This is a genomic window from Phytopseudomonas straminea (genome assembly GCF_900112645.1).
Classification (GTDB): domain Bacteria; phylum Pseudomonadota; class Gammaproteobacteria; order Pseudomonadales; family Pseudomonadaceae; genus Aquipseudomonas; species Aquipseudomonas straminea.
In genome coordinates this window covers 851,145-908,815 of sequence record NZ_FOMO01000001.1, presented here as the reverse complement: position 1 = coordinate 908,815, position 57,671 = coordinate 851,145, and the positions used below count along the sequence as shown (strand labels likewise).

Below are 57,671 nucleotides of genomic sequence, written 5' to 3'. Positions count from 1 at the left end.
GCGCACGCCCATCAGCGCCATGGCCTGGGCGATATCGTCACCGCCGGTGCGCATGGTCGCGGTGCCCCACACCGAAAGGCCGAGCTGGCGCAGGTGGTCGCCTTCGTCCTGCAGGTGGCGTTCGAGCAGGCGATCGGCGGCCTGCACACCGAGGCGCCAGGCGGTGGGCGTGGGCAGGTTGCGCACGTCCACGGAGTAGAAGTTGCGCCCGGTGGGCAGCACGTCGAGCCGCCCGCGACTCGGCGCGCCACTGGGGCCGGAGGGCACGAAGCGGCCTTCGAGCGCGCTGAGCAGGCCGTGCATCTCGGCGTCACCGCAGGCGTCTAGCAGCGGAGCGATATGGCTGCGCAGACCGTGCAGCACGAGTTCGCTGAGCGGGCCGACCGATCCGGCCCCCTCGATCAACCGTAATCCGAGCAGTTCAAGGCGCTCGCGGGTATCGCCCACCGTGCGCCAGGGCTCGTCGCTCAGACCAGACAGAACGTCAGGCCGCGGGCCGCTCCAGGGCGCCGCCATATCGCAATCGAGGGGATCGAAATCGAGTGCCAAGTCGCTGGCCAGGGCGCGCAGCAAGCTGGCATTGCCGCCCTGCCCGTCGCCACGCGGAATGCGCAGCAGCGCCAGCAGCGTGTCGCGGCGCAACTGCCCGGCCGGCGACTCGCCGAACACGTGCAGGCCATCGCGGATCTGCGATTCTTTCAGGTCGCACAGGTAAGCATCGAGCTGCGGCAGCCAGCTGGCGGGATCATCGTTCAGCTGCAGGCCCAGTTCGCGATCCAGGCTGGCCTCGCGCACCTTCTGCAGGATCTCGCCACGCAGCTCGCTGGCGCGGCGCAGGTCGAGCTGGCTGGCGTCGTAGTATTCGTCGGCCAGGCGCTCCAGATCGCGCAGCGGGCCGTAGCTTTCGGCGCGGGTCAGCGGCGGCATCAGGTGGTCGATGATCACCGCCTGGGTGCGGCGCTTGGCCTGGGCGCCTTCGCCGGGGTCGTTGACGATGAACGGGTAGATGTTCGGCAGCGCGCCGAGAATCGCCGTCGGCCAGCAGCTTTCGGAAAGCCCGACGCTCTTGCCCGGCAGCCACTCCAGGTTGCCGTGCTTGCCGACGTGAATCATCGCGTTGGCCCCGTAAACGTGGCGCATCCAGAAATAGAAAGCCAGGTAACCGTGGGGCGGCACCAGGTCCGGGTCGTGGTAGACCGCCGCGGCATCGACCTGATAACCCCGTGCCGGCTGGATGCCGACGAAGGTCAGGCCGAAGCGCAGGCCGGCGATCATCAGCCGACCCTCGCGGAACATCGGGTCGCTTTCCGGCGAGCCCCAGCGCTCCAGCACCGCCTGGCGATTGACCTCGGGCAGGGCCGCGAAGCAGCGCTGGTAGTCGTCCAGTGCCAGGCTCTGGGCGCAGGGCCGCAGGTCGAGATTGTCGAGGTCGTTGGTCACGCCGCCGAGCAGTTGGTGGATCAGCGCGGTGCCGCTGTCCGGCAGGCCCTCGACCGGATAGCCCTGGGCTTGTAGGGCGCACAGGATATTCAGCGCCGCGGCTGGCGTATCCAGGCCGACCCCGTTGCCGATGCGGCCATCGCGGGTCGGGTAGTTGGCGAGTACCAGAGCAACGCGCTTATCCACAGCCGGCAGGCGCTGCAGGTCGGCCTGACGACGCGCCAATTCAGCGACGAAATCCATCCCGGGCAGGTGCGCGTGGTAACAGACCACGTCGCTCTGGCTGCGCTCGCTACGAAAGGCCAGGCCCTTGAAGCTGATGGGCCGGGTGATCAGCCGGCCATCCAGCTCCGGCAGCGCGATATGCATGGCCAGGTCGCGAGGGCCGAGGCCCTGGGCGTTGCCTTGCCACTGTTCTTCGCTGTCCAGGGCGCAAAGCGCCTGCAGCACCGGCACGTCGCGGCGGAACGGACGCGCCTGGGGCGACTCCGGGTTGGACTGGGCGAAACCGGTGGTGTTGAGAATCACACTGGCGCCCGCTTCATCGAGCCAATCCTCCACCTGCGCCAGGCAGGCCGCCTCCTTGAGGCTGGCCACGGCGATGGGTAACGGGTTGAGGCCCTGGGCCTGCAGCCGCTGGCAGAAGGTGTCGACGAAGGCCGTGTTGGCCGCCTGCACATGGGTGCGATAGAACAGCAAGGCGGCAACCGGTGCATCCGCTTTCCAGTCGCCGCGCCAGTCCTGTAGCGAGGCATTGCCGATACGCGGGTGATAGAGGCCGAACCGCGGCAGCGGTTGCGGCGTCTGCCAGCCATAGTCACGGCCCAGGTAACGGTCGGCAATGCAGTTGAAGAACTGCCGGGCGTTATCCACACCGCCCTGGCGCAGGTACTGCCAGAGCCGCTCGGCATCTTCGGTGGTCACGTTGCCCAGCGCCGTGAGCTCGGGGTCGGGGTTGTCACAACCCGGAACAAGAATCAGCGTCTTGCCCTGCCCCGCCAACTCCACCAGCCGCTCGATGCCGTAGCGCCAGTAGCTGACGCCGCCGTGCACGGAAATCACGATGACCTTGGCGTGCCTGAGCACCTGCTCGACGTAGAAATCCACCGAGGCGTTGTTGCTCAGCTGCGCCGGGCTGGCCAGGCGCAGGCTGGGGTAATCCTCGGGCAGATGGCGGGCGACTTCGGCCAACAGCGACAGGTGCGAATCGCCGGTGCACAGCACCACCAGCTCGGCGGGTGTCTGGCCGAGGTCGGCGATGCTGTCGGCCGGCAGCGATTGGCCGGGCTGAGTACGCAGCAGGTGCATGATGGGCGCCGGTTACGCCAGCGCCGCTTTCAGCTCGGCGGCGATGGCGGTGTGATCCAACTCCTGGCCGATCACGATGAGGCGGGTCACTCGGGCTTCGTCTGTTTTCCAGGCGCGGTCGAAGTGCTTGTCGAACCGCTGGCCAACGCCTTGCAGCAGCAGGCGCATGGGTTTGTTCGGCACCGCGACGAAGCCTTTCACGCGCAGAATGCCGTGTTTGCCGACCACATCCTTCAGCGCAGCGAGCAGGCGCGCCTCTTCCGCTTCCGGTAGTTCCACGTGGAACGAGTCGAATTCATCATGATCGTGATCGTCGTCTTCATCGTCGTGGTGGGTGCGGCGGCCCTCGATGTGCAACTCGGTCTCGCTGTTCAGGCCCAGCAGCACATTGAGCGGCAGCGAGCCGCCATGAGCCTCGACCACCTTGACCGCCGACGGCAGTTCCTCGGCCACTTCGGCGCGCACGGCAGCCAGCGCGCCGGCATCGAGCAGGTCGGCCTTGTTGAGAATCACCAGGTCGGCGCTGGCCAGTTGGTCGGCGAACAGCTCATGCAGCGGCGATTCGTGGTCGAGGTTGGGGTCGAGCTTGCGCTGGGCATCGACCTGATCGGGGAAGGCGGCGAAGGTGCCGGCAGCCACCGCCGGGCTGTCTACCACGGTAATCACCGCATCGACGGTGCAGGCGTTGCGGATTTCCGGCCAGTTGAAGGCCTGCACCAGTGGCTTGGGCAGGGCCAGGCCGCTGGTTTCGATGAGGATATGGTCGAGGTCGCCGCGACGCTCCACCAACTCGCGCATCACCGGGAAGAACTCTTCCTGCACGGTGCAGCACAGGCAGCCGTTGGCCAGCTCGAACACCCGGCCATTGGCTTCTTCCTCGGTGCAGCCGATGGAGCACTGCTTGAGGATTTCGCCATCGATACCCAGCTCGCCGAATTCGTTGACGATCACCGCGATGCGCCGGCCCTCGGCGTTTTCCAGCATGTGGCGCAGCAAGGTGGTCTTACCGGCACCGAGAAAGCCGGTGACGATGGTGACGGGAAGTTTGGCGAGCGTTTTCATGGAAGCCCCTGGCAGTCTGCAGAAACGGCGAGCGGGCGATAGGATGGCAGGCACGGGCGAACCCATGCCGAGCATCACCGGATCACCCCGCCCGGTTGTCGAAAGCGTTATCGAGGCAGGTCTCCTGGCTGGCAGGTCATGGCGCGCGGCCGGCCTTCCCGGTTGCCCAGTGGCGATTGGCGACGCACTCGCTGCTTACAGTTGCGGGGGCAGCCACGGCGATCCGTGTTCCCTCTTAGCTGCTTGATGACAAGCAGCACCTCGAAGAATGCAAGGCTACGCAGCCCCCGCGACACGGTCAATCGCGGCGCGACCTGCAGCATATTGACGCCCTGATTGCTTCGTGGTGTTCTTGGCTGGTTGTTTCAGGTGTCTCACGCCGCCGTGCGTGAGGTGAAACGGGAAGCCGGTTCGAGTCCGGCGCTGCCCCCGCAACGGTAAGCGAATGCCAGGATCGTTTTGGCCACTGTGCGTATGCATGGGAAGGCCGATCCCCATCGCCGCAAGGTGATCATCGCAAGCCCGGAGACCGGCCTGGATCGTCTGTTTGGCAACCCGCGGTGGGCGGGCACGCGCCGATCGCTGCCTGCCTGTGCGGGCTGTCTCGCCGTGTCCTGCTGTGCCGTCTACCCCTGAGGTCTACGATCATGTCCAGCAGCGTCATTTCCACCTCCAGCGTTTCCACATTGCCCCTGTCACAGCGCATCCTGCTTGCTTTTGGCAGCTGCGTGCTGGGCGCCGTGCTGATTTTCTTCGCCGGCTTCTCCCACGTCGAAGCCCTGCACAACGCCGCCCACGACACCCGGCACAGCGCCGCGTTTCCGTGCCACTGAGGGCTTGCTGATGATCAAGCGTATCGCCCAGACCGCCGGCTTCGCCGGCCTGCTCGCCGCCATCGTGCTGACGGTGCTGCAGAGCCTGTGGGTCACCCCACTGATCCTGCAGGCGGAAGGCTTCGAAGTCGCGGAGCCTGCCGCCATCGAACACAGCCATGACGCCACCGCTGCCCACGACCATGGCGCGAGCGGCCACAGCCACGACGGCGAAGCCTGGGCGCCCGAAGACGGCTGGCAGCGGTTGTTATCCACAGGCCTGAGCAATCTGGTGGTCGCCGTCGGCTTCGCGTTGATGCTCGCTGGCCTGTTCACCCTGCGCGCCCCGGAAAAAACCTGGCAGGGCCTGCTCTGGGGCCTGGCCGGATTCGCCACCTTCGTCCTGGCGCCCGCCAGCGGCTTGCCGCCGGAGCTGCCGGGCACTGCCGCAGCGGAACTAGTGCTGCGCCAGTACTGGTGGACCGGCGCGGCCGCGTCGACCGCGGCGGGCCTGGCGCTGCTGGCATTCGGCGGCAATTGGATGCTGCGCATTCTCGGTGTGGCGATTCTCGCCTTGCCCCACCTGCTCGGCGCGCCGCAGCCCGAGGTGCATGAAAGCCTGGCGCCCGAGGCGCTGGAACATGAGTTCATACTCGCCTCACTGCTGACCAACGCTGCGTTCTGGGCGGCGCTGGGCCTGGCTGCCGCCTGGTTCCACGGCCGTGGGCGCCAGCAACAGTGAGTGAGCGGCCTGTTCTCGTCGCCGGCCTGGGTTGCCGGCGCGAGTGCTCGCTCGAAGAGCTGCTGAGCTTGCTCGACGACACCCTGGCTGAACATGGCTCGAGCACTGCCGAGCTGACAGCCCTGGCCAGCAGCGACCACAAGGTCGATGAGCCAGGCTTGCAGCAACTGGCAGCGCACCTGAACCTGCCGATCCACTTCCTGCCCGCCGAGGTGCTGGCGGGTTACCATGGGCGCTTGAGCCAGACCTCGGCCATCGCCCAGCGTGTCACCGGCAGCCCGGGCGTTGCCGAAGCCAGCGCCCTGGCGCTGGCCGAACGCTCGAGCAATCGACCGGCTCGCCTGTGGATAACCAAGCGCAAGAGCCCCAACGCGACAATGGCCGTTGCTCGCAGCGATCCGTAGGGTGGATCGGGGCGCGTAGCCCACGCTTTCTCGATCCAAGGGAAGGCGATCCCCCACCTGGCGACCGCATAAGCCGAACACCACGGTGGAAGAGAAAAGCATCTTCCACCCTACACCCAGGAATCCAATGACCGTCTACTTTATCGGCGCCGGCCCCGGCGACCCCGAGCTGATCACCGTCAAGGGCCAGCGCCTGATCCACAGCTGCCCGGTAATCCTCTACGCCGGCTCGCTGGTGCCCGAAGCGGTGCTAGCCGGCCACCGCGCCCGTCAGGTGGTGAACACCGCCGAGCTGCATCTGGATGAGATCGTCGCCCTGCTGCGCGCCGCTCATGAGCGCGGAGAAGACGTAGCGCGGGTGCACTCCGGCGACCCGTCGCTGTATGGCGCCATCGGCGAGCAGATTCGTCACCTGCGTGCGCTGGGCATCCCCTTCGAGATCATTCCCGGCGTGACCGCCACAGCCGCCTGCGCCGCGCTGCTGGAGAGCGAACTGACGCTGCCGGCGGTGTCGCAAACGGTGATCCTCACCCGCTACGCCAGCAAGTCGCCGATGCCGACGGGTGAGCAGCTGCATGATCTCGCCCGCCACGGCGCGACCATGGCCATCCACCTGGGCGTGCAGCACCTGCCAGAGATCGTCGCCGAGCTGCTGCCGCATTACGGCGCCAGTTGCCCGATCGCGGTGGTGCATCGCGCCAGTTGGCCGGACCAGGACTGGGCGGTCGGTACCCTGGCGGATATCGAGGCCAAGGTCAGCGCCAAGGGTTTCCGGCGTACCGCGCTGATTCTCGTCGGCCAGGTATTGGGGGCGGAAGACTTCGCCGATTCGGCGCTCTACAACGAAGGCCACCGCCACCTGTTCAGGACAGGCGCTGCAGACGATACAGACTCTCGCTGACCTGGCCACGGTTGTCGGCGATGACGATCTGGGCGCCTTGGCGGGCGAGGCGCTCGTTGAAGTCGCTGGCGTACAACTGCTTGAGAAAGGCCGGGTAATCAAGTGGGGCCTGGGTAGGCGTCAGGTTAGCCAGCCAGACATGCAGCGCCGGCAGGAAAAAGCTCCATTGTCCTGCGCTGCAGTCGAAGCCAGCGGCGCGCAATTGCGCGATAGACGCCGAGTCGCCGCTCAGCACCTCGCCACAATAGCGATACAGGATGTCCAGCCACTCGTTCATTTCAGCCCGCAACCACCGGCACTCCCACAGCGGTGCAGTTGCCAGCGCACCTGTCGCTCGCACGCCTGCCCCTGAGCTGAAGATGCGCAAATGCCGGCAGCCCCAGGCCCGCATCGCTTGCCTGGGCTTGCAGGCTCAATTGGCACTGATTGACATCGATGCAGCGTCTGACGCCTCGCTGATCGGCTCTACCCGTATAAAACCGCCATCATCCGGAACGATCAAACGCCCAGGGCGCATCTCGATCATTGGATTGGCAGGACGCGGGGGCTCAGCTACCGCAGTAGTTTTGGCAGGCGGCGGCAGCGTAGCTAAAGCTTTCGCAGGTGGGGGCGCGGTCGGTTTGACAGGCGGCGCGACCACAGCGGGCGCGGCGGCCACCGCGGGTACCGCGGCCTGAGCGACATCGGCAGTCTGGCGCCCCGTAGGAGCGGCCGCCGTGCGCACCGCAGGCACTGCCGGATCTACGCCAGCAGCCGCGCGAGCGGGCGGCAACGATGTTGGCGGCGCCGTGCTTGCAGAACGGGCAAGGGCAAGCGGCACAACCGGCGTTGGCCGGAAATTCGACAGCTGTGGAGCCGGCACGCCCTGCGGACGCGCTACTACGCTAGGTGCCGTTGCCGGTGCCTGCACCGCTACAGGAGCCAAACTCGGCTGGTCGGGGGTGCTTACACACCCCCCCAACAGCGCCAGCAGCCCAACTACAGTCGTTACACCCTTCATTTCCCCCCCAAAGCCCCCGCCAAACGTGATAAATCCGGATATTCGTCAATAGCCGGGAGCAAGACTATCACCACGATGATAGCGAACAGATTGCCGGGTGATTTGCCAAGTCATAGGTCGACAGCGATGCGGAACGCCTCCAAACGATAAGCCGTTCGAGCAATGCGATGCAATCGGCTGCATCCCGGGCCTGCGAGCGGCTCACTAAACGCTGCAGCACAGCGCCTTATCCACCCGAATCCCGCTGTTTCTCCACGGGTGCCAAGCCCAGGGTGCGATAGATCTCAACCCAGCGCAGCGCAACGTCACTGGCGGCCCGTTGCTGTTCGAGCTGCGTATCGAACTGGGTGCGCTGGGCATCCAGCACCTCGATCATCGATAAGGTACCGGCGTCGTACTGCCGTTGCGCCAGCGCGGTGGCACTGGCTGCCGACTGGCTTGCCGTGTCCAGCAACCGCTGCCGATCAAGCCCTTCGACGTAGGCGCTGATGGCGCTGCGGGTTTCCCTTAACGCCTGTACCAAGCTGGCCTGATAGCCAAGCCAGGCTTGCTCGCGGCGTGCATCGCCGGCTTCGATGCCCGCGCGGATGCGGCCAAAATCGAACAGTGGCTGCAGGGCCTGTGCGCTCAGCGTCCAGGCCGGAACGCTCGCGCCCTGCTCGAAGCCCACCAGGGCACCGAGGGTCAGCTGTGGATAACGCAGTGCCTTGGCCGCATCCAGGCTATCGTCGGCAGCCAGCAGACGCAGCTCGGCGGCGCGTACGTCAGCTCGGGCACGCAGGCTGCTGGCGGGCAGCTGCAATAGCGGTAGCAGGCGCTCGTCACGGGGTGCCAGCGGTTGCGCCGGTTCAGCCAGCAACCCGTCGATTCGCGATTGCTGCGCATTGAGCAGATAGGCCAGCGCGTAACGCGCCGCTTCACCGTGTTGACGCGCCTGTGGGATGACCGCGCGGGTGATTGCCACCTGGGTATCGAGGCGCTCGACGTCGAAACCACTGGCGGTGCCCTGGTCGAAACGTACCCGGGTGATTCGGGCGATCTGCGCCTGGCTGTCGGCTGCACGGCCTGCAATATCGACCTCATGCTGGGCCAGGCGATAGTTCAGGTAGGTGCTGGCCACCTCGGCAATCAGGCTGACGCGCAACGCCTGGTAGTCGGCATCCGACGCCTGCAGGTTGGCCTCGGCGGCGCGTTGCAGCGCACCCAGGCGCCCGAACAGATCGGCCTCCCAACTCAAATCCAGCCCGTAGAAGTAGTCTTCGTCGCGGCCATCGCGGGCGCTACGACCCTTTTCGTGGCTGCCGGTCATGTTCAGGGTCGGATACCGGTTACCCGCAGCCTGGCGGCGTAGCGCGCGCTGCTCGCGAATACGCTGGGTCGCTGTCGCCAGGTCGAGGTTGTCACGCAGCGCCAGCGCTACCAGCTGATCCAGCACCGGATCCTGCAGGCTTTGCCACCAGGCCTGCGGCAGCTCGGCCACCGCCTGGGCTGGCAAGGGCGCTGGCGGCAGAGGCTCGCGGCTGCTGCAGGCCAACAGTGGCAAGCAAGCCAGCGCCAGTAACACGGCCCTCATCTCACACCCTCCGGGTGCGCTAAATCAGACGCGCGCCGCCTGCCCAGATGACGATCCATCATCAGGTAGACCACCGGCGTGGTCAGCAGCGTCAGCACCTGGCTGAACAACAGGCCGCCGACCACGGCGACGCCCAGCGGCTCACGCAGCTCGGCGCCGGTTCCGAAGGCGAGCATCAGCGGCACAGCACCGAACATCGCGGCCAGCGTGGTCATCAGGATCGGCCGAAAGCGAGCCATGCAGGCCTGGTGGATCGCCTCACGAGGTGCCATGCCCTGGCGCTGGGCCTGCAGGGCGAAATCGACCAACAGGATGCCGTTCTTCTTGACGATGCCAATCAACAGAATCAGGCCGATCAGCGCCATGATGGAAAAATCCAGCCCCCACAACCAGAGCAGCAGCAAGGCGCCGATACCGGCCGACGGAATGGTCGAGAGAATGGTCAGCGGGTGCACCAGGCTCTCATAGAGCACACCCAGAATGATGTATACGGCGACCAGCGCGGCCAGGATCAGCCAGGGTTGCGAGGCCAGGGTCTGCTGGAAAGCCTGAGCGGCGCCGCTGAAGCGCCCGCCGATGCTGGCCGGCATGCCGATCTCCTGCTCGAGCTGACGCAACACCACCACCGCGTCGCCAAGCGCTACGCCGGGTGCCAGATTGAACGACAGGTTGGCCGACGGCAACATGCCGCTGTGGTTGATGCTGACCGGCGCCGGCTTGGCCGGCAGCACCTGAACGAAGGTACTCAGTGGCACCAGCTGCCCGGTGATCGGTGAGCGCAGCTGGAACAGCTCAAGGCTCTGCACCCGCTGGCGCTGGTTGCTGCTCAGCTCGAGCACCACCTGGTACTGATTGGACGCGGTCTGGATCTCGTTGATCCGCCGTTGCCCGAAGGCGTCGTACAGCGCTTCGTCTACATCCGCCGCCGAGAAGCCATAGCGCGCGGCAGCCTCGCGATCGATCTGCACCGGGGTTATCGAGGCGTCGAACTGCAGGTCGTTGTTCACGTCGCGAAACATCGCCTGCCCCTGCAGCCGTTCGGTCAGACGCGGCGTCCAGACGGCCAGCTCCTCCAGCGAGCGACTGCGCAGGATGTACTGGTACTGCGCACGCGATGCCCGGGAGCCGAGGTTGATGTCCTGCCCTGCCCGTAGGGTCACGCGCAGGTCGGGAATGGCGGCGAACTGTGGACGAAGTCGGTCGATGATCTGCTCGACGCTGACCGAACGATCATCCGGGTCGGTCAGCACCACGGCCAGGCCGCCGACGCTGTAGCTGCCGTCGTTGCCGATATCGGCGTTGAAGGCCACGACATCCGGGTCGTTGCGCAGGATATCCACAACCTGCCGGCTCTTGGTGCGCATCGCCTCGTAGGAAATATCCGCCGAGGCCTGCACCGTGCCATTCATGAAACCCGTGTCCTGTAGCGGGAAAAAGCCCTTGGGCATCAGCGCGAAACCACTCACGCTGATGGCGATGCAGGCGAAGAACACCGCCAGGATGCTGCGCGGGTGATCCAGCGCCCACACCAGCGCGCCCTCGTAGCCACGCAGTACGCGGCGCATGGTCGGGCCTGGCCCGTGATGGTTGTCCAGCGGGCGCATGCACAGGGCGGCCAGCGCCGGCGCCAGGGTCAGGCAGATGACCACGGAAATCATGATCGCCGAGGTGGCCGCCAGGGCGAACTCGCGAAACAGACGGCCCACATAGCCGCTCATGAAAAACAGCGGTATGAACACCGCCACCAGCGACAGGCTGATGGACACCACCGTGAAGCCGATCTCGCGAACCCCGTCGAGGGCCGCCTGGACCCGGCCGACACCCCGCTCCAGATGCCGGTGAATGTTTTCCACGACGACGATGGCATCGTCGACGATGAACCCCACAGCAACGATGATCGCCACCAGCGTCAGGTTGTTGAGCGACAAGCCGAACGCCAGCATGGCCGCGCAGGAGCCGATCACCGAAGTCGCCAGAACGGCGAACACCACCAGGGTCGCCGACCACTGGCGCAGGAACAGCGCCATGATGCCGATCACCAGCGCCACGGCAATCAGCAGGGTCAGCTCGGCCTCGTGCAGCGAGGCGCGAATGGTACGGGTGCGATCGTTGAGCACCTTGACCTCGAGATCGGCCGGCAGGCCGGCTGTCAGCTCGGGCAGCGCCGCCGTGACCGCATCGGCGGTAGCGACGATGTTGGCACCCGGCTGACGACGGATAACCACCGCCACGCCGGGTTTTCCATCGGGTGTGGCCTGGGTGTAGGCGTTTTCCGCACCGGGCACCACGCTTGCCACGTCTCCCAGGCGAATGGCTGCGCCGTTCCGGTAGGCGACGATCAGGTCGGCGTACTCGCTGGCCTCGAACAGCTGGCCATTGCTGTCCAGGGTGGACAGTCGATGCTGGCCGACCAGTGCGCCGGTGGGCCGGTTGCCGCTGGCTCGCTGCACGGCGCTGCGGATGTCCGCCAGGGTGACGCCGGCAGCCACCAGCCGCTCTGGCCGTGCCTGGATGCGAATCGCCGGGCGTTGCAGACCGTTGAGGCGAATCATGCCGACGCCTTCGATCTGGCTCAGCTGGCGGGCGATGGCCGACTCGGCCAGGTCGCTGACCTCATACGGCGAGAGGGTGCCGGAGGTAACCGAGAGGATCAGGATCGGGGTATCGGCGGGGTTGATCTTGCGCCACACCGGCAACTCGGGAAGTTGGCTGGGCAGGCGCGAGGAGGCGGCGTTGATCGCGGCCTGGACCTCCTGAGCGGCGGCGTCGATGTTCTTGTCGAGGCTGAACTGCAGGATCAGTTCGACCCGGCCCAGCGAGCTGGCCGAGGTCATGTCGTCCACGCCGGGAATGGCGCTGAGCTGCACCTCCAGAGGCGTGGCGACCGACGAGGCCATGGTTTCGGCGCTGGCGCCGGGCATCTGCGCGGAAATCTCGATGGTCGGCGCATCCACTTCCGGCAGCGGCGCCAGCGGCAGGCGTGCGAAGGCAATGACGCCGCCCAGGATCAGCGCCAAGGCGAGCAGAATCATGCCGATCGGATGGGCGATGCACAGCGCGTAGAAGCCGCGTGGCCGCCTCAAGGCTGATTTCCGCCAACGGATACCGGCTCGACACGCCTGACGGTAACCCCAGGGCGCAACCGCGACTGGCCATCGGTGACGATCCGATCACCGGCCGCCAAGCCGGAAACCACCGCGCGCTGCTCGTCCTCGTGCAGTACCTTCACCGCCACCGGCTGTACCTGCTCACCTTCAACGCGCCACACGAAGGTGCCCTCGGTGCGCTGGCGGAGGGCCTCGAGGGGTACCGCCAGCGCCTGCTCGAGCAGCCCGGTCTGCAGGGTGACCACCACCGACTGATCCGGCCACAGCTGCTGCTGGGCGTTCGCGAAACGCGCCTTGAAGCGCAGCGTGCCCGTGTCCAGCGCGACGCGGTTATCGATCAGCGCCAGGGTACCGGTGCCGAGCAACGCGCCACCGTCTTCGGCAAACGCCTGCACTGGCGTTTCCTGAACCGCACCCAGCAAACGCTGCAGCTCGGGCAGGCGGCGCTGGGGCAAGGTGGCTTCCACATCGATAGGGTCGATCTGCACCACCGAGAACAGGCTGGCGCTGTCATTGCTCCTGAGCAGGCTGCCGACATCGACATTGCGAATACCCAGGCGGCCCTCGATGGGCGATTCGATTCGCGTGTAGGAGAGTTGCACGCGAGCGGCATTCACCGCCGCATCGCGGGTCGCCAGCGTGGCCTGCAGGCGGGCCACCAGGGCCTTCTGCTGGTCGAGGGTCTGCGCGGGCGAGGCGCGCTCGCGCACCAGGTTCTGGTAACGCTGCAAGTCGATGCGGGCGATATCCAGTTCCGCACGGGTCACATCGCGCTCGGCCTGGGCCTGCTGCAGTGCGGCGCGCAGGCTGCGGTCATCGAGGCGTGCCAACAACTGCCCCTTGCGTACCTGCTGCCCTTCGGCAACCGGCAGCTCGACCAGCGTGGCATCGACCTGGGCGCGGATTTCGACGCTGCTCTGCGCCCGCACCCGCCCCAACGTGCGCAATAGCACCGGGACATTGGCAGGCACCACCTCGTGCACCACCACCGGCACCGCAGCGGGAGCCTGAGCTACGGCCGTGGGCGACGGGCGTAGCCACCAGGCCAGCCCGACACCGACCAGCACGATGCACATCACGAGCGGGAGTATTCGGGACGGAGCCATGCAGGTTCTTCGCAGTGAGGGAAAGAAAATCGGCACGAGCCCTGTTGCCGGAGTCGAACGTTTTAACGGATTTCGCGGGTTATTGCCCTACCGTTTGCCGTATTTACATGACAATGCGTTACAGCAGCTGCCGACCGTCCGATGACAGCATGGTGCTGCAGCGGTAGAGTCGCCGCCTGACCTCAGGCCGCCACGGACACATGATGCAGGGACACGACGCAAGGATCGCCCGCCTATTGGCCTTCTACCGCAGTGCCTACCTGGCCGATAGCCGCGACCTGAACCTCGACAACCTCTCCACGCTGCAGGCTGGCCGCCTGGCTTGGCTCGATGGCCGCGAAGAGCTGGCCAACGGCGCTCTGCCATTGCTGGCGCTGCCACCAAGTATTGGCGCCGAACTGGAGCGCCAGCAAAGCCTCTACCAACGTGAATTGCAGCTGGTCTACGGCGTACTGCCGGTGTGCGGGCGACTCAGCACCGAAAGTGGTCCCTCCACGGCGTTCTGCGCGCCACTGGTGTACTACGAAGCCACCTTGAACAACGGTAGCGAAGGCGACGCCCACCTGCTGGCCATCGACCCCAGCCAGCCATTGGCGAACTGGCGTCTGCTGCGCCAACTGATCGACGATCACAACGCTTCACTCGACGATCTGCCGCTGCCCGACGCGCCCATCGACGCCCATGTGCTGGGCGATCTGCTGGGCTGGATCAGCCAGCGTACGCGGGTGACCGACGTACTCGCCGCCAGCGGTTTCCCAGCCCTGGAAGATCAGGATGCGGTGGCCAAGGCACTGCGACGCCGCAGCCTGTCGCTACGCGCCGCGGCCGTCGTCGCGCTGGTGCCACGTGGCAGCGGCAGCCGCGGCATCGTCCATGAATTGCAGCAATTGCAGGAAACCCACGAATGGTCGGCGCCCTTGCGCCAGCTACTCGGCGAGCTGCAGCCGGCCGCACGCCAGGGTGAAAGCTCGCCCGAGGCCCTGCCGGCCCAGCTCAGCAATGCCCAGAGCCTGGCGCTGGCCAATGCCGCGCGCTATCCGCTGAGCCAGATTTCCGGCCCGCCCGGTACCGGTAAGAGTTACACCCTGGCGGCCCTGGCGCTGGACCGCTACCTGCACGGCGAGTCGGTACTGCTGGTCAGCCGCAGCGCCCAGGCAGTGCGAGTCATCGGCCAGAAACTGCGCGAGGACTTCGGCTTGCGCGACGCGGTGCTGGAGAGCGACGGCGGTAGCCTGCAGCAAACCCTGCGCGACCGCCTGGCCAGCCTGCTGCAGGGCCAGGTGCCAAACACGCCGGCGGATGTAGAGCAGGGCCTGCAGCGCGAGTTGCGCCACCTGATCAAGCTAGAACGGCGCCAGGCCAAGGACTTGGCGACCCGCTGCGGGCAAGCGCTGCGCTGGAGCCGGCTGATCCTCAAGGCCGAGCGCGGCACCCTGGATGTCATCAGGCGCCTCCTGCTGCTGCCCTGGGTGCGCTGGCGTGTACGTGACAGCGTGCGCCCCTGGGCGCTGCTCGATGAACTGCGCGACTGCCAGCAGCACCGTGAGCGCCTGAGCCGTGACTACATCAACGCACGTCGCGCCTCAAGCCTGAGCGGTCTGCTGGCCGAAAAGCGCCAGCTGTTCGTGCAGTACAACCAGGCAATTCGCGCCCGCCAATCGCAACGGCAACTGGCGCTGTTCGAGGACATCGATCCGCAGACGCTACTGACCGCCTTTCCGATCTGGGTGGTGACGCTGGATGAGTTGCATCGCCTGCTGCCACTCAAGGCCGGCCTGTTCGACGTGATGGTCATGGACGAAGCCACCCAGTGCGATATCGCCTCGGCCCTGCCGGCCTTCCAGCGCTGTCGCCGCGCAGTGATCACTGGCGACGCCCGGCAGCTGCGCCATCTGTCGTTCCTGTCGCGCAACCGCGAGGTTCAGTTGCTGCAGCGCAGCGGACTGCCAGGTGAAGAACGCGAGCGCTGGAGCTACCGCGACAACAGCGTGCTCGACCTGGTGGGCCTGCACCTGCCGGAGCAGAGCGCGCTGACCTTTCTCGACGAGCATTTTCGCAGCCGTCCGGCGTTGATCCGCTTCAGCAACCAGTGGTTCTACGCCAACCGCCTGCGGGTGATGAAGGAGCGTCCAAGCCTGGCCCACTGCGATAGCCTGCAGGTGCAACGCCTGGACGGCGAGCGTGCGCGCAATGGCGTCAACCAGGTTGAGCTCGAACACGTGTTGCAGCTGATCGACGAACACATCACCCGCTACGCCGACAGCCCGGTGAAGCCAAGCATCGGTGTAGTGTCACCGTTTCGCGATCAGGTCGAAGCGATCCGCCAGCGCATCGCCGGCCTCGACCTGCAGCGCCTGCGCGATTTTCGTGTGCTGGTGGATACACCCTACGGCTTTCAGGGCGAGGAGCGCGACCTGATGATCATCAGCTTCGCACTCGACGCCAATGCCAGCCAGGCGGCGGTGTACCTGAACCGCCCCGACATGTTCAACGTGGCGATCACCCGGGCCCGCGAACGTCAGGTGGTGTTATTCAGCGGCGACGAACGCCAGCTGCCCACCGACCACCTGCTGCGCCGCTACCTGGAAAGCGCCGGCGAAGCGCCGAGGCCCACTCACCAGCAACCCGAGCAGGACGCTTTCGAACGCGCCCTGTGTGCGGCGCTACAGACGCACGGCGTGGCCACCTGGACCCGTTACCCGCTGGCCGGTCTGCTGCTGGACGTGTTCTGCCAACGCGGCGACAAGTGCCTGGCCATCGACCTGATCGGCTTTCCCGGTGAGGGCGAAGGCTTTCTCGAACTGGAGCGCTACCGGGTGCTGGCCCGCGCCGGCCTGGAAGTGCTGCCGCTGAGCTACGGGCTGTGGAGCCAGGAACCGGAACGGGCGCTACAGGCATTGCTGCAGCGCCTGTAGCAGCACCCCTCAGAAGCTGTGGCCGAGGTTCAGGTATAGGGCCTTCTCGTTCTCGTCGTTGAGGCCGTAGCTGAAATTCAGCGGTCCCAGCGGCGTCTCGTACCCCAGGAACACGCTCGCCGCATTGATGTAACCGCTGTCGAAGGCGTTATCGTTGTTCCACACCCGGCCGCGCTCCAGGGAGGCGCCGAGGTAGAGCGGAAAATCCAGTGGCAGGAACGAACGTGGCGTCATGCGCCGGTAGTAAACCAGCCGCCCAAGGCTGACGTTCTGACCGGCCAGGGCGTCCTGGCGGAAGCCCGAGAGTTGTCGCGGGCCGCCCAGTTGGAAGCTGGAGGTGACGATTTCGGCATCATCGAGCGTGCGCCCGTAGCGCCCACCGATGACCAGGCTGTGCGGCCCCTGACTGAATGCCTTGTCGAGGTTGATCTGCCATTGCCGGTAACGATCGTCGGCGCCGAGGCTGGCATCGTACTGGCGCAGCTTCAACTCGATCGCCTCACCTTCGTGAGGGAAGTCGACGTTATCCAGGGTATCGAAAGAGTACTGCATCTCGTAGTAGCCCTCGGTAAAGCTGAACTCGGGCTGATCGCGCTCGCCGATACGCACCTTGGCATCGCCCCAGGCCTGGCCAATACCGAAACGCAGCTCGCCGTTGTTGGCGATCTGGCGGCCGATGTCGAAGCCGTAGCCATAGCGCTGCACCCGGTATTCGGCAATGGGGTCATTGTCCAACACCGACTCGACGTTCCAGGCATCGACCCGCACGCTGGGCGCCACGAACCAGCGCGAGCCAACGTCCAGAGGCTGGTAGAACTCGCTGAACAGCTCTTGCCGGTCGCCCAGCTGCACCCTGGTGAGCCACTCAGCGCCCAGACGGTTGATGCCGTTCTTGCGAAAGCTCGCACCCAGGTTGAAGACGCTGTCGCCGTTGAAATCGTCGGAGAGATTCAGGCCCAGACGCAGGTAGTCGGTGCCGGTGCGTTTTTCCCGTGCATCGATCACCAGGGTGTTGCGCTCGTCATGGCTGACCACCCGGTACTGTACGCGCTCGAAGTAATCCAGGCCGTACAGGGTGCCCATATCGCGCTGCAGCGTGGCCATGTCCAGCGGCTCGCCGATGGGCTGGCGGATGTAATTGCGGATCACCTCGTCGCCGACCTTGGAATCGTTGTCCACCTGGATGGCGTGGATCACCGGGGCGCGCTGCTGGGCGCTACGCGCCAGGGTCAGTGCAGGATTACCACCGCCGCGACGCACCAGCTGCGCAAGGCGCGGCTGCAGCGCCTTGGCGGCCAGGTAGCCGGCTTCGATCAGTTCCTCGCCACGGCCGAAGTCGGTGACCTCGAAGCCCGTCATATTCGGCTGCACCAGCACGTCGCTGTCGCGTAGCGTCGCCAGCTGCTGCTCGGAGTTTCGGCGGGTCATCATGGTGATCGACTGGTTGAGCACGTCGACCACGGTAAGCAGTTCCTTGCGCGGTTTCAGCGGCGTGCCGATATCGACGACGATGACCCGATCGACGCCCATGTCGCGCGCCACGTCGACGGGAATGTTGTCGACCATGCCGCCGTCGACCAGCAGGCGCCCGTCCAGCTCGACCGGCGCGAACACTGCGGGGATCGACATACTGGCACGGATTACCTGGGGCAGATGACCGCTGCGAAAAACCACCTTCTCGTCATTGGCGATATCGGTGGCCACGGCGCGAAACGGAATCGGCAGGCGGTCGAAATCGCGCACGTCGCTGCTGCGCACCAGTAGACGTTCGAGCAGCAGCGCCAGATTCTGGCCCTGGATCACACCCAGTGGCAGGCCGAGGCTGCCGTCGTCGCGAAAGCTCAGACGCTGCTTGATGAGGAAATCGCGGTCATCCTGCTTGCGACGAAACGGCACATCGGTACGCGGCGGATCATCGGAAAGTACCTCGCGCCAATCCATGGTCAGCGCCACTTGCTCCAGCTCGGCGACGCTGTAGCCCGAGGCGTACAGGCCACCGATCACCGCGCCCATGCTGGTACCGGCAATGGCGTCGATGCGCACGCCCTGCTCCTCCAGCGCCTTGATCACACCGATATGCGCCAGCCCCCGCGCCGCGCCGCCGGAAAGCACCAGGCCGACCCTGGGCTGGGGTTCCTGGGCGATAGCGAGCAGAGGGGTGAGCAGGAGCAGCAGAACGAGCAGACGACGCATGGCACATCCCTGGTATTGGGCGAAAAAGCGCCATTATAGGAGCCTCGCCGTCAGGGATGCGCAACGCGAAAATGTTTGGTCTGGAATCAGTGCAGGCGGCGCGATTCGCCCGCGAAGGGATCATGAAAACTGCTGATTTCCGATTGCAGGCGGCGATTCTCGCCGTAGGCCTCGATGGCGCGGCGATAGCGCATACGCTGCTCGTCGAGCAGCTTGCGGCGGGCTTTCACCACGCTCTGTTCCGGGTGCAACGCTTCGTCCACATGGCGAGCCATGGCAGGTCTCCAGGTTGATTACGGGAGACTAGCTTCCGCGAATGCGATGACAGTTTGAGGAACAAGGCGTGACGCCTGGGTGACGGGCTCGCGGCTGTTCACGATCTAGACGCTATAAAAGCGGCTGCTACAAGGCAGAAGCAGACATCCAGCGAACTCGTGGGAGGGGCTTTAGCCGCGAGTTTTTTATCAGCGCAAGCAAAGAGCTCGCGGCTAAAGCCCCTCCTACAAAAGCCACGCCTTCACCGGCCGCTCTCACCACTTAGCTGTCGAAATCGACGAACCTGGGCTGAAAGACTTTGAACAGATTCTTAGGCGCCGTCTTCGTGGGCCCTGATCGACTTGGCCGACAGGCGCAGACTGCGCAGGCTGCGTTTGACGCTCTTGAGGTGGTTGACCAGGCTCGGGCCGCGGGCCATGGCCACGCCCATGGCGAGCACGTCGATCACCACCAGGTGAGCGATACGCGAGGCCAGCGGCGTATAGATCTCGGTGTCTTCCTGCACATCGATGGCCAGGTTCACCGTGGCCAGCTCGGCCAGCGGCGTCTGGCCCGGGCACAGGGCGATCAGCGAAGCGCCGGCCTCGCGTACCACGTTGGCGGTGATCAGCAGGTCCTTGGAACGCCCGGACTGGGAAATGCACACGGCCACGTCGGTCGGCTTGAGGGTGATGGCCGACATTGCCTGCATGTGCGGGTCGGAATAGGCCGCGGCATTGAGCAGCAGGCGGAAGAACTTGTGCTGGGCGTCGGCGGCCACCGCGCCCGAGGCGCCGAAGCCGTAGAACTCGATGCGCTGCGCATGGGAGCAGACGGCGATGGCCTTCTCCAGCGCCACCGGATCGAGCTTCTCGCGTACTTCCATCAGCGTGTGCAGGGTGGTGTCGAAGATCTTCATGCTGAAGTCAGCGACCGAATCGTCCTCGTGGATCGCGAACTGGCCGAAGCTGGCACCGGCGGCCAGGCTCTGCGCCAGCTTGAGCTTGAGATCCTGAAAGCCGCTGCAGCCGATGGCGCGGCAAAAGCGCACGATGGTGGGCTCGCTGATCCCCACCGAATGGGCCAGCTCGGCCATGGAGCTGTGCATGACTGCAGCCGGGTCGAGGAGCACATGATCGGCCACCTTGAGTTCCGACTTGCGCAGGAGGTGACGTGACTGGGCGATGTGCTGCAACAAATTCACGGGCTGGGACTCGACTGGCAAAGGATGGTTACGCCGGCTGGACGTTGAAGCGTCACGACTCGGTTATGATCGAGGGACTCCGCCGGGCTGTAGTGATCTTGTAGTTATACTACAAGCCTGGCGACCTCGCACGGACAAACCGAATCGGAGTTCCCATGCAGAGCAATTGCTGCGACATGCTGGTATTCGGCGGCACGGGCGACCTCGCCCTGCACAAGCTGCTTCCAGCCCTCTATTACCTGCATCGCGGCGGCCGCCTGCATCGCGACACGCGCATCCTCGCCCTGGCGCGCAGCAGCCACACACGGGCCGCCTACCAGGCCCTCGCCGAGCGCCACTGCCGTGCCCAGGTGGCCCGCGCCGATTTCGACGATGACACCTGGAAGAGCTTCGCTGAGCGTCTGGACTACTTCGCTATGGACGCTTCGCAGAGCGCCGACTTCGGTCGCCTGGCCAAGGCACTGGGTAATGATCGAGAGCGCGTCAGGGTCTACTACCTGGCTACTGCACCGGATCTGTTCGAAGCCATCGCCTCGCACCTCAAGGTTGCCGGTCTGGCTGGTGCAGGCGCGCGCATCGTGCTGGAAAAACCCATCGGCCATTCGCTGGAATCGGCCCAGGCGATCAATGCCGGCATCGGTGCGATGTTCGATGAGTCTCAGGTATTTCGCATCGACCATTACCTGGGCAAGGAAACCGTGCAGAACCTGATGGCGCTGCGTTTTGCCAACGCCCTGTTCGAGCCGGTGTGGCGCGCCGGGCACATCGACCATGTGCAGATCAGCGTGTGCGAGACCCTGGGTGTGGAAAACCGCGGCGCCTACTACGACAACGCCGGCGCCATGCGCGACATGATCCAGAACCACCTGCTGCAACTGCTCTGCCTGGTGGCCATGGAAGCGCCGGTACGCTTCGATGCCGAGTCGGTGCGCAACGAGAAGGTGAAGATCCTCGAAGCCCTCAAACCCATCACCGGTCAGGACGTGCGCGACAAGACCGTGCGCGGCCAGTACACCGCCGGCAAGATCGGCGGCCAGGAAGTGCCCGCCTACTACTTCGAGAAGAACGTCGACAACGACAGCGATACCGAAACCTTCGTTGCCGTGCAGGCCGAGATCAACAACTGGCGCTGGGCCGGCGTGCCCTTCTACCTGCGCACCGGTAAGCGCCTGGCTCGCAAGACCTCGGAAATCCTCATTCAATTCAAACCCGTGCCGCACCAGCTTTTCGGCAACGGCCAGGCCAACCAGTTGCTCATCCGCCTGCAACCCGAAGAGCGTATCAGCCTGCAGTTGATGGCCAAGAACCCGGGCAAGGGCATGCGCCTGCAGCCGGTGGAACTGGATTTGAACCTGGCTGATGCTTTCAACAAACAGCGGCGCTGGGATGCCTATGAGCGGTTACTGCTGGATGTGATAGAGGGCGACTCCACACTGTTCATGCGCCGCGATGAGGTCGAAGCAGCCTGGCAATGGGTCGACCCGATTATCAAAGGCTGGCAGCAGCACTATCAAAGTCCGCGCCCTTACGCTGCAGGCAGCAACGGGCCGGAACAACTTCAGCACCTGCTGGAGCGACATGGGCGGCAATGGATTGAAGAATCCGACTCGTGATCAATATACCAACGAGCTGTCACCAACAGCCCGCCTTTGCTGTCAGTCAGCAATAAGCGTGTATTGCTGTAAGCCTTTTGCTATTAAAAGTGCGATATAAAAGCGTATTCCGATTAAATGATTTGAACTTTATTCCTGCGTAGTCGCTGAAATAATTTCACAACTTTTCATTCGGCGAAGATCATTTTTTATCGAGCAGCTCTGTCGGCAAACGACAATTCCATTAATTATAAATTTATATATAAAACAATAAGCTATGACCTAACAAATAGAAAATCTCAAGTAATCAGGTTATTTTAAATGTCAAAAATCACATGAATTTTTGATTTTTTATACATAAACGGCATTAAAACTACCTTTTAAAAAAGTGCTCGCCCGCTACGTTTAAAACTTGTCGAGTTCTATCCAGTGCAACGCCGAATTGGATTTGCCTGTGCAACGCAACTCGCCAAGTTTGAAATCACGTAACTGGGAGATGCTTCATGGCAGTACAGGCGAAAGTCGCGCCTATTGGCCAGCAGGTCAGTCAGGCCAATACACAAGTGGTCAGCAACACGCTGCCACTTTCCGAAAGCAGCCATGTCGCCCTCAACATTCCTCCCGAAGCGGTAGCCCGTTATACCCGTGATGGATCCGACCTGATCGTCCAGATGCAGGACGGTGAGGTGCTACGCATCAGCAATTTCTACGCGGCGGCCGAGCAACCCAGCCAGCTCTATCTGGTCGGCGAGGAAGAGCAGTTGATGGCCGTGGATCTTTCCCAGGCCGCGGCTTCCGATGGCGTTCTGGCCGCCTCCTATGCTTCGGAGGGTACTCTCTCCGGCTTTACCTCACTGACTTCGATAGCAGGCGCTGCTGGCAGTACCTTGGGTCTGGGCACTGCTGCGATGATTGGCGGTGTAGCGGTTGCAGGCGGAGTGGTAGTGGCCGATGAGGTCAGCCGGCGCAACAATAGCACTAACAACAATGGGGGCAGCAGCGCACAACCGCCTGTGGATAACCAGCCCCCGGCGGCGGCGACCAACCTGCAGCTCAGCCAGGACAGCCGCTTCCTGACCGGTTTTGCAGAGCCCAACGCCACTGTCAGAGTGGATGTTGACGGCACGCTGTTCACGGTGGCTGCCGATGCCAACGGTCAGTTCCAGGTGCAATTTCCAGCACCGCTTACAGGCGGGCAGACCATCAGCGTGGTGGTGATAGATGCTGCAGGAAATGTCGGCCCATCGGCGTCGCTAAACGCTCCACTGGTGGTACAGCCTTCGACGGTGGAGCCCAGTGATGGCAGCCAGCTCAACGGCTCGGCAACTCCCAACGCCACTATCATCCTGATGCATCCTGACGGCCAGGAGCTGCATAGAACCACTGCCGACACGAATGGGGAATGGCGCTGGGAAGGGCCACCCGTATTGCCCCATGGAACGATTGTGGACGTGCATACCATCGCCCCTAACGGCGTGCCTCATCCGGTGATACGGGTGGTTATCGACAGCACGCCGCCAGCCCCACCGACGGTGGAAGCCAGCAATGGAACATTGCTGGTTGGCACGGCAGAGCCGGGCAGTACCGTCGCACTTACGATCGACGGGAATGCACCCGTTACAGTTACCGCAGCTGCAGACGGCACCTGGTCTTACCAACCATCCCCCGCGCTGGCCGACAACACTTCAGTCATAGTTACGGCTACCGACCGCGCTGGTAACAAGAGCGAACCCAGCGAGCTCCGGATCGACGCACAGGCTCCTGATCAGCCCGCCATCAACAACAGCAATGGCACGGTGTTCAGCGGCACCGCAGAACCAGGCAGTACCGTCATCCTGAGCAACGCCAGTGGGGTTTTCGGCCAGGCACTGGTCGATGGCAATGGCAACTGGCATTTCACTGCCAGCCCGGCGATCGCCAATGGCGGCGAGGTGAGCGTGGTGGCCCGTGACCCGGCCGGCAACACCAGCCCGCCACAAACGGTGGTTGTGGATAACGCATTGCCCAACGCGCCGGTGATCGCCACAAGCAACGGTACGGTGATTTCCGGCACGGCGGACGCCGGTAGCCTGGTCATCGTCAGCGCGAACGGCGCCGAGATTGGTCGCGCCACAGCCGGCCCCAATGGCGCCTGGTCGATCACCCCGTCTCCCGCACTGACCAACGCGACGGTCGTCACCGCCGTCGCCAGCACAGCCGCAGGCACCAGCGCCGCCACCACGCTGATCATCGATGCCGCGCAACCCCTGCCCCCCGTGGTGCAGCCGAGCAACGGCAGTGAGCTAAGCGGTACCGCCGAGCCCGGCGGCAAGATCATTCTGATCTACAGCAATGGCGACCTCATCGGCCAGACCGTGGCCGATGCCGATGGCAACTGGAATTTCATTCCCACCACACCGCTCGCCGATGGCGTCAACCTCGAAGTCGTGGTTCGCGATGCCGCTGGCAACAACAGCGACCCCGCTGCGGTGCAGATCGACCGGACACCACCTGCCGCTCCTCAGGTCGAACCCAGCAACGGCATCACGCTGAACGGCAAAGCTGAAGCAAACAGCACCGTGGTCATCACAGGTCCCGGCGGAATCCTCATTGCCGAGGTGATAGCCGACGGTAACGGTGACTGGAGCTTCACGCCCGATGCGCCTCTCGCCGATGGCACACCGCTGACAGTCATCGCGCGTGACCCGGCCGGCAACGTCAGCCCACCCAGCAATCTGGTGATAGATACCGAGGCGCCCGCAGCGCCGATACTGAACCCTACCAATGGTGTCCTGCTGAGCGGTACTGCCGAGCCGGGCAGTAAGGTGATCATTCGTATCGGCACTTCACCTGCGACCGAGGTCGAGGTGCTCGCCGATAGCAATGGAACCTGGAGCCACTCCCCCGGCGCGCCGATTGCCCATGGCATCACCATCGAGGTTAGTGCCCGAGACGCCAGCGGCAATGTAAGCGACTCCACGATTGGTAGCATCGATGCCGAGGCGCCCAACACACCGGTGATCAACCCCAGCAATGGCGGCCTGCTTAGTGGCACCGCCGAGCCTGGCAGCACCATTACCATCAGCGTACCCGGCGAGCCCGACCAGACCGCGATCACCAATGCCGACGGTATCTGGACATTCACCCCGACCGCGCCTCTCACCAACGGCACGAACGTGGCGATAACCGCGACCGACGCAGCGGGCAACCAGAGCCCTGTCGCCAGCCAGACCGTCGACGCCACATTACCGGCGAGCCCGACCATTATCCCAAGCAATGGCAGCCAGTTCAGCGGTACGGCCACGGCAGGCGCGCTGGTCGTGCTGACCGGCCCAGGAGGCGTTGCGCTGGGCCAGGTCATCGCCGACAGCAATGGCAACTGGACGATAACGCCGTCCACACCACAGCCCAATGGCACCAGTGTCAGTGCCGCCGTGGTCGTCAATGAACTGAGCAGTGCGCCAGCCACCACGGTAACCGATAACGTCGCGCCAGCCGCTCCCACGCTGCAGCCCAGCAACGGCAGCCTGCTCAGCGGAATGGCAGAAGCAGGGAGTACGGTGATTTTGACCGGGCCAGGCGGCACGGTCATTGGTCAAGCCACGGCCGATGTCCAGGGCCACTGGAGCTTTCAGCCGACCACGTCGCTGGCCAACGGCACGGTGGTAGCGGCCGTCGCCCGCGACGCCGCTGGTAACCAGAGCCCGGCAACCAGCACTACGGTGGATAGCGTTGCTCCCCAGGCACCGGTCGTAAATCCGAGCAATGGTGCACAATTGGTGGGCACCGCCGAGGCCGGAAGCACGGTGATCATCCGCGACAGCAGCGGCCGTATGATCGGCCAGACGACAGCTGACGTTGATGGCAACTGGTCACTGACCCCATCACCTGCACTGGCTGATAATGCTGCCATTACCATCGTGGCGCGCGACGCCGCCGGCAATACCAGCGTGCCAGCCAGCCTGACCATCGATGCAGCACCGCCCTCGACTCCGATCATCGAGCCGAGTAACGGGATCATCCTGCGCGGCTTTGCCGAGCCGGGCAGCATCGTCACCCTGCGCGATGCTGCCGGCAACCTGATCGCCGAAGCCACCGCAGCCGCCAACGGCACTTGGAGCACCACCCTTACCGCGCAGCTGCCGGACGGCAGCCGTGTCACGGCAACTGCGACGGATGCCACGGGCAATGTCAGCCCTGCCGCGTCCCTGACCATCGATGGTGTACCGCCGCCGGCTCCGGCGATCAACTTCAGCACCGGTGCGCAACTGAGCGGCAGTGCAGAACCTGGCAGCACGGTGATTCTGACCGGCGCCAACGGCGCGCTGATCGGCCGGGTAACAGCAGACGCAGGCGGCAACTGGTCGTTCACCCCGGCTAGCCCCTTGCTAAACGGCACCCAGGTCAACGCCGTAGCCCGCGATGCCGCCGGCAACACTAGCGCCTCCAGTAGCGTAATCACCGACAATGTCGCGCCTGCAGCGCCTACCATCACGCCCAGTAATGGCGAGCAACTCAGCGGTACCGGCGAGGCCGGCAGCCTGGTGATCATCAGCGTCGGCGGTGTGGTGGTCGGCCAGGTGCAGGTCACCGCTCAGGGCAACTGGAGCTTCACACCCGACACTCCGCTGGCCAATGGCGCCGCGGTTAGCATCGTCGCCCGTGACCCGACCGGTAACCAGAGCGCCCCGGTGGCCATAACGGTAGATGCCGTGGCGCCCAGCACGCCCACCATCGCCCCCAGCAACGGCGGCCAGCTAAGTGGCACCGCCGAGGCTGGCAGCACCGTAACTCTTACCGGGCCTGGGGGCGTCGCCATTGGCCAGACGACGGCCGACGCCAGTGGCAACTGGTCCTTCACGCCGCAGAGCCCGCTGCTCGATGGCACCCAGGTCAGCGTGGTGGCCCGCGACGCTGCCGGCAACACTAGCCAGCCCGGTAGCACCGTGGTAGATGCTCAGCCGCCCGCTACGCCTACCATCTCGCCGAGCAGCGGGTCGGGCATGTTGAGCGGCACTGCCGACCCCGACAGCACACTATTGCTGACCATCGGCAATGCCGCGCCGGTAACCGTTCAGGTCAACGCCAACGGCACCTGGAGCTACCCCATCAGCGGCCAGCTGGCCAATGGCACCCAGGTTTCCGTAATCGCCCGCGATGCGGTCGGCAACACCAGCCCGGCGGCGACCACCACCATCGACGCCCAGGCTCCCGCCGCGCCGGTAATCGACCCCAGCAACGGCACGCAGGTGACCGGCACTGCCGAAGCCGGCAGCCTGATCACCATCACCGGCCCCAATGGCTTCAGCCAGACCACAACCGCCGACGCCAATGGCAACTGGTCGATCACCCCGGCAAGTGCGCTGCCCAATGGCGCCCGGCTGACGGTGACGGCTACCGACGCCGTGGGTAATCAGAGCGCGCCGGCCAGCGTGATAGTCGATGCGACCCTGCCACCACGCCCGACCATCGAGCCCAGCAACGGTAGCGAACTCAGCGGTACCGCCCTGGCAGGCGCTACCGTGCAGCTGACCGACGGGACAGGCACCGTCATCGGGCAGGCCGTCGCCGACGGTCAGGGCAACTGGACCTTCACCCCGCAAACGCCACTGGCCAACGGCACCACGATCAACGCCACGATCACGGTGTCCGGCCTGAGCAGCGCACCGGCCTCCACGGTGATCGACAACGTTGCCCCCAGCGCGCCGACCATCGCCGCCAGCAATGGCACGCAACTCAGCGGCACCGCCGAAGTGGGTGCCACGGTGATTCTTACCGGCTCTGGCGGCGTCAGCATCGGCCAGGCGACCGCGGACGCCAATGGCAACTGGACCTTCACGCCCACACCCGCCCTGGCCGATGGCCTGGTGGTGACCGTAGTGGCGCGGGACGCCGCCGGCAACAGCAGTAGCTCGGCCACCACGACCATCGATGCACAGCCGCCGGCCACCCCGACGATCGAAGCCAGCAATGGCGTGCGGGTCACCGGCACCGCCGAAGCGGGCATTACCGTGGTCGTCACTGATGGCAGCGGCCGGGTGATCGGCCAGACCACTGCGGCGGCTGATGGAACCTGGACGCTGTCGCCCTCGCCGGCCTTGCCCAATGGCACGGTGGTCAATGCAATCGCTCGGGACACCCTCGGCAATACCAGTGCCTCGGTCAGCACCACCGTCGACACCGTGGCGCCGGTTACTCCAACCATTTCTCCCAGCAATGGCGTCGAGCTCAGCGGTACGGCAGAAGCCGGCAGCACCGTGCTGATCACCGGCCCCGGCGGTGCAACCATTGGCCAGGTAACCGCCAACGCGGCGGGGAACTGGAGCTTCAAACCCTCGCAGGCCCTCACTGACGGCACCGAGGTCACGGTGGTATCACGCGATGCCGCCGGCAACACCAGCCCATCCGCCAGCACCGTGATCGATGCCCAGGTGCCGGAACATCCGACCATCAATCCGAGCAATGGCGTCTCGCTGAGCGGTACGGCGGAAGCCGGGGCCACCATCGTCCTCACCGGAGCCGGAGGTGTGCCGATCAACACCGGTACCATTACGGCCGATGCCGACGGAAAATGGAGTGTCACCTTGAACCCGGCCTTGCCTGACGGCAGCCTGGTCACCGTGATCGCCCGCGATAATCTGGGCAACGAAAGCGCCCCGGCGAGCATCCTGATCGACGCTATCGCGCCACCCGCACCGGTGATCGCGCCGAGCAACGGCCTGGTCATCACCGGTACCGCCGAAGCAGGCAGCATGGTAACCGTCAGTGCAGACGGCACTGTCATCGGCACGGCGCAGGCCGGTACTAATGGCAGCTGGACGCTCACCCCGAACACGCCAGTAGCCAACGGTGTCAGCCTTACCGCGACGGCAACCGATGCCGCGAATAACGTGAGCACGCCATCTTCAGCGATCATCGTCGATAACCAGGCGCCGCCACGGCCAACCATCGAGCCCAGCAATGGCATCGTTCTCGGCGGCACTGCCGAAGCGGGGAGCACGGTCATCATCACCGGTACAGGCGGCGTCGCCATTGGTCAGGCAGTGGCCGACGGCGATGGCAACTGGTCTTTCGTGCCGCCCGTGGCACTCACCAACAATACCCAGATCAGCGTGGTGGCCCGGGATACGGCCGGCAACACCAGCCCGGCGGCAAGCCTGGTGATCGACACCGTACCGCCTGCCGCCCCAACTGTTCAGCCGAGCAATGGCGTGCTGCTCGGCGGCACGGCCGAAGCGGGCAGCACGGTGATCATCACCGGTCCGGGCGGCGTGGTCGTTGGCGAGGCAGCAGTGAACGCGGGGGGAGCCTGGACCTTCCCTGTAGATATACCCTTGCAGCATGGCGCCGTGATCAGCGTCAGCGCCCGCGATGCGGCCGGCAATACCGGCCCGGCCACCGCCATCACTATCGATGCAGTCGCCCCCGCCATACCAACCATCGAGGCCACCAACGGTTCAGCTTTGCGCGGTACCGCCGAGGCGGGCAGCACGGTAACGCTAACCGTCAATGGCAACACCATCGCCACCCTGACCGCTGACAGCAGCGGTGATTGGAGCTTCACGCCGGGCACCAGCCTGGCCGATGGCGTATTGGTCACTGTGCAGGCACGGGATGCGGCCGGCAACCAGAGCCCCATTGCCAGCACGAGGGTGGATAACCTCGCTCCACCTGCGCCGGTGATCGCGGCCAGCAACGGCAGCGAGCTGAGCGGTACTGCCGAGGCCGGTAGCACTATACGGTTGAGTGTGGCGGGCGTGCTGATCGCCACGGTGGCCGTGGACGCCAATGGCAACTGGCATTACAAGCCGGCGCTGCCGCTGGCAGACGACACCCTCGTCACGGTGGTTGCCGTGGATGCGGCCGGCAACGTGAGCAATCCGGCCAGCGTGACCGTGGACGACAGGGTGCCGAATCTGCCCGAGGTGCTACCCAGCAATGGCAGCCTGCTCAGTGGTACGGCTGAACCGGGCAGTACCGTGACCATCCGCATTGCGGGTCAGGCAGACGTGCAGGTCAACGCCGATGCCACCACTGGCGCCTGGTCACAGACCTTTTCACCCGCCATCCCCAACGGCACCTCGGTCAGCATCACCGCTACCGATGCCACCAATAACGTCAGCGCGCCGGCCATCGTGGTGATCGACGGCCTGGCACCTGCGCTCCCCACCATCGCGCCCAGCAACGGCACCGTGCTGAGCGGCACGGCCGAAGCGGGCAGCACGGTGATTCTTACCGGAGCGGGCGGCGCCACTATCGGCCAGACGATCGCCGATGCTCAGGGCAACTGGAGCCATACGCCTCCGACCCCGCTGACCAATGGCACGCAGGTAAGCGTGGTAGCACGCGATGCTGCCGGTAATATCAGCCCATCCACCAATACGATCATCGATAACGTGGCCCCTGCCGCCCCAACTATCCAGGCCAGCAACGGCGTGGTGCTGACGGGTACGGCCGAAGCCAACAGCACGGTAATTCTTACCGGCCCTGGCGGCATCCGCATCGGTACGGCGACCACTGACAGCGCCGGCAACTGGACCTACACACCGAGCCCCGCCCTGGCCAATGGCGTGGTGGTGACCGCAGTCGCCCGCGATGCGGCCGGCAATACCAGCACCTCGGTCAGCACCACGGTCGATGCCATTGCGCCCAGCGCGCCCACCATTCAACCAAGCAACGGCACCGCGCTAAGCGGTACCGCCGAGGTCGGCAGCACGGTTACCGTTACCGGCCCCGGCGGCAATGTGATAGGCCAAACGACCACCACTGCCAACGGCAACTGGACCATTACGCCAACAGAAACGCTGACCAACGGCGCCGTTGTCACCGCCGTTGCCCGCGATGCAGCCGGCAATATCAGCGCTTCGACCAGCACCACCATCGATACCGTGGCGCCCAACGCGCCCACCATCCAGCCCAGCCGGGGTACGGTGCTCACGGGTACGGCCGAGGCTGGCAGCACGATCATCCTTACCGATGGTAATGGCGCGCAGATCGGCACCACCACCGCTGCCGCCAATGGCACCTGGAGCTTCACACCCGCGGCGCAACTGGCTAACGGCACCGTGGTAAATGCCGTGGCGCGTGACGCGGCAGGTAATACCAGTGGTTCGACCAGCACCTTGGTCGACAGCCAGGCGCCGAGCGCCCCCAGCAATCTGTTCGTCAGCGCTGACGGAACCCTGCTCACCGGGAACGCCGAAGCGGGCAGCCAGGTGCGTATCGTGGTCAATGGCAACGTAGCCAGCCCGATCACCGTGACCGCCACTGCAGCAGGCACCTTCGCAGCGGTTCTGATTCCAGCCTTGGTGGCGGGCCAGCCGATCAGCGTGACGGCCACCGATGTGGCCGGCAACGTCAGCATCTCGGCAGGCACCAACGCGCCTAACCTGTCGGCACCGATCATCAACGTGCCGGAGGCGCTCGACACCTACATCAACGCGGCCGAGGCCGCCGACGGCATCCAGGTGCTCGTCGGGTTGGCCACCGGGGTGCGCGCTGGCGACACGGTCACGCTGACCTACACCGGCACCGGCGGCTACACCTTCAATCAGAGCCACACCGTAACAGCGGCCGAGGCCACTGCAGGCGCCGCTGTGGTTTCCGTACTGCCACCAGGCGGCAGTTTTCCACAGGGTGCTGCGTCGGTTACCGCGCATATCAACAACGGCGCCAATTCCCAGGCCGTGAATTTCACGGTCGACACCATCGCCCCTACCTCACCGGTGCTGAGCTTGACTGGCAACCTACTTACCATCTCCAGCGAGCCGAATAGCCAACTGACCGTGCGTATCGACTTGGGCGGCACTGTCGCCACCGCCACGGTCACGGCCAACAATGCCGGGCTGGCCTCAGTGAACCTGCTCAGCGGGCTGAATATCGGCCTGACCTGGGACCAGCTGCTCAGCGCCCAGGTGACAGTGTCTGCCCGGGACCAGGCCGGCAACCAGAGTAACCTGGCCTCTTTGGGCCTGGGCGCCAGCCTGCTGCAGCAACCGATCACTCTCGGCAACCTCGCCGTGGATGCCAACCTGAGCGTACTCAACCTGTCAGCCGCGCGGCTCGGCATCAGCGGCAAGACCGTTGCCGGCGCCGCCCTGGCAGTCGAAGTGCTGACCCCGGCGGGCTATATCGGCCTTGCGCCCTTGGCGGCCGACGCCAACGGCAACTTCTCCATCAACCTGCTCAGCCCCAGTGTGCTCAGCCAGCTCGGTCTGTCGGTCAGCCAGGTTCTCAATCTGGGGGCCGACCTCGCACTGCGTATCACCGCGACATCGGGCAGCAAGACCAGCGGCCTGTACACCGTGGATCTGGATCCATCGGGCCTGCTCGGCCTGGCCATCGGTACCGTGCGCGTCGATGGCACGGCTGCCGACGACGTTCTTTCCGGCAGTGCCACCATCGCCAACGAGCAGATCTTCGCCGGTAACGGCAATGACCTGATCCTCAACGTGGGCGCCGGTGATCGCGTGGATGCTGGAGCCGGTAACGACACCATCCAGATCCGCGCCACCAATTTCGGCAGCGTCAACGGTGGTGCAGGCTTCGACACCGTACTGTTCGACGGCGGTATCGACATCAACTACGGCGCTGCCGGCATCGGCACGCTGAGCAATATCGAGCGCATCGACCTCGGCACCGGTGACTCGGGCAGCACCCTGACGCTGACCGCCGCAGCGGTGGCGTCCATCACCGATGCCAACAACATCCTGCAGATTACCGGGGAGAGCAACGACACCCTGCGGGTCAGCAGCAGTGCCTTGAAGACAGGCACGCAGGCGATTGATGGCATCGTCTACGACGTCTATACCTACGGGAACACCACGCTGCTGGTGGAAGAAAACACGGTACAGGTTGTGGTCAGTTGATAGGGAATTCGTCGTACCGCATGCACATGTCTCATTGTCGATGGGCAGCGCGCCTGGCATTCACACTCTGCCTGCCCGCCTCTGCTCTGGCCATGCCGCTGGACCAGGCCGTGCGCAACGGCCTGGCTATTCACCCTCAGGTGCGCGCCGCGGTAGCGGAGGCGGCCCGCGCCGAGACCGAAGTGAAGATTGCCAAGGGGGGTTATTACCCGTCGTTATCGATGTCCGGCGGGCCGCAGGAGTTCGATATTGGCGAGACCGTCTATGATGTCACCGTCTCGCAGATGCTCTATGACTGGGGCCGCGTCGACAGCCAAGTCGACAGCGCCAAGGCGACCCAACGCCAGCTCTCGGCCACCGCCGAAGTCACCCGTGAAGACGCTGCGCTGGACATCGTCGAAACCTATCTGGACGTGCTGGTCGCCCAGCGCCGTATCGAGGCGGTGCGCCGGCACATTCGCCTGCTCGACGACATCCGTGGGATGACCGAAGCACGGGGCGCCGACGGCTATTCGGATCGCAGCGAGCAGGATCGTGCCGGCCTGGAAATCGCCCGCGCCCAGGAGCAACTGGCCCTGGAAAAAGGCGCCCTGCTGGATGCCGGCAACCAGTTCGCGCTGCTCGTCGGGGCACCAGCGGAAGGCTTGGCCGAACCACGCCCACAGTCCATGCAGCGCTATCTGGCTACCCGCGATTTACCGCGGCTGATTACCGGCTCGCCGCTCTATCAGCGCGCAATGGAAGACACCAACCTGGCTCAGGCCGAGTTGCGCGGCACCAAGGCGGCGCTGCTACCGCAACTGAATCTGGAAGCCTCAGCCACACGCAGAGAGATCGGCGGGCGCCTGCAGAACGATTCGATGGTCAACCTGCGCCTGCGCATGGACACCATCCAGGGCCTGTCCAACTTCCAGCGCCCCACCGCTGCCGCACAGCGCCTGGAGTCCGCGAGCTGGGGCCAGGATGCCATCCAGCGCGACATTCGCCGACAGCTGCAGAGCCTGTTCGACATAGGCGATTCGCTGCTCTGGCGCGAGCATGCGCTGGCTGTGCAGGTACGTGATTCCGAGCAGGTCGGCGGCCTGTACCGGGAGCAGTTCGAAGTGGGCCGCCGCGACGTGATCGACCTGCTCACCGTGCAGCGCGAGCGTTTCGAAGCCGAGCGCCAGCTGATCGTCCTGCAGGTCGAGCGCCTGCGCCTGGAATACCGCGCCGCCGCGCAGATCGGCCTACTCGGCCCCTTGCTGGAGAACGGCCTGAATGGATCCTGACACGTTGACTACGCCGGGCAAGAACCATGACCCGCTGCGCCAGGGCCTGGTGCTGCTGTGCCGGCAGCTCGGCCGCCCGGTGACCGACGCCGAGATGGCCGACGGTATCGCCCTCGAACAGGGCCGACTGCCGCTGCGCATGGTGCCGCGCGCCCTGCGCCGCGCCGATATCGTCGCCCAGGTCACCGAGGAAAAACTGCAGCGCATCGACGGCTACCTGCTGCCGGCACTGCTGCTGCTCAAGGACGGGCGTTGCGTGGTGCTGGTTAGCCAACAGAGCGAGCAGGCCGAGATCCTCGTGCCGCACAGTGACGGCGGTGTGCAGCAGTTACCGGTAGCCGATCTCGATTCGCTGTATAGCGGCATGGCGGTATTCGCCAAGTGCCGCTATCGGCCGGACGGCCGAGCCGAAGAGTTCGCCAGGCCGACCCACGAGCACTGGTTCTACGGTGCACTCAAGCGCCTACGGCGCTCCTATGTGGAAGTGGCCGTGGCGGCTTTCATCGCCAACCTGCTAGCCATCGCCGCCGCCCTGTTCGCCATGCAGGTCTATGACCGCGTGGTGCCCAACGCGGCCTTCGGCACGCTGTGGGTGCTGGCCAGCGGCGTGGCCCTGGCCATCGTGCTGGAAAGCCTGTTGCGCGGGTTGCGCGCCCACCTGCTTACCACCCTGGGCAAGCGCCTGGATCTGCAGCTGTCATCATTGCTGTTCGAGCGCGTGCTCAACACCCGCCTGGGCGCCAAGCCGGCGTCGGTCGGGGCTTTCAGTACGCAGATACGCGAGTTCGAATCGGTGCGCGAATTTTTCACTTCATCGAGCGCGGCGGTGATCAGCGACCTGCCGTTCGTGTTCATCTTCCTGTTGATCATCGCCCTGATCGGCGGTCATGTGGTCTGGGTGCCGGTGGTCGCTGCCGTGCTGATGATCCTCCCCGGCCTGCTCGCCCAGGGCCGCCTGGCGCGTTTGTCGCGCCAGAACCTGCGCGAGGGGTCGGTGAAGAACGGCATCCTGCTCGAATCCATCGAACACCTGGAAACGGTCAAGGCCAGCCGCGCCGAAGGCCGTTGCATGCACCTGTGGGAAACCCTCACCGCGCAGCTCGCCGGCAGTGCGATGAAGACCCAGAGCCTGACCTCGACGCTCAGCTACGGGGTCAGCACCGTGCAGCAGCTGTGCTACGTGGGCGTGGTAGTGTTCGGCGTGTACCGCATCAGCGACGGGTATCTGAGTATGGGCGCATTGGTCGCCTGCTCGATCCTGGCGGCGCGCACCATCGCGCCGCTGTCGCAGATCGCCGGCATTCTCGGCCGCTGGCAACACACCAAGGTCGCCCTCGAGGGCCTCGACCAGTTGATGAGCGGCCCGGTCGAGCGCCCGGCCGGGCAGCGTTTCGTGCGCAAGGAACAGCTGGCCGGCGACTATCGCCTTGAGCAACTGCGTCTCGCCCATGACGATGCGCCACCTATCGTCGACATCAACGTCCTGAGCATCCGCGCCGGAGAACGGGTCGCCCTGCTGGGTGGCAACGGCGCTGGCAAATCCACCCTGCTGCGCCTGCTCGCCGGGTTGCTAGACCCCAGTGCCGGGCGGGTGATGGTCGACGACATCAGCCTGACCCAGATCGACCCCGCCGACCGCCGCCGGCATATCGGCTATCTGCCCCAGGACATCGCGCTGTTCTACGGCACCCTGCGCGACAACCTCAATCTGGAAGGCGCGGCGGTCAGCGACGAGGAGCTGTTCGAAGCCCTCGACGGCGTCGGCCTCGGCGCCTGGGTGCGCAGCCATCCGCTGGGCCTGGACCTGCCCATCCAGGGCAATGCCAGTCTGTCCGGTGGCCAGCGCCAGGCGGTCGGGCTGGTGCGCGTGCTGGTGCAGGACTCGCCCATCGTACTGCTCGACGAGCCGACCTCGTCCTTCGACCAGACCAGCGAGAAGAACGTGGTCGAGTACTTGCAGCACTGGGTCAGCGGGCGCACCCTGATACTGGTGACCCACAAGAAGGTCATGCTCTCGCTGGTCGAGCGTGCGGTGGTGATGCGCCAGGGTCGGGTGATCATGGATGGCGCCCTGGATCAGGTGGTGCAGGACAACGTGGTGAACGCGTCGCAGGAGCCGCGGGGAGGCAACCATGCCGTCCAATGACCGCCTGCGCCGGCAGCTCGACGATCCCCTGCTGAGCGCCACCCATCCGTTGTTCCGGCCCTTGCTGTGGACGGTGCTGGCCACCGTGTTGCTGTTCATCGGTTGGGCCGCCTGGGCCGAGCTCGATGAAGTGACCCGTGGCGACGGTCGCGTGGTGCCCTTTACCCGCATCCAGAAGATCCAGAGCCTGGAGGGCGGAATCCTCGACCGCTTGCTGGTCGGCGAAGGCGATCTGGTCGAGGTCGGTCAGCCGCTGGTGCGCCTCGACGAGACGCGCTTTCGCACCTCGTTTCAGGAATCAGCCAACCAATCGGCGGCCCTGCGCGCCACCATCGCGCGCCTGGATGCCGAAGTGCTGGGCAAGGAGCGCATCGACTTTGCCGAGGACATCGACCCGACCAGCCCCCTCGCGCGCTCAGAGCAGGAGTTGTTCAAGTCGCGGCGCGACAAGCTGCAGGACGGCGTCAGCGCCATCAACCGGCAGATCCGCCTGGCGCAGCAGCAGCTCAACCTGGTCGAGCCACTGGTAGCCAAGCGCGCCGTGAGCCAGATGGAAGCGCTCAAGCTCAGCCAGGAGATCGCCACGCTCAACGGCAAACTCAGCGAACTGCGCAGCAGCTATTTCCAGGATGCCTACACCGAGCGGCAGAGCAAGAAGAGCGAACTCAGCGCCCTGGAGCCCATCGTCGCGCAGCGCCAAGATCAACTGCGCCGCACCGAGATCCTGTCGCCGGTGCGCGGCCGGGTGAACACCGTGTTGATCAACACCCGCGGCGGGGTAATCCAGCCCGGCGAGCCGATCATGGAAGTAATCCCGGTCGAGGATCAGTTGCTCATCGAAGCCCGTATCAAACCCCGCGACGTCGCCTTTCTGGTACCGGGCATGCCAACCAAGGTGAAGATCACCGCCTACGACTACAGCATCTACGGGTACCTGACCGGCACCCTCGAACAGATCAGCGCGGACACCATTTTCGAGGAAACGGCCCAGGGCAAAGAGTTCTACTACGAGGTACTGATCAAGACCGACGGCAGCCAGCTCAAGCGCCGCGACGAAATCCTGCCGATCATCCCTGGCATGGTCGCCGAAGTGGACATTCTCAGCGGCAAGCGCACGGTGATGAACTACCTGCTCAGGCCGTTGCTCAAGGCACAGCTTTATTAAGCTTTGATCAACGCCCCGGATTAATGAGCGATGGAGAGTCGCCGGCGCATGCTTCAAAGCCACTGACACGTTCATCACGCTGAGTATTTGGCTAGCGCGGATTTATCCACAGGACTGTCACCCTTACCCCCGGCGCCTTCGCTGGGCACCAGCGTCGCCGACACTTATACAGTTGAGGAGTCCGTTGCCAGTCCAAGACAACCAGCCGTCATACAACAACGCAATTTCATCGCACGCACCATGGGCTGCACATTTGCCCGCGACGCGGCCGCAACCGTGTCGATGCCAGCGTTTAGTGGACCATCGTGGCCATCCTGCGGTTGCTGTGGATAACCATCCCCAGCCTGCCGAGGATAACGGCATGGTGGTCATCCGTGGTGCCACCACCGTCACCCTCTGAGCAGCTTCAGGTCAGGCGCCGATCACACCGCCGTCATCGCGGCTGATGACCACCACCGTCGAGCGGGGATGAACGCCGGCCTGGTGATCCGGGAAGCTCGAACCGCCCTCCTCACCTGGGTGTTGAATGCCTACGAACATGCTCTTGTAGTCCGGCGAGAAGGCCAGGCCGGTTACCTCGCAGCCCACCGGGCCGACCATGAAACGCCGGATCTCGCCGGATTGCGGGTCGGCGCAGAGCATCTGGTTGTTGCCCATGCCGGCGTAGTCGCCCTTGTTGCTGTACTTGCCGTCGGTCAGGATCCACAAGCGGCCACCCTCGTCGAAGCCGACGCCATCCGGGCTGTTGAACATGTTGTCGGCGTTGACCGCGTGGCTGCCCGCCTGGGGCGTGCCGGCATGCACCACCGGGTTACCGGCGACCACGAACAAGTCCCACTGGAAATCCAGGGCGGCGGCATCGTCGCCATGCTCGCGCCAGCGCAGAATCTGCCCGTACAGGTTGTTGGCACGCGGGTTCGGACCGCCGACTGGTTGGCCAGGCTCGCCGCGCTTGCTGTTGTTGGTGAGGGTGCAATAGACCTGGCCATCCTTCGGGCTGACGGTAATCCACTCGGGGCGATCCATGCGCGTGGCACCGACCTGCGTGCCAGCCTGGCGCGCACGAATCACCACTTCGGCCTGGCTGGCAAAGCCTTTATCGGCAGTCAGCCCATTTTTCCCTGCCGTCAGCTCGATCCACAGACCACGGCCTTTGGGGTGATCGGCATCGCCGTTGCCCTCGTCGAAACGCGCCACATAGAGCGTGCCCTGATCGAGGATATGGCGGTTGGCCTTGGGGTTATCGCGGTCCAGGCGGTCGCGGGTGATGAACTTGTAGATGAACTCGCCGCGTTCGTCGTCGCCCATGTACACCACCACGCGGCCATCACGGGTGGTGGTCAGCGCTGCATTCTCGTGCTTGAAGCGGCCCAGAGCAGTGCGCTTGATCGGCTTGGCTTGCGGGTCGAACGGGTCGATCTCGACGATCCAGCCGTGGCGGTTCAGTTCGTTGGGGTTCTTGGCAATGTCGAACCGCGGGTCGAAGCGGTGCCACTCGTTCTCGGCACTGGCATGCAGCACGCTGAAACGCTTCTGATCCGGGGTGAACTGCAGGTTGGCGTCGCTGCTGCCAAAGCAGTCGCTGAAGTTCTCTTCGCAGGTCAGGTAAGTGCCCCAGGGTGTCTGGCCGCTGGAGCAGTTCTGGAAGGTGCCCAGCACCTCGACACCGAGCGGGTCGGCTTTGGTCTTGAGCAGGTCATGGCCGCGAGCCGGGCCGCTCACCTCTATCGGTAGGTTGCCATGCACCCGACGGTTGTACGGCGAGCCTTGCACAAAGGCCCAACCGCTCGCACCACTGCGTACTTCGATCACCGTCACGCCCTCGGCGTTCTGCGCCTTGCGCACGTCCTCGGCGGATTTCGGCAGGCCTCCATGGGCCAGCAGGTAGCGATAATTCACGTACTCATTATTGATAGCCATCAGCGCGCGATCGGGGTCGCCCGGCCACGGGAAGAAGCTCATGCCATCGTTGTTGTCGCCGAACTGCAGCAGTTGCTCGGCCGCGGTGTTGCTGCCATCCCCCTTGAAGGTTGGCCCGCCATTTTGCAACGGCTGACCCCAGCTGATTAGCGGGCGGAACGAATAACCGGCCGGCAGGGTGATGGTATCGGCGGTAGATGCTGGCAGGTTGCTGAAACCCAGCAGCGGGCTGGCAATGGTGGCGCCTATCGAATCAGCCAGCACGCTGCGACTCAGCAACCCGCCACCCAAAAACAGCGCCGCGCCGGTCAGCGCCCCGGCGCCGATGAAGCGGCGGCGAGAAAGGGTCAGGCGTTCGAGGTCAGTCAATTGATCGTCATGCATCACGGCGCTCCTGCGTTCTTCTGATGCGCAGGCACGCTAGGCAAATAAGATGACGATTGGATGACGAACATACCTAGCCTGGCTTCAAGCGAGGTTGTGCACTAAATAGCGACTATTCACAATTCTCGGGGTCGAGTCTGTGGATAAGCTGGTAGCGGGCTTTTAAATCCTTAGCGCCACGGCCATTACGGAGGGATGTTCATTATTTGAACAGCTTCAGTTCCTTATGCACAGATACCTTGGATAAAAACCTTTATCACCTGTGGATAGAACGCTGTAAGCCAGTAAAAATACTGCCTTCGCTGAGTCTGATTATTTCTTGAACAGCACTGTTAGATCATCACACCGACAAACCTTCTGGCAATGCAGAGCAAAATATATATGATCCATATACGAATAGTATAGAGATCTACCCATGGGTATCGTTAATATCGAAGATGAGTTGCACGACCAGATCCGTCGTGCGAGCAGCGTGTCTCATCGTTCTATCAACGCTCAGGCCAGCTTCTGGATCCGCATCGGCATGCTCTGTGAAATGAATCCGACCCTGAGCTTCAACGAAGTAATGGCCGCTGAGCTGCGTGCTGCCGGCGTATCGGCGCCCGGCCTGGCGAACGCGTCATGATCAAGACGCCAGAACAAATCGCTCTGATGGCCGAAGCCGGCCGGCTATTGGCCTCGGTCTTCACTCACCTTGATAAGCTGGACCTGTGCGGAATGTCGACCCTGCAGGTCGACGGCATTGTGGATAACTTCATTGTCCACAACCTCAACGCCCGCCCGGCCAGTAAAGGCCAGTACGGTTTCGCCTACTCGCTCAACGCCTCCATCAACAGTGTGGTGTGCCACGGGGTGCCAAGCGCCAAAGACGTATTGCAGAACGGCGACCTGGTTAATTTCGATATCACCCTGGAAAAGAACGGCTATATCGCCGACTCCAGCAAGACTTACCTGATTGGTAGCGTTTCGCAGGAAGCAGAGCACCTTACCCGCGTGACCTACGAGGCACTGTGGAAAGGGATCGCGGCGGTACGCCCTGGCGGCCGGCTGGGCGATATTGGCCATGCCATCGAACGCCACGCCCGCGCCCATGGCTATTCGGTGGTACGCGAGTATTGCGGCCATGGCATCGGCAAACAGATGCACGAGGCGCCGGAAGTGCTGCACTGGGGCAAGACCGGAACCGGCCTGACCCTGCGCGAAGGCATGACCTTCACCATCGAGCCGATGATCAACCAGGGCAAAGCAGGCACCCGCCCCCTGGGTGATGGCTGGACGGTGGTAACCACCGATGGTTTGTTGTCCGCCCAGTTCGAGCACACCGTGGCGGTTACCGCCGATGGCGTGCGGGTGCTGACCCTGCGACCGGATGAAACACCGCCGGGCTAACGCGCCTCGGGGGTGATGGCAGCGTTTTCGCTCACGGGCGCCTGCAACCTGACCAGCACCCACGGCAGCATCAGCTGGGTCAGCGGGCCGATGCCGAAGGCGAACAGCAGGGTGCCGATGCCCAGCACCTTGTAGCCGGCGAGCAAGGTGCCGACCAGCAGCACGCCCAACTCGATGGCCGTACGCATGGAGCGCAACGAATAACCGGTTACCCTATGCAGGCCGGTCATCAGGCCATCCCGCGGGCCACGGCCCAGCTGGGCACCGATATATAGCGCTGAGCCGAAACCACAGAGCAGCACGCCGCCCAGGGTCAGCAGCAGGCGCCAGATAAAACCCTCCGGCGCCACCAGCTGCTGCAGGGTAAGGTCGGCCACCAGGCCGATCACTACGGCGTTGGCGATAGTGCCCAGGCCGGGGATTTCCCGCAGCGGAATCCACAGCAGCAGCACCGTGAAGGACACACCCACCACGATCCAGCCAAAGCTCAGCGGCAGCATCTTGGCCAGGCCGACATGCAACGCATCCCAGGGCGACAGCCCCAGGTTGCCGCGGATCATCATCGCCATGGAAATGCCGAAGAACGCCAGGCCGACAAACAGCTGCAGCAGACGCCGCGGCAGTTGGCCGGCGCGCAATTGCGCCAGTGGCCCCAACTGAACCAGCACAGCCCTGTCGCCCATCATTCCACCGTGACTGACTTGGCCAGGTTACGTGGCTGATCCACATCGGTGCCGCGCAGCACGGCCACATGGTAGGACAGCAGTTGCAACGGCAGGGTATAGAGGATCGGTGCCAAGGCATCGTGGATATGCGGCATGTTAACCACATGGGTGCCTTCGCCATTGCTCATGGCCGCACTGGCATCGGCGAACACGATCAGCTCGCCGCCACGGGCGCGAACCACCTGCAGGTTGGACTTGAGCTTGTCGAGCAGGTCGTTGTTGGGCGCCACGGTGACTACCGGCATGTCGGCGTCGACCAGGGCCAGCGGGCCGTGCTTGAGCTCACCAGCCGGGTAGGCCTCGGCGTGGATATAGGAAATTTCCTTGAGCTTGAGGGCGCCTTCCATCGCCACCGGATACTGGGCACCACGACCAAGGAACAGGGTGTGGTGCTTTTCGGCGAACAGCTCGGAAACCTTCTCGACGATCTTGTCCATGGCCAGAGCTTCGTCCAGGCGCGCCGGCAGGCGGCGCAGCTCCTCGACGAGTTCGGCGGCGACACCCGCTTGCAGCGTGCCCTTGACCTGGCCGAGTGCCAGGGTCAGCAGCATCAGGCCCACCAGCTGGGTGGTGAAGGCCTTGGTGGAGGCGACGCCGATCTCGGGGCCGGCATGGGTCAGCAGGGTCAGGTCGGACTCGCGTACCAGCGAGCTTATGCCGACGTTGCAGATCGCCAAGCTGGCCAGGTAACCGCCATCGGCCTTGGCGTTGCGCAGCGCGGCCAGGGTGTCAGCCGTCTCGCCGGACTGGGAGATGCTGACGAACAAGGTGTCCGGCTGCACCGCGACGCGGCGATAGCGAAACTCGCTGGCCACTTCGACCTGGCAGGGGATGCCGGCCAGCTCTTCAAGCCAGTAACGGGCAACCATGCCGGCGTGGTAGCTGGTACCACAGGCGACGATCTGCACGTTGCGCACCTTGGCGAACAGTTCGGCGGCCTGGGGGCCAAAGGCCTGCACCAGCACATGGTCGCTGCCGAGGCGGCCTTCCAGGGTGCGTTGCACGACCTTGGGCTGCTCGTGGATCTCCTTGAGCATGAAGTGACGGAACACGCCCTTGTCGGCCGCATCGGCACCTTCGTGGTACTGCACCGCTTCGCGCTGCACAACGTTGCCGTTGGCATCCCAGATCTGCACGCTGTCGCGCTGGATTTCGGCGATATCGCCTTCTTCCAGGTACATGAAACGGTCAGTGACCTGGCGCAGGGCAAGCTGGTCGGAGGCGAGGAAGTTCTCGCCCAGGCCCAAACCGATCACCAGCGGGCTGCCACTGCGGGCGGCGAGCAGACGATTCGGGTTGGCCGCGCTGATCACCGCCAGGCCGTAGGCGCCGCGCAATTGCTTGACCACCGCCTTGAGGGCGTCGGCCAGGTCGCTATGGCTCTTCAGGGTGTGGTCGAGCAGGTGGACGATGACTTCGGTGTCGGTATCCGAGCTGAAGTGGTAACCCAGGCCCTGCAACTGCTCGCGCAACGGGCCATGGTTTTCGATGATGCCGTTATGCACCACCGCCAGTTGATCACCGGAAAAGTGTGGGTGGGCATTGTTTTCGGTCGGCACGCCGTGGGTGGCCCAGCGGGTGTGGGCGATACCCAGACGGCCCGGCAGCGGCTCGCTGTCCAGCGCCGCCTCCAACTCGCTGACCTTGCCAACGCGACGACGGCGCTGCAGGCTTCCGATGTCATCGAGCAGTGCCACGCCGGCACTGTCATAGCCGCGGTATTCGAGGCGCTTCAGGCCCTCGACCAGCACGGCGGTGATGTTGCGTTCGGCAATGGCGCCTACGATGCCACACATAGCGTTCTCCTCAGGATGCGTCAGTGGCCGCGCAGATCAGCTGGATCCCGCGGGCCAAGAGTTGTTCGCGCGCCTCGCTGTCGAGGCGCTCGTCGGTAATCAGGGTGTGCACGCTGCCCCAGGGCAGCTCGAGATTGGGAATGCGCCGGCCGATCTTGTCGCTCTCGACCATCACGATCACCTCACGGGCCACCTCGGCCATCACCCGCGAAAGGCCCAGCAGCTCGTTGAAGGTGGTGGTGCCGCGCTGCAGATCGATGCCGTCGGCGCCGATGAATAGCTGGTCGAAATCATAGGAGCGCAGCACCTGCTCGGCGACCTGGCCCTGGAAGGACTCCGAATGCGGATCCCACGTGCCGCCGGTCATCAGCAGCACCGGCTCGTGCTCGATATCGCGCAGCGCATTGGCCACGTTCAGGGAATTGGTCATCACCACCAGACCGGGCTTGTGGCCCAGCTCGGGGATCATCGCCGCCGTGGTGGTGCCGCTGTCGATGATGATCCGCGCATGCTCGCGGATGCGCGCCACGCCGGCCCGAGCGATCGCCTGCTTGTAGCGAGACACTGGCTGGCTGCTCTCGACCATCATTTCCTGGGGCAGCGGCACTGCACCGCCATAACGGCGCAACAGCAGGCCATTGGCTTCCAGCGCAGCAAGATCCTTGCGAATGGTTACTTCGGAGGTGGCGAAACGCTTGGCCAAGGCGTCGACGCTCACCTCGCCCTGCTCGGCGAGCAAGGCAAGAATGGTGTGTCGGCGTTGCGGTGTGTTGCGTTTCGACATGCTTAAGTTTCGATTCGAAAGATAATGGCGCGAATCAAAACTCAACACGCTTTTGGCGTCAAGAGGAACATTGCTGTGGATAACCCTAATGGCTACTGCGGTGCGCTGGCTGCCGGTTATCCACAGCGTGCGACTACGGCTTTTTCTTGGTGGGACGCTGCCAGCCTTCGATATTACGCTGCCGGCCGCGCGCGACGGCCAGGTTGTTGGCCGGCACATCCGAGGTAACGACCGAACCGGCAGCGGTAGTGACGCCATCGCCCAGTGCTACGGGCGCTACCAGCGCACTGTTGGAGCCGACGAAGACATCCTCGCCCATTACGGTGCGGTGCTTGTTGGCACCGTCGTAGTTGCAGGTGATGGTACCCGCACCGATGTTGCTGCGCGCACCGATCTCGGCATCACCCAGATAGCTCAGGTGACCGGCCTTGGCACCCTCGCCCAGCACGGCGTTCTTCAACTCCACGAAGTTACCCACGTGGGCCTTGGCGCCCAGTACGCTGCCCGGCCGCAAACGGGCGAACGGACCGCAATCGGCACCTTCCCCCACTTCGGCGCCTTCCAGGTGGCTGTTGGCCTTGACGATGGCGCCCTTGCGCAGGGTGCTGTCCTTGATCACGCAGTTCGGGCCGATCTGTACGTCGTCTTCGATGACTACCTGGCCTTCGAGGATCACGTTGATATCGATGGTCACGTCACGGCCTACGATCACCTCACCACGTACGTCGAAACGGTGCGGATCGCGCAGGGTTACGCCCTGGGCCATCAGCCGGCGAGCCATGCGCTGCTGGTAATGGCACTCGAGCTGGGCGAGCTGTATACGGTCGTTGGCGCCGAGCACTTCCATTTCGTCGGCAGCGGTAGCGGTGGCCACTATCAGGCCGTCAGCGACCGCCATGGCGATCACGTCGGTCAGGTAGTACTCGCCCTGAGCGTTGCTGTTCGAGAGGCGCCCCAGCCAGTCGCCCAGGCGCTTGCCGGGCACGGCGAGAATGCCAGTGTTGCCTTCACGGATCTGCCGCTGTGCCTCGCTGGCATCTTTGTGTTCGACGATGGCCTGCACGGCGCCCTGCTCGTCACGCACGATGCGGCCGTAGCCGGTCGGGTCGGCCAGCTCGACGGTGAGCAGGCCCAGCTGGTTGTCGTTGACCAGCTCCAGCAGGCGTTGCAGGGTCGCCGGCTCGATTAGCGGCACGTCCCCGTACAGGATCAAGACCGTATCGGCACTCAAGGCCGGCTGGGCCTGGGCCACAGCGTGGCCGGTACCCAACTGCTCGGCCTGGATGACGAAATTCAGGTCGTCGGCCGCCAGGCGCTCGCGTACCCTCTCGGCGCCATGGCCGATCACCACCTGGATGCTCTGCGGCTGCAGACTGCGGGCAGTGTCGATGACGTGGCCAAGCATGGGCTTGTGAGCGACCGGATGCAGCACCTTGGGCAGCGCCGAACGCATGCGGGTGCCCTGGCCAGCGGCGAGAATGACGATATCAAGGGACATGGCAGATCCAGATAAACGAGAGCGGAAAGAAAGAGGGTTCACAGCAATCCGTTGCGCGAGTGTCGATCAGTGATAGATCGTCGTGGGTAAAGCTGCTCCCACATGATCGGGTTATCCACAACCTTGGTTAAATCGCGGGCAAAAAAAGGGGTAGCCAAGGCTACCCCTTTTCCAAGCAACGATGAAGAGCGTCGGTATCAGCTACCGCCGAACTTCTTGCGCATTTGCTGGACGGTGCGCAGCTGGGCTGCGGCTTCGGCCAGACGAGCAGCGGCGGAACCGTAGTCGAACTCGGCTCCCTGCTCGCTCAGCGCTTTCTCGGCAGCCTTGACGGCTTCCTGAGCGGAGGCTTCGTCCAGGTCAGCAGCGCGCTGCACGGTATCGGCAAGAACCTTGACCATGCTTGGCTGCACTTCCAGGAAGCCACCGGAGATGTAGAACACCTCGATATCGCCACCCTGCTTGACCAGACGAATCGGGCCCGGCTTGAGGTCGGTGATCAGCGGCGCGTGGCCCGGGGTGATACCCAGATCACCCAGGTTGCCATGCGCGATCACCATCTCGACCAGACCGGAGAAGATCTCGCCTTCTGCGCTGACGATGTCGCAATGGACTGTCATAGCCATATCTAGCCTCACGTAAGCGCCCGTTGCCGGGCGCACGGGTGATTACAGTTTCTTCGCTTTCTCGATGGCTTCTTCGATGCCACCGACCATGTAGAACGCCTGCTCCGGCAGGTGATCGTACTCACCTTTGAGGATGCCGCTGAAACCAGCGATGGTGTCCTTCAGGGAAACGTACTTGCCTGGCGAGCCGGTGAACACTTCAGCAACGAAGAACGGCTGGGACAGGAAACGCTGGATCTTACGAGCACGGGATACCAGCTGCTTGTCTTCTTCCGACAGTTCGTCCATGCCGAGGATCGCGATGATGTCCTTCAGCTCTTTGTAGCGCTGCAGCACGTACTGAACGCCGCGAGCGGTGTCGTAGTGCTCCTGGCCGATCACGTTCGGGTCCAGCTGGCGCGAAGTCGAGTCCAGTGGGTCGACCGCCGGGTAGATACCCAGGGAGGCGATGTCACGGGACAGTACGACGGTGGCGTCCAAGTGGGCGAAGGTAGTCGCCGGGCTTGGGTCGGTCAGGTCGTCCGCAGGTACGTATACGGCCTGGATCGAGGTGATCGAACCGGTCTTGGTGGAGGTGATGCGCTCTTGCAGAACACCCATCTCTTCAGCCAGGGTCGGCTGGTAACCTACTGCCGACGGCATACGGCCGAGCAGTGCGGATACTTCGGTACCGGCCAGGGTGTAGCGGTAGATGTTGTCCACGAAGAACAGAACGTCACGGCCTTCGTCACGGAACTTCTCGGCCATGGTCAGGCCGGTCAGGGCGACGCGCAGACGGTTGCCTGGTGGCTCGTTCATCTGACCGTAGACCAGGGCTACCTTGTCGAGAACGTTGGAGTCCTTCATCTCGTGGTAGAAGTCGTTACCCTCACGAGTACGCTCACCCACACCGGCGAACACGGAATAACCGCTGTGCTCGATGGCGATGTTACGGATCAGCTCCATCATGTTTACGGTCTTGCCGACACCGGCACCACCGAACAGACCGACTTTACCGCCCTTGGCGAACGGGCAGACCAGGTCGATAACCTTGATGCCGGTTTCCAGCAGCTCGTTGGAGCCCGATTGCTCGGCGTAGGTCGGTGCGGCACGGTGAATGCCCCAGCGCTCTTCTTCGCCAATCGGACCGGCTTCGTCGATCGGGTTGCCCAGCACGTCCATGATACGGCCCAGGGTCTTGACCCCGACCGGTACCTGGATGCCAGCGCCGGTGCTGTCGACGTTCAGGCCACGCTTGAGGCCTTCGGTCGAACCCATCGCAATGGTACGCACCACGCCATCGCCCAGCTGCTGCTGAACTTCCAGAGTGGTTTCGGCGCCGACTACTTTCAGCGCTTCATAAACACTCGGCACCTTGTCACGCGGGAATTCCACGTCGATGACGGCGCCGATGATTTGAACGATACGTCCGCTACTCATCTTTGGTTCCTCTGAATATTTGAACCGTTAAACCGCGGCAGCGCCGCCGACGATTTCCGAAATTTCCTGGGTGATCGCTGCCTGACGTGCCTTGTTGTAGATCAACTGCAGGTCTTTGATGAGGTCGCCAGCGTTATCGGTGGCGTTCTTCATCGCGATCATCCGTGCGGCCTGTTCGGCTGCATTGTTCTCGACCACTGCCTGGTACACCTGCGACTCCACGTAGCGCACCATCAGCCCGTCAAGCAGCTGCTTGGCGTCGGGTTCGTACAGGTAGTCCCAGTGGTGTTTCAGCTCCTGATCCGGATCGGCCACCAGTGGAATCAACTGCTCCACGGTCGGCTTCTGGGTCATGGTGTTGATGAACTTGTTGGAAACCACGGACAAACGGTCGATGCGCCCTTCCAGGTAAGCATCGAGCATCACCTTGACGCTGCCGATCAGATCGTTGATCGACGGCTCTTCGCCGAGGTGGCTGATTGCAGCGACCACGTTGCCACCAAAGTTGCGGAAGAATGCCGCACCCTTGCTGCCAACTACGCAGAGATCGATCTCCACGCCGCGCTCGCGGTTTGCCGACATGTCCTTGACCAGGGCCTTGAACAGGTTGGTATTCAAGCCACCGCACAGACCACGGTCCGAACTCACCACCACGTAACCGACGCGCTTTACTTCGCGTTCGATCATGAAGGGATGACGGTATTCCGGGTTGGCGTTGGCCAGATGACCAATTACCTGGCGGATACGCTCCGCGTAGGGGCGGCTAGCTGCCATGCGCTGTTGTGCCTTGCGCATCTTGCTGACCGCCACCTTTTCCATGGCGCTGGTGATCTTCTGCGTGCTTTTGATGCTCGCAATCTTGCTGCGAATCTCTTTTGCGCCTGCCATTTCACACCTATCGGGTTAGCAGGCGGGCGTCTCTCGACGCCCGCTGCGGCTTACCAGGTTTGGGTGGCTTTGAACTTCTCGATACCGGCTTTGAGCTGGCCATCGATGTCGTCGTTGAAGTCACCCTTCTCGTTGATCTTCGCCATCAGGTCGGCGTGATCACGGTTGAAGAAGGCGATCAGAGCCTGCTCGAAGCTGATGATCTTGGCGACTTCGATGTCGGTCAGGAAACCACGCTCGGCGGCATACAGCGACAGCGCCATGTCCGCGATGGACATCGGAGCGTATTGCTTCTGCTTCATCAGCTCGGTAACACGCTGACCATGCTCGAGCTGTTTGCGGGTGGCTTCGTCCAGGTCAGAAGCGAACTGGGCGAATGCCGCCAGTTCACGGTACTGAGCCAGAGCGGTACGGATACCACCGGAGAGCTTCTTGATGATCTTGGTCTGCGCAGCACCACCCACACGGGATACCGAGATACCGGCGTTGACGGCCGGACGGATACCCGAGTTGAACATGGCCGATTCCAGGAAGATCTGACCGTCGGTGATGGAAATCACGTTGGTCGGAACGAACGCGGAAACGTCGCCAGCCTGGGTTTCGATGATCGGCAGAGCGGTCAGGGAACCGGTCTTGCCAGTCACGGCGCCGTTGGTGAACTTCTCGACGTACTCTTCGGAAACGCGCGAAGCACGCTCCAGCAGACGGCTGTGGAGATAGAACACGTCGCCCGGGTAGGCTTCACGGCCTGGCGGACGGCGCAGCAGCAGGGAAATCTGGCGGTAAGCCACTGCTTGCTTGGACAGATCGTCATAAACGATCAGCGCGTCTTCACCGCGGTCGCGGAAGTATTCGCCCATGGTGCAGCCGGCGTAAGGAGCCAGGAACTGCAGTGCAGCCGATTCGGAAGCCGAAGCAGCTACGACGATGGTGTTGGCCAGAGCACCGGACTCTTCCAGCTTGCGCACCACGTTGGCGATGGTCGATTGCTTCTGACCAACGGCTACGTAGACGCAGAAGATGCCGCTGTTCTTCTGGTTGATGATGGCGTCGACGGCCAGGGCAGTCTTACCGATCTGACGGTCACCGATGATCAGCTCGCGCTGGCCACGGCCTACCGGGATCATGGCATCGACCGACTTGTAGCCAGTCTGTACCGGCTGGTCGACCGACTTACGCCAGATCACACCTGGAGCCACTTTCTCGACAGCGTCGGTAGCGGCGGTGTTGATCGGGCCTTTGCCATCGATCGGGTTACCCAGTGCGTCGACAACCCGGCCCAGCAGTTCCGGACCAACCGGAACTTCCAGGATGCGACCGGTGCACTTGGCGCTCATGCCTTCGGCCAGGGTGGTGTACGCACCCAGGACAACGGCACCGACGGAGTCCTGCTCCAGGTTCAGTGCCATACCGTAGACGCTGCCCGGGAACTCGATCATTTCGCCGTACATGACGTCGGCGAGACCGTGAATGCGCACGATACCGTCGGATACGCTGACGATGGTGCCTTCGTTACGGGCTTGGGAAGAGACGTCGAGTTTCTCGATACGTCCCTTGATGATTTCACTAATTTCGGAAGGATTGAGTTGCTGCATAGCTCTGCTGCCCCTTCAAACTCAAGATTTCAATGCTTCGGCCAGCTTCGCGATCTTGCCGCGAACTGAGCCATCGATAACCAGGTCGCCGGCGCGGATCACGACACCACCAATCAAGGCGGCGTCCTCCGCAGCGTGCAGGCGCACTTCCCGGCCGAGCCGTGCACTGAGAACCTTGGCGAGTTTGTCTTGCTGTTCATCGCTCAATGCGAAGGCACTGGTAACGTCCACGTCGATCGACTTCTCCTGCTCGGCCTTGTACAGCTCGAACAGCGCGAAGATTTCCGGCAACAGGGCCAGACGATCATTCTCTGCGACAACGTGGATGAAATTGCGTACCTGGGCGTCGAACTTGTCACCACACACCTCGACGAAGGTGGTGGCCTTGTCTGTACTCGTCAAACGCGGGGCCTTGAACACGCTCTGCAGGGTGGCGTCCTGAGACACCGCCGCTGCCAGGCCGAGCATGGCTGACCAAGAGGCCAGCTGCTGGTGGGCCTGGGCGTATTCGAAAGCCGCCTTGGCATAAGGTCGGGCCAACGTGGTCAGTTCTGCCATGATCGCGCCCTCGCTTAAATTTCGGCGGCCAGTTTGGAAACCAGCTCCGCATGCGCGTTTTGGTCGATGGATGCGCCCAGGATCTTCTCGGCACCGCCGACGGCCAGGGCACCCACTTGGGCACGCAGGGCGTCTTTGACGCTGTTGATTTCCTGTTCGATCTCGGCCTGAGCCTGAGCCTTCACACGATCCGCCTCGACGCGAGCCTGATCACGGGCTTCATCGACGATCTGGTTCGCGCGTTTCTTGGCTTGCTCAATGATTTCAGCAGCCTGTGTCTTGGCTTCGCGCAGTTGCTGACCCGCTTTCTCTTGGGCCAACTCCAGGTCACGAGCCGCACGACTGGCAGCGTCCAGACCTTCAGCAATCTTCTTCTGACGCTCTTGCAAAGCCGCAATGACCGGAGGCCATACGAACTTCATGCAGAACAGCACGAAGATGAAGAAGGCAACGGACTGGCCAATCAGGGTTGCATTAATGTTCACGCCAACACCTCGCTCGTTCGTTGTCCATCACACCAATCAACTCGAAAATTCGAGTGATTAGCCAGCGATTTGACCAACGAAGGGGTTCGCGAAGGTGAAGAACAGTGCGATACCAACACCGATCATGGTCACGGCGTCCAGCAGGCCGGCGACGATGAACATTTTGACTTGCAGCATCGGAACCATTTCCGGCTGACGCGCAGCGCCTTCCAGGAACTTGCCGCCCAGCAGGCCGAAGCCGATAGCGGTACCCAGAGCGCCCAGGCCAATCAGCAGAGCAACAGCGATCGCGGTCAGACCAACTACAGTTTCCATCTTTCCTCCCGACTTTTTACGTCGTATTGGTTAAGGTTTTTCTAAGGGTAAAGCGGTAAAGCAAAACCGTTACTTCCAGTGCCCTTGCGGGCGTTCCAGCCGAGGCCGGATCCATCGACAACGCCGCGCATCAAGGATGCGCGATACGTTCATCAATGGCTGTCTTCGTGCGCCATCGACAGGTAGACGATGGTCAGCATCATGAAGATGAAGGCCTGCAGCGTGATGATGATCAGGTGGAAGACTGCCCAGGCCCACTGCAGAACGCCTGCCAGTGCTGCCAACAGAATGCCGCCGCCGAACATGACCGCGATGAGGATGAAGATCAGCTCGCCAGCGTACAGGTTGCCGAACAGTCGCAGGGCCAGAGACACCGGCTTGGCGATCAGGGTCACGAATTCCAGCAGGAAGTTGACCGGAATCAGCAGGATCTTGACGAAGATGTTCTTGGCGCTGAACGGGTGCAGGGTCAGCTCGCCCAGGAAGCCGCCAATTCCCTTGACCTTGATGCTGTAGAAGATGATCAGCGCGAATACCGAGAGGGCCATGCCCAGAGTGGCGTTCGGGTCGGTAGTCGGTACGGCGCGGAAGAACAGGTGCTCGTCACCGGCGATCTTGGCGGCAGCCACCGGGATCCAGTCTACCGGCACCAGGTCCATCAGGTTCATCAGGAAGATCCAGACGAAGATGGTCAGGGCCAGCGGGGCGATCAGGGCGTTACGGCCGTGGAAGGTGTCCTTCACGCTGCCGTCGACGAACTCGACCAGCACTTCGACGAAGTTCTGCAGGCCGCCGGGCTGACCGGAGGTGGCGCGCTTGGCAGCTGCCTTGAACAGGAAGATGAAGATCAGACCCAGCACCACGGAGATACCCAGGGTATCCAGGTGGAAAGCCCAGAAACCCATTTCTTTGGCTTCCTGGGCGTTGTGGGCGAACCCCCAGCCGTTGACCGGGTGCTGACCATAGGTCAGGTTCTGCAAGTGATGCTGGATATAACCCGAAGCGGTTTCTGCAGCTGCCATAAATCCCTCAAACGCTCTAAGGCTTTAAAAATCATCTCTTCATCAGCAAGGGTGCGAACCAGTTGACCAATTGGGTCAGCAGGAATACGCCGAACAAGGCCGCCGCATCCAATGGCTTCACACCTGCAAACACCAGCGCGAAAAGCACTGCTGTCAAAACCAGTTTCCCTGCTTCGCCGGCGTAGAACGACCGGACGATGGCCTGGGCCGCCCGCGCTCCGGAAAACCGGAATGCCTTGTGGGCGAAATACAGATTCGGCAGCCAGGCGATCAGCCCGCCGCACAATCCGGAATAGCCGGCGGTTGTGCCCTTCCATTGCCAGCAGGCAGCGGCGAGAACCAACAGCACCAGCAGTTGCACCACGAGAATCGGAAACACCGGCAGACGATGGAGCGGCAGGCGTTTGGGCGTGCGGGTATCCATCATTTTTCCCGGGGTAACAGCTCTCAGATATCGTTGCCAAGCTAATCAATAACTTGGCACATTTTGTGCCGCCGAAATGCGCGCAGAGTATAGGGGTGGTTCCCACCCCGTTCAACTGCCCGAAAGTCTTTTCGCCGTAGTGCTCCGGGAGCAATTGTTTCAGCGGATGTGGGCTAGAACGCCCTGGAGTTCGTCGAGGGAATTGTAGCGAATGACCAGTTGGCCCTTGCCCTTCTGGCCGTGCTTGATCTGCACGGGAGAGCCCAGCCGCTCAGCCAGGCGCTGTTCGAGCCGGCTGATATCCGGATCGACCTTGGTAGTGGCAGTTGGCCGCTCCTGAGTATTGAGCCACTGGCGTACCAGTGCCTCGGTCTGGCGCACGGTGAGGCCGCGTGCGACAACGTGTCGCGCACCTTCGGTCTGCTGTTCGACCGGCAGGCCTAGCAGCGCGCGGGCGTGGCCCATCTCCAGGTCGCCATGGGAGAGCAGGGTTTTCACTTCCTCGGGCAAGGCGATCAGGCGCAACAGGTTGGTGATGGTCACCCGCGACTTTCCGACCGCTTCGGCGACCTGTTGCTGAGTCAGCTGGAATTCCTGCTGCAGGCGCTGCAGGGCCATGGCTTCCTCGATGGGGTTGAGGTCTTCGCGCTGGATGTTCTCGATCAGCGCCATGGCGATGGCAGCTTCGTCCGGCAGCTCGCGCACCAGCGCCGGGATGCGATCCAGGCCCGCCTGCTGGGTGGCTCGCCAGCGACGCTCACCGGCAACGATCTCGAAGCGACCGTCGCCCACCGGACGCACCACGATGGGCTGCATGACGCCGTGGGTCTTGATCGACTGGCTCAGTTCCTCGAGCGCGGTGGCGTCCATATCGCGACGCGGCTGGTACTTGCCGCGCTGAATCAGATCCAGAGGCAGGTGCTGCAGCTCACGGGTATCGGCCTTGACCGCTTCCTGCTCGAGCGTATCGACGCTGGTGCCTCCCAGCAGGGCGTCCAGGCCTCGTCCGAGCCCACGTTTCTTGGCAGCCATGCACAGTTTCCTTATACGGTTGCGGTGTGGGCGTTCGCGCGCTGGCGGCGAACCAGCTCGCCAGCCAGCGCCAGATAGGCGATCGCACCACGGGATTGCTTGTCGTAGACCAGCGCCGGCATGCCGAAGCTAGGGGCTTCGGCCAGTCGCACGTTGCGCGGGATCACGGTTTGATAGAGCGTGTCGGGGAAATGTTCCTTGAGCTGGGCAGACACGTCGCTGGTCAGGCTGATGCGCGGGTCGTACATGGTGCGCAGCAGGCCTTCGATCTTCAGCGACGGGTTGAGCAGCTTGCCGATGCGCTGGATGCTGTTGACCAGATCGCTCAGCCCCTCAAGCGCGTAGTACTCGCACTGCATGGGGATGATCACCCCATCGGAGGCGACCAGGGCGTTGATCGTCAGCATCGACAGCGCCGGCGGGCAGTCGATGAGGATGTAGTCGTAGTTCTCGCGGATCGGCGCCAAGGCATAACGCAGGCGGCTTTCCTTCATCTTCATTTCCAGCAGGGACACTTCCGCAGCGGTCAGGTCGCGGTTGGCCGGCAGCAACTGGTAGCCACCGTGCTCGGAGAACTGCATGGCCTCGACCAGATTGCAGTCGCCGACCAGCACATCGTAGATGGAGTGTTCCAGGGTCTGCTTGTCGATACCGCTGCCCGTGGTGGCGTTGCCTTGCGGGTCGAGGTCGATGAGCAGCACACGGCGTTTGGTCGCAACCAGAGACGCCGCCAGGTTGATGCAGGTCGTGGTCTTGCCCACGCCGCCTTTCTGGTTGGCGATTGCGAATACTTTAGCCATGTTGCCGTTCCCCCTAAACCGAGCGACGCAGTATCAACAGATGGCGCTGACCTTGGCAACCGGGAACCTTGAGCACATGGGTGGCGGTGAGACTAAAGTCCCCTGGCAGCGCCTGCAGCTCGTCATCCGGATGCACGCCTTTCATCGCCAGCCACTGGGTATGGTCATCACCGAGGTGACGCGTCCAGTTGGAGAAGTCCTGCAGCGAACTGAACGCCCGCGAGCAGATGCCGTTGAACGGCTGCTCGGGCGTAAAGGCTTCCACCCGACTGTGGATAACTTCCAGGTTGGCGAGCTTGAGCTCCAGCTTCACCTGGGTGAGGAAGCGCGTCTTCTTGCCATTGGAATCGAGCAGCGTGAAGCGCCGCTCTGGAAACAGGATGGCCAGCGGAATACCCGGCATACCGCCGCCGCTGCCGACATCCAGCCAGTTATCCCCAGCCTCGGCCACGAAGGGCACCACGCTGAGGCTGTCGAGCAGGTGGCGCGAAACCATCTCGTCCGGATCGCGCACGGCGGTCAGGTTGTAGGCCTTGTTCCACTTGATCAGCAGCGCCAGGTAACCCAGCAGCTGCGCCTGCTGCCGCTCGGTCAGATCGACGCCCAGTTCGCGGGCGCCTTGTTGCAGTTCTTCGGCGTGGCGAGCGGTAACGGACATCAGGCGCTCTGCTCCAACTGGCGGCCCGCGCCGCGTTTTTTCAGATGGATCAGCAGCAGGGAGATGGCTGCCGGGGTGACACCCGGAATCCGCGAGGCCTGACCGAGGGTCTGCGGCCGAGCGTTGCCGAGTTTGTGCTGGATCTCCTTGGACAGCCCGGAAATGGTCGCGTAGTCGATATCCACAGGCAGCTCGGTTTCCTCACTGGCGCGCAGCCGGGCGATCTCGTCCTGCTGACGCTCGATGTAACCGGCATATTTGGTCTTGATCTCGACCTGCTCGGCGACCTGCGGATCCTCGGCGCCTTCGCCGGTCACCTCGACCAGACCGGCGTAATCGATTTCCGGGCGCGACAACAGGTTGAGCAGGTTGTACTCGTGGGTCAGCGGCGTGCCGAAGCGCTCGACGATGGCGTCACCCTGGGGCGTGTTTGGGCGCACCCAGGTACTTTTCAGGCGCTGCTCTTCCCGGGTGATGCCTTCGCGCTTGGCTTCGAACGCCGCCCAGCGCTGATCGTCGACCAGGCCCAGCTCGCGGCCTTTCTCGGTCAGGCGCAGATCGGCGTTGTCTTCGCGCAGGATCAACCGGTATTCGGCCCGCGAAGTGAACATGCGGTACGGCTCCTGGGTACCCAGGGTGATCAGGTCGTCGACCAGCACACCGATGTAGGCTTCGTCACGGCGTGGGCACCAAGCCTCTTCGCCCTTGGCGCGCAGCGCGGCGTTGGCACCGGCGAGCAGGCCTTGGGCACCGGCTTCTTCGTAACCGGTGGTGCCGTTGATCTGGCCAGCGAAGAACAGACCACCGATGACCTTGGTCTCTAGGCTGTACTTGAGGTCGCGCGGGTCGAAGTAGTCGTATTCGATGGCGTAGCCCGGGCGCACGATATGGGCGTTTTCCATGCCGCGAATGCTCTGCACGATCTGCAGCTGCACATCGAACGGCAGGGACGTGGAAATCCCGTTGGGGTACAGCTCATGGGTGGTCAGGCCTTCCGGCTCGATGAACACCTGGTGGCTGTCCTTCTCGGCGAAGCGATGGATCTTGTCCTCGATCGACGGGCAATACCGAGGGCCCACACCTTCGATCACCCCGGAGTACATCGGTGAGCGGTCGAGGTTCGCAGCGATGATCTCGTGGGTGCGCGCATTGGTGTGGGTGATCCAGCAACTCACCTGGCGTGGGTGCTGCTCCTTGTTACCCATGAACGACATCACCGGAATCGGTGTATCGCCTGGCTGTTCGGTCATCTGGGTGAAGTCCACCGAACGACCGTCGATACGTGGCGGCGTGCCGGTCTTCAGGCGACCGACGCGCAGCGGCAATTCACGCAGGCGCTTGGCCAGGGCGATCGAGGGTGGATCCCCTGCACGGCCGCCGGAATAGTTCTGCAGACCGATGTGGATAAGTCCGCCGAGAAAGGTGCCGGTGGTCAGCACTACGGAGTCGGCGAAGAAACGCAGCCCCATCTGGGTGACCACGCCTTTGACTTCATCCTGCTCGACGATCAGGTCATCGGCGGCTTGCTGGAATATCCACAGGTTGGGCTGGTTTTCCAGAATCTCGCGTACTGCCGCCTTGTAGAGAATGCGGTCAGCCTGGGCGCGAGTCGCACGCACTGCCGGACCCTTGCGGCTATTGAGTACGCGGAACTGGATGCCACCCAGATCGGTAGCGGTCGCCATGGCGCCGCCGAGGGCGTCGATTTCCTTGACCAGGTGGCTCTTGCCGATCCCGCCAATGGCGGGGTTGCAGCTCATCTGCCCGAGGGTTTCCACGTTATGGGTCAGCAGCAGGGTTTTAACGCCCATGCGCGCCGCTGCAAGCGCAGCCTCGGTACCGGCATGACCGCCGCCGATGACGATCACTTGAAAACGGGAAGGGAAATCCACCACGCACCTCGTGCCTGTTGAGAAGGGAGCTTTTAGGAAAGGGCAGCAAGTATAGGGATTTAGCAGGGCTGAAAGAAGCCTTTTGCACAAAAAATAGCCAACTGATCCTGTTCCAAGGGTGAGCCTTTGCCATTAGGTGGTCTCTCACCGAGACGCTGTGCAGAACTCAGAGGTAAATAAAGAAAAAAGAATGATTTTTTTAAAAGGCTTGTTTTTATGTTTATAAATGGTGCTCAGGATATCTGTGGATAGATTGCTACAGGCCTTTATTTATCTAATGTACAGCGATGTATGAAAGCGGGATTATCCTGCGCGGCTCATGTGCGGCAGCGGTGATCAGCCTGTGTGTAAAAGCTATGGTTATTCACAGCCCGGTTTATCCATGGCTTAGTCACCGGGTTATCGGCAAGGCTCAGGC

At 63.6% G+C, this 57,671-nt stretch carries 39 protein-coding genes and 2 riboswitches (1 of these 41 only partly in view); of the genes, 12 read left to right on the top strand and 27 right to left on the bottom strand.

Translation table 11 applies throughout. The annotated features are described in order from the left end of the window. Together cobN and cobW are read right to left on the bottom strand one after the other, a co-directional pair. Window positions 1–2,748, bottom strand: the 5' portion of a protein-coding gene (gene cobN / locus BM279_RS04065) for a cobaltochelatase subunit CobN (protein ID WP_093501143.1). It extends 981 nt beyond the left edge of the window; 2,748 of the gene's 3,729 nt are visible here — the first part of the coding sequence; it begins with the start codon at window positions 2,746–2,748; the stop codon falls past the left edge of the window. A 12-nt stretch (window positions 2,749–2,760) separates the two neighbouring features. After that, window positions 2,761–3,810, bottom strand: a complete 1,050-nt coding sequence (cobW, locus tag BM279_RS04060; RefSeq protein ID WP_093501141.1) for a cobalamin biosynthesis protein CobW — start codon at window positions 3,808–3,810, stop codon at window positions 2,761–2,763. 97 nt (window positions 3,811–3,907) lie between these two features. Then, window positions 3,908–4,089: riboswitch (cobalamin riboswitch) on the bottom strand. 71 nt (window positions 4,090–4,160) lie between these two features. Then, a riboswitch (cobalamin riboswitch) is annotated at window positions 4,161–4,362 on the top strand. Window positions 4,363–4,457: 95 nt separating this feature from the next. Between cobW and BM279_RS04055 the strand changes: the two genes are divergently transcribed. From BM279_RS04055 to cobM, 4 genes are all read left to right on the top strand, one after another. Continuing rightward, window positions 4,458–4,643, top strand: a complete 186-nt coding sequence (locus BM279_RS04055) for a CbtB domain-containing protein (RefSeq protein WP_013793513.1) — start codon at window positions 4,458–4,460, stop codon at window positions 4,641–4,643. Window positions 4,644–4,653: 10 nt separating this feature from the next. After that, the gene (locus BM279_RS04050) at window positions 4,654–5,364 is read left to right on the top strand and encodes a CbtA family protein (protein ID WP_093501139.1); all 711 of its coding nucleotides are present in this window, start codon (window positions 4,654–4,656) and stop codon (window positions 5,362–5,364) included. Beyond that, entirely contained in the window at window positions 5,361–5,768 is a 408-nt protein-coding gene (locus BM279_RS04045) for a cobalamin biosynthesis protein (RefSeq protein WP_093501137.1), read from the top strand. Before BM279_RS04050 ends, BM279_RS04045 begins: the two co-directional genes overlap by 4 nt. A gap of 127 nt (window positions 5,769–5,895) precedes the next feature. Next, window positions 5,896–6,669 carry a precorrin-4 C(11)-methyltransferase gene (cobM, locus tag BM279_RS04040; protein WP_093501135.1) on the top strand — a complete coding sequence of 258 codons (774 nt, stop codon included), beginning with the start codon at window positions 5,896–5,898 and terminating at the stop codon, window positions 6,667–6,669. Here cobM and BM279_RS04035 read toward each other — a convergent pair. The 4 genes from BM279_RS04035 to BM279_RS04020 form a co-directional block, all read right to left on the bottom strand. Continuing rightward, entirely contained in the window at window positions 6,632–6,946 is a 315-nt protein-coding gene (locus BM279_RS04035) for a hypothetical protein (protein WP_093501132.1), read from the bottom strand. The two genes, cobM and BM279_RS04035, sit on opposite strands and share 38 nt — an antisense overlap. Before the next feature lie 949 nt (window positions 6,947–7,895). Then, entirely contained in the window at window positions 7,896–9,242 is a 1,347-nt protein-coding gene (locus BM279_RS04030) for a TolC family protein (RefSeq protein ID WP_093501130.1), read from the bottom strand. After that, on the bottom strand, window positions 9,239–12,325 hold the full coding sequence (locus BM279_RS04025) for an efflux RND transporter permease subunit (protein WP_279626486.1): 3,087 nt from the start codon (window positions 12,323–12,325) through the stop codon (window positions 9,239–9,241). The genes BM279_RS04030 and BM279_RS04025 overlap by 4 nt, the downstream gene beginning before the upstream one ends. Beyond that, the gene (locus BM279_RS04020; protein WP_244154106.1) at window positions 12,322–13,455 is read right to left on the bottom strand and encodes an efflux RND transporter periplasmic adaptor subunit; all 1,134 of its coding nucleotides are present in this window, start codon (window positions 13,453–13,455) and stop codon (window positions 12,322–12,324) included. The genes BM279_RS04025 and BM279_RS04020 overlap by 4 nt, the downstream gene beginning before the upstream one ends. A gap of 203 nt (window positions 13,456–13,658) precedes the next feature. Between BM279_RS04020 and BM279_RS04015 the strand changes: the two genes are divergently transcribed. After that, window positions 13,659–16,370 carry a DEAD/DEAH box helicase gene (locus tag BM279_RS04015; protein WP_093501126.1) on the top strand — a complete coding sequence of 904 codons (2,712 nt, stop codon included), beginning with the start codon at window positions 13,659–13,661 and terminating at the stop codon, window positions 16,368–16,370. Between the two features lie 9 nt (window positions 16,371–16,379). On the opposite strand, the gene BM279_RS04010 is transcribed toward BM279_RS04015, so the two are convergent. The 3 genes from BM279_RS04010 to hexR form a co-directional block, all read right to left on the bottom strand. Further along, complete coding sequence (locus BM279_RS04010; RefSeq protein WP_093501125.1) at window positions 16,380–18,563, bottom strand: patatin-like phospholipase family protein; 2,184 nt, start codon at window positions 18,561–18,563, stop codon at window positions 16,380–16,382. 86 nt (window positions 18,564–18,649) lie between these two features. Then, window positions 18,650–18,838, bottom strand: coding sequence for a PA3496 family putative envelope integrity protein (locus BM279_RS04005; RefSeq protein ID WP_093501123.1), 189 nt, complete (start codon window positions 18,836–18,838; stop codon window positions 18,650–18,652). Between the two features lie 311 nt (window positions 18,839–19,149). Next, a complete protein-coding gene (gene hexR / locus BM279_RS04000) occupies window positions 19,150–20,022 on the bottom strand; it encodes a transcriptional regulator HexR (RefSeq protein ID WP_093501121.1) in 873 nt (290 codons plus the stop codon). Window positions 20,023–20,177: 155 nt separating this feature from the next. Between hexR and zwf the strand changes: the two genes are divergently transcribed. The 5 genes from zwf (at window position 20,178) to BM279_RS03975 (ending at window position 37,043) form a co-directional block, all read left to right on the top strand. After that, on the top strand, window positions 20,178–21,635 hold the full coding sequence (zwf, locus tag BM279_RS03995) for a glucose-6-phosphate dehydrogenase (protein ID WP_093501119.1): 1,458 nt from the start codon (window positions 20,178–20,180) through the stop codon (window positions 21,633–21,635). A 482-nt stretch (window positions 21,636–22,117) separates the two neighbouring features. Further along, a complete protein-coding gene (locus tag BM279_RS03990) occupies window positions 22,118–32,461 on the top strand; it encodes an Ig-like domain-containing protein (RefSeq protein ID WP_093501117.1) in 10,344 nt (3,447 codons plus the stop codon). A 20-nt stretch (window positions 32,462–32,481) separates the two neighbouring features. Continuing rightward, window positions 32,482–33,732, top strand: a complete 1,251-nt coding sequence (locus BM279_RS03985; RefSeq protein WP_093501115.1) for a TolC family protein — start codon at window positions 32,482–32,484, stop codon at window positions 33,730–33,732. Beyond that, the gene (locus BM279_RS03980) at window positions 33,722–35,878 is read left to right on the top strand and encodes a type I secretion system permease/ATPase (RefSeq protein ID WP_093501113.1); all 2,157 of its coding nucleotides are present in this window, start codon (window positions 33,722–33,724) and stop codon (window positions 35,876–35,878) included. The genes BM279_RS03985 and BM279_RS03980 overlap by 11 nt, the downstream gene beginning before the upstream one ends. Then, window positions 35,865–37,043, top strand: a complete 1,179-nt coding sequence (locus BM279_RS03975; protein ID WP_093501111.1) for a beta-barrel domain-containing protein — start codon at window positions 35,865–35,867, stop codon at window positions 37,041–37,043. Before BM279_RS03980 ends, BM279_RS03975 begins: the two co-directional genes overlap by 14 nt. A gap of 411 nt (window positions 37,044–37,454) precedes the next feature. On the opposite strand, the gene BM279_RS03970 is transcribed toward BM279_RS03975, so the two are convergent. Further along, on the bottom strand, window positions 37,455–39,347 hold the full coding sequence (locus BM279_RS03970; protein WP_093501109.1) for a PhoX family protein: 1,893 nt from the start codon (window positions 39,345–39,347) through the stop codon (window positions 37,455–37,457). Window positions 39,348–39,762: 415 nt separating this feature from the next. On the opposite strand from BM279_RS03970, the gene BM279_RS03965 reads away from it, so the two are divergent. Continuing rightward, window positions 39,763–39,972 (top strand): ParD-like family protein, encoded by a 210-nt coding sequence (locus BM279_RS03965; RefSeq protein WP_093501107.1) that lies wholly within the window; start codon window positions 39,763–39,765, stop codon window positions 39,970–39,972. Further along, entirely contained in the window at window positions 39,969–40,736 is a 768-nt protein-coding gene (gene map, locus BM279_RS03960) for a type I methionyl aminopeptidase (RefSeq protein ID WP_093501105.1), read from the top strand. Before BM279_RS03965 ends, map begins: the two co-directional genes overlap by 4 nt. Here the strand turns inward: map and yczE are convergent. The 17 genes from yczE to mnmG all read right to left on the bottom strand — a co-directional run bounded on the left by yczE (window position 40,733) and on the right by mnmG (window position 57,253). Further along, window positions 40,733–41,419 carry a membrane protein YczE gene (yczE, locus tag BM279_RS03955; RefSeq protein ID WP_093501103.1) on the bottom strand — a complete coding sequence of 229 codons (687 nt, stop codon included), beginning with the start codon at window positions 41,417–41,419 and terminating at the stop codon, window positions 40,733–40,735. The two genes, map and yczE, sit on opposite strands and share 4 nt — an antisense overlap. Continuing rightward, window positions 41,419–43,257 (bottom strand): glutamine--fructose-6-phosphate transaminase (isomerizing), encoded by a 1,839-nt coding sequence (gene glmS / locus BM279_RS03950; protein ID WP_093501101.1) that lies wholly within the window; start codon window positions 43,255–43,257, stop codon window positions 41,419–41,421. The genes yczE and glmS overlap by 1 nt, the downstream gene beginning before the upstream one ends. A 10-nt stretch (window positions 43,258–43,267) precedes the next feature. Then, window positions 43,268–44,041 (bottom strand): DeoR/GlpR family DNA-binding transcription regulator, encoded by a 774-nt coding sequence (locus BM279_RS03945; RefSeq protein WP_013793549.1) that lies wholly within the window; start codon window positions 44,039–44,041, stop codon window positions 43,268–43,270. Between the two features lie 133 nt (window positions 44,042–44,174). Then, window positions 44,175–45,539 carry a bifunctional UDP-N-acetylglucosamine diphosphorylase/glucosamine-1-phosphate N-acetyltransferase GlmU gene (glmU, locus tag BM279_RS03940; RefSeq protein ID WP_093501099.1) on the bottom strand — a complete coding sequence of 455 codons (1,365 nt, stop codon included), beginning with the start codon at window positions 45,537–45,539 and terminating at the stop codon, window positions 44,175–44,177. A gap of 197 nt (window positions 45,540–45,736) precedes the next feature. Beyond that, the gene (locus tag BM279_RS03935) at window positions 45,737–46,165 is read right to left on the bottom strand and encodes a F0F1 ATP synthase subunit epsilon (RefSeq protein WP_013793551.1); all 429 of its coding nucleotides are present in this window, start codon (window positions 46,163–46,165) and stop codon (window positions 45,737–45,739) included. Between the two features lie 42 nt (window positions 46,166–46,207). Further along, window positions 46,208–47,584 carry a F0F1 ATP synthase subunit beta gene (atpD, locus tag BM279_RS03930; protein ID WP_013793552.1) on the bottom strand — a complete coding sequence of 459 codons (1,377 nt, stop codon included), beginning with the start codon at window positions 47,582–47,584 and terminating at the stop codon, window positions 46,208–46,210. Window positions 47,585–47,611: 27 nt separating this feature from the next. After that, window positions 47,612–48,472: a F0F1 ATP synthase subunit gamma gene (atpG, locus tag BM279_RS03925; RefSeq protein WP_027904139.1), complete on the bottom strand. Its 861-nt coding sequence runs from the start codon at window positions 48,470–48,472 to the stop codon at window positions 47,612–47,614. Window positions 48,473–48,522: 50 nt separating this feature from the next. Further along, window positions 48,523–50,067 (bottom strand): F0F1 ATP synthase subunit alpha, encoded by a 1,545-nt coding sequence (gene atpA / locus BM279_RS03920; RefSeq protein WP_013793554.1) that lies wholly within the window; start codon window positions 50,065–50,067, stop codon window positions 48,523–48,525. A 21-nt stretch (window positions 50,068–50,088) separates the two neighbouring features. Further along, a complete protein-coding gene (locus BM279_RS03915; protein ID WP_013793555.1) occupies window positions 50,089–50,625 on the bottom strand; it encodes a F0F1 ATP synthase subunit delta in 537 nt (178 codons plus the stop codon). 14 nt (window positions 50,626–50,639) lie between these two features. Continuing rightward, entirely contained in the window at window positions 50,640–51,110 is a 471-nt protein-coding gene (locus BM279_RS03910; RefSeq protein ID WP_013793556.1) for a F0F1 ATP synthase subunit B, read from the bottom strand. 57 nt (window positions 51,111–51,167) lie between these two features. Beyond that, window positions 51,168–51,425, bottom strand: a complete 258-nt coding sequence (gene atpE, locus BM279_RS03905; protein WP_003097235.1) for a F0F1 ATP synthase subunit C — start codon at window positions 51,423–51,425, stop codon at window positions 51,168–51,170. Between the two features lie 152 nt (window positions 51,426–51,577). Further along, a complete protein-coding gene (atpB, locus tag BM279_RS03900; protein ID WP_013793557.1) occupies window positions 51,578–52,447 on the bottom strand; it encodes a F0F1 ATP synthase subunit A in 870 nt (289 codons plus the stop codon). A 31-nt stretch (window positions 52,448–52,478) separates the two neighbouring features. Beyond that, the gene (locus BM279_RS03895; RefSeq protein WP_013793558.1) at window positions 52,479–52,871 is read right to left on the bottom strand and encodes a F0F1 ATP synthase subunit I; all 393 of its coding nucleotides are present in this window, start codon (window positions 52,869–52,871) and stop codon (window positions 52,479–52,481) included. A gap of 159 nt (window positions 52,872–53,030) precedes the next feature. Further along, window positions 53,031–53,903, bottom strand: coding sequence for a ParB/RepB/Spo0J family partition protein (locus BM279_RS03890; protein WP_093501097.1), 873 nt, complete (start codon window positions 53,901–53,903; stop codon window positions 53,031–53,033). An 11-nt stretch (window positions 53,904–53,914) separates the two neighbouring features. Continuing rightward, the gene (locus BM279_RS03885; protein ID WP_013793560.1) at window positions 53,915–54,703 is read right to left on the bottom strand and encodes a ParA family protein; all 789 of its coding nucleotides are present in this window, start codon (window positions 54,701–54,703) and stop codon (window positions 53,915–53,917) included. 13 nt (window positions 54,704–54,716) lie between these two features. Next, entirely contained in the window at window positions 54,717–55,361 is a 645-nt protein-coding gene (rsmG, locus tag BM279_RS03880; protein ID WP_093501095.1) for a 16S rRNA (guanine(527)-N(7))-methyltransferase RsmG, read from the bottom strand. Then, entirely contained in the window at window positions 55,361–57,253 is a 1,893-nt protein-coding gene (gene mnmG / locus BM279_RS03875) for a tRNA uridine-5-carboxymethylaminomethyl(34) synthesis enzyme MnmG (RefSeq protein WP_093501093.1), read from the bottom strand. Before mnmG ends, rsmG begins: the two co-directional genes overlap by 1 nt. Window positions 57,254–57,671 lie beyond the last annotated feature (418 nt).

Bases quoted from the DNA above. Each gene is read 5' to 3' on its own strand.
- cobM (WP_093501135.1), top strand. From the start codon at position 5,896: ATGACCGTCTACTTTATCGGCGCCGGCCCCGGCGACCCCGAGCTGATC.
- BM279_RS04035 (WP_093501132.1), bottom strand. From the start codon at position 6,946: ATGAACGAGTGGCTGGACATCCTGTATCGCTATTGTGGCGAGGTGCTG.
- BM279_RS03975 (WP_093501111.1), top strand. From the start codon at position 35,865: ATGCCGTCCAATGACCGCCTGCGCCGGCAGCTCGACGATCCCCTGCTG.
- BM279_RS04005 (WP_093501123.1), bottom strand. From the start codon at position 18,838: ATGGCTCGCCATGTGGACGAAGCGTTGCACCCGGAACAGAGCGTGGTG.
- glmU (WP_093501099.1), bottom strand. From the start codon at position 45,539: ATGTCCCTTGATATCGTCATTCTCGCCGCTGGCCAGGGCACCCGCATG.
- atpB (WP_013793557.1), bottom strand. From the start codon at position 52,447: ATGGCAGCTGCAGAAACCGCTTCGGGTTATATCCAGCATCACTTGCAG.
- BM279_RS03990 (WP_093501117.1), top strand. From the start codon at position 22,118: ATGGCAGTACAGGCGAAAGTCGCGCCTATTGGCCAGCAGGTCAGTCAG.
- BM279_RS03965 (WP_093501107.1), top strand. From the start codon at position 39,763: ATGGGTATCGTTAATATCGAAGATGAGTTGCACGACCAGATCCGTCGT.
- BM279_RS03980 (WP_093501113.1), top strand. From the start codon at position 33,722: ATGGATCCTGACACGTTGACTACGCCGGGCAAGAACCATGACCCGCTG.
- zwf (WP_093501119.1), top strand. From the start codon at position 20,178: ATGCAGAGCAATTGCTGCGACATGCTGGTATTCGGCGGCACGGGCGAC.
- BM279_RS03985 (WP_093501115.1), top strand. From the start codon at position 32,482: ATGCACATGTCTCATTGTCGATGGGCAGCGCGCCTGGCATTCACACTC.
- BM279_RS03915 (WP_013793555.1), bottom strand. From the start codon at position 50,625: ATGGCAGAACTGACCACGTTGGCCCGACCTTATGCCAAGGCGGCTTTC.
- atpE (WP_003097235.1), bottom strand. From the start codon at position 51,425: ATGGAAACTGTAGTTGGTCTGACCGCGATCGCTGTTGCTCTGCTGATT.
- BM279_RS04010 (WP_093501125.1), bottom strand. From the start codon at position 18,563: ATGCGTCGTCTGCTCGTTCTGCTGCTCCTGCTCACCCCTCTGCTCGCT.
- atpA (WP_013793554.1), bottom strand. From the start codon at position 50,067: ATGCAGCAACTCAATCCTTCCGAAATTAGTGAAATCATCAAGGGACGT.
- BM279_RS03895 (WP_013793558.1), bottom strand. From the start codon at position 52,871: ATGGATACCCGCACGCCCAAACGCCTGCCGCTCCATCGTCTGCCGGTG.
- rsmG (WP_093501095.1), bottom strand. From the start codon at position 55,361: ATGTCCGTTACCGCTCGCCACGCCGAAGAACTGCAACAAGGCGCCCGC.
- atpD (WP_013793552.1), bottom strand. From the start codon at position 47,584: ATGAGTAGCGGACGTATCGTTCAAATCATCGGCGCCGTCATCGACGTG.
- BM279_RS04020 (WP_244154106.1), bottom strand. From the start codon at position 13,455: ATGGCTCCGTCCCGAATACTCCCGCTCGTGATGTGCATCGTGCTGGTC.
- BM279_RS03945 (WP_013793549.1), bottom strand. From the start codon at position 44,041: ATGTCGAAACGCAACACACCGCAACGCCGACACACCATTCTTGCCTTG.
- BM279_RS04015 (WP_093501126.1), top strand. From the start codon at position 13,659: ATGCAGGGACACGACGCAAGGATCGCCCGCCTATTGGCCTTCTACCGC.
- yczE (WP_093501103.1), bottom strand. From the start codon at position 41,419: ATGGGCGACAGGGCTGTGCTGGTTCAGTTGGGGCCACTGGCGCAATTG.
- BM279_RS04050 (WP_093501139.1), top strand. From the start codon at position 4,654: ATGATCAAGCGTATCGCCCAGACCGCCGGCTTCGCCGGCCTGCTCGCC.
- glmS (WP_093501101.1), bottom strand. From the start codon at position 43,257: ATGTGTGGCATCGTAGGCGCCATTGCCGAACGCAACATCACCGCCGTG.
- map (WP_093501105.1), top strand. From the start codon at position 39,969: ATGATCAAGACGCCAGAACAAATCGCTCTGATGGCCGAAGCCGGCCGG.
- cobW (WP_093501141.1), bottom strand. From the start codon at position 3,810: ATGAAAACGCTCGCCAAACTTCCCGTCACCATCGTCACCGGCTTTCTC.
- BM279_RS03890 (WP_093501097.1), bottom strand. From the start codon at position 53,903: ATGGCTGCCAAGAAACGTGGGCTCGGACGAGGCCTGGACGCCCTGCTG.
- BM279_RS03970 (WP_093501109.1), bottom strand. From the start codon at position 39,347: ATGCATGACGATCAATTGACTGACCTCGAACGCCTGACCCTTTCTCGC.
- BM279_RS03885 (WP_013793560.1), bottom strand. From the start codon at position 54,703: ATGGCTAAAGTATTCGCAATCGCCAACCAGAAAGGCGGCGTGGGCAAG.
- BM279_RS04030 (WP_093501130.1), bottom strand. From the start codon at position 9,242: ATGAGGGCCGTGTTACTGGCGCTGGCTTGCTTGCCACTGTTGGCCTGC.
- atpG (WP_027904139.1), bottom strand. From the start codon at position 48,472: ATGGCAGGCGCAAAAGAGATTCGCAGCAAGATTGCGAGCATCAAAAGC.
- BM279_RS03935 (WP_013793551.1), bottom strand. From the start codon at position 46,165: ATGGCTATGACAGTCCATTGCGACATCGTCAGCGCAGAAGGCGAGATC.
- BM279_RS04055 (WP_013793513.1), top strand. From the start codon at position 4,458: ATGTCCAGCAGCGTCATTTCCACCTCCAGCGTTTCCACATTGCCCCTG.